Here is a 47,051-nt window from a genome sequence, read left to right as displayed (position 1 = left end):
TAGCAAGCGCGAGATCCGGCGCTGTCTCAAACGCTACCTCGGTAGGCACTTCTACCGGACGCTCAATGCCCTACATTCTGCCGGTTCTACGACTTGACAATCATAGAAGCGTCTCAGTACATCCACCACGAACATTCCCATCAGCAAGGAGACATCATGACCGCGGCGAACGTTCCGACCATCACCCTCAACAACGGCCTGCAGATGCCGCAGCTCGGCTTCGGCGTCTTCCAGGTGCCCGACGCGGAGACCACGGCGGCCGTCGCCACGGCGATCGAGACCGGCTACCGCAGCATCGACACCGCAGCCATCTACGGCAACGAGGCGGGAGTCGGGCGCGCGATCGCCGAGTCGGGCGTCGCACGCGACGAGCTGTTCATCACCTCGAAGCTCTGGATCGATGCGCTCGGCTACGACGAGGCGATGCGCGGCTACGAGGCATCGCTCGAACGACTCGGCCTCGACAGGCTCGACCTCTTCCTCATCCACTGGCCCGCGCCCGCGAGCGACGCGTACACCGAGGCCTGGCGCGCCCTGGCCCAGCTGCACGCGGATGGACGCGTGGGCGCCGTCGGCGTTTCGAACTTCCTGCCCGAGCACCTGGCGCGCCTCGCGGAGGTCAGCGACCTCGTGCCCGCCGTGAACCAGATCGAGCTGCACCCGGCCATGCAGAACCGTGAGACCGTCGCCGCGAACACCGAGCGCGGCATCGCGACCGAGGCGTGGAGCCCGCTCGCTCAAGGTGCGGTGCTCGGAGACGCACCGGTCGTCGCCGCCGCAGAACGCCACGGCGTCTCGCCGGCCCAGGTCGTGCTGCGCTGGCACCTGCAGCAGGGGCGCATCGTGATTCCGAAGTCGGTCACCCCGTCGCGCATCGCCTCGAACCTCGACGTGTTCGGCTTCGTGCTCGACTCCGACGAACTCGCTGCGATCGACGGTCTCGAGCGCGACGGGCGCACCGGCCCGCACCCCGCCAGCTTCAACGGCTGAGCAGGCCGCACGAGCCGTGCGCGAGTTGAGCGCAGCCTAACCTTGCTTGCGGCATCACAGACGCGACGCGTACCGTGAGCAGTAGACAGAACCGACCGAACGAATAGGGGATCATCCAGATGGCAACCAAGCAGATCAACATTCCCGCAGCGCAGGGCGACCTCCAGCGCCCGACCGGCGTGGCCCAGTACCTGAGCCCGGTGCTGCACGACCTCGTCGCACTCGCGGTCAACGGCAAGCAGGCGCACTGGCACGTGCGCGGCGAGAACTTCATGGGCGTGCACGAGTTCCTCGACCAGGTCGTGCTGCACGCGCAGGACGCGGCCGACGAGGTCGCCGAGCGCGTCGTCGCACTGGGCCTGCCGATCGACGGCCGTATCGGTACCGTCGCGGCGCGCACGACGACGCCCGAGCTGAGCTCCGGCTTCCAGCAGTCGAACGTCACCGTGCGCGAGATCGTCGCCCAACTCGATGCTGCGCTCGTCACGCTCTACGCAGCGGTCAAGGGCCTCGACGAGATCGATCTCGTGAGCCAGGACATCGTGATCGGCATCGCGCAGCAGCTCGATAAGGATCGCTGGTTCCTGTTCTCGCACTACGCCGAATAATCGATGCGGGGGAGCGCGGCTCCGCCCGGCCCGGCCTCGTCGGTACGCCCTATGCGGCGACCGGCGAGGCCGGTTCCGTTCCCGGGCCGGGAATCGGCGCAGGGGCCGGGGAAGACGACAGGTACTCCTCGACGAAACGGCCGAGCACCATGTGCGACGCGCGAACGTCGGCTCGAGCGACCTGCTCGATGATCGCATCGACCTCGCCGGGATGGAAATACCCGTGATCGGCATAGGCGCGTACGCGCGAGGCGAACGAATCGGGGTCGAGCTCGGGATGGAACTGGGTCGCGTACACGTTGCGGCCCACGCGGAAAGCCTGCACCGGGCAGGTCGGCGAACCGGCGAGCACGACGATGCTCTCGGGCACCTCGCTGATCGCCTCCTTGTGCCCGACGAACGCGTCGAAGCGAGCGGGGAGCTGGTGGAAGAGCCGATCCCTGGCGCCCTCATCGGTCAGCGAGATGCGCACCGCCTGCGAGGATTCACCGTAGGTGCGATCGACCCGTGCACCCTGGTGCGCACCGATGGTGCCGATGCCGTAGCAGACGCCGAGGAACGGCACGTCGAGACGGACGACCTCGTCGAGCAGGGACGAAAGCTCGCGCTCGACCCGCAGTTCGGTCTCGGTCTTCTTCTCGACGGGCTCGCTCACGGTGAACGGGCTGCCGGCGAGGATGATGCCCGAGTACCGGTCGAAATCGACCGGGCCGAGCGGTGCGCGGTCGAGGCGCCGCCACTCGAGGTCTTCGGGCAGCAGGCCCGTCAGCCGGCAGTACGCGGCATGCTCGTCTGCGGCCTCGAGGTCTTCACCACGGGTCGAGATCAGCAGGAACGGCTTCATCCCTCTACCGTATCGCGATTCGGAGCGCACCGAGGCCGAGCCGTCACCCGGCGACATGCGCGGTCGAGAGCCGGAGGAGACGACCTGTTCAACAGGCCCGTGCCTTGCGTACGGGCCACGACCGGGGATAGAACTGGAGTCATGGCACTGCATTGGAAACTCGTGATCGATTGCGCCGATGCGCCCGCACTGTCGGAGTTCTGGGCTGCAGCGCTCGACTATACGCTGGAGGACTCGTCGCCGCTGATCGCCGCGCTGCTCGCAGCCGGGCGTCTCGATGAATCCGCGGTCGTGGATCGCGATGGGCGCCGACTCTTCCGCGGCCTCGCCGGCATCCGGCACCCCGATGACCCGTTCGATGCCGCCAGCGGTGCCGGGCACGGGCGCCGATTGCTCTTCCAGGAGGTGCCGGAGCACAAGGCGGCGAAGAACCGGCTCCACATCGATGTTCACGCCGGAGACGAGACGCTCGATCGGCTCGTCGTGCGCCTCGAGGCGATCGGCGCGACGAGGGTGCACGAGGTCGATCAGGGCCCCGCCGGCCACTGGTGGGTCATGCAGGATCCCGAGGGCAACGAGTTCTGCGCCGCGGGGTAGCCGAGGCCGTGCAGACGGTCGGGGCCCGGGACGACGCATCGCGCGTCCCGGGCCCCGACCGTGGAGGTCACGCGTCGTAGCTGCGGATGGCGACGACGGCGTTGTGCCCGCCGAACCCGAAGGAGTTCGAGATCGCCAGCTGCGGGCCGTCGCCGAGGGGCTGCGGCTCGCGCGAGGCGCGGAACGGAATCTCCGGATCCTGATCGACCAGATTCGCCGTCGGGGGAGCGACCCGGTTCTGCACGGCGAGCACCGTGAAGAGCGCCTCGAGCGCGCCGGTACCGCCGAGCAGGTGACCGGTCGCGGCCTTCGTCGCCGAAACAGGGATCTCGTTCACGCGCTCGCCGAACACCTTCTGCAGCGCCACGAATTCGTTGATGTCGCCGACAGGGGTCGACGTCGCGTGCGCATTGATGTGCGTGACCTCATCGACCTCGGCGCCGGCGACGCCGAGCGCGAGCTCGACCGCACGGATCGCACCGCGGCCCTCGGGGTCGTTGGCCGTGATGTGGTACGCATCGGCGGTCACGCCGCCGCCTGCGATCTCGGCGTAGATCTTCGCCCCGCGGGCGAGCGCGTGCTCCTCGGTCTCGAGCACGAGCGCGGCCGCGCCCTCGCCCATGACGAAGCCGTCGCGGTCGGTGCTGTAGGGGCGCGAGGCCGACTCGGGGGAGTCGGTGCGCTTCGAGAGCGCCTGCGCCGAATTGAACGCGGCGAGGGTGATCGGGTGGATCGCGGCCTCCGAGCCGCCGGCGATGACGACGTCGGCGAGCCCCGCCTGCAGGTGCTCGTACGCGTTGACGATGGCCTCGGTGCTCGAGGCGCACGCCGATGCGACGGTGCGCGCAAAGGCGCGGCCCTCGAGGTGCATCGAGATCGCGGCCGAGGGCGCGTTCGGCATGAGCATCGGCACCGTCAGAGGCATGACGCGGCGCGGACCCTTCTCGCGCAGGGTGTCCCATGCATCGAGCAGCGACCACAGGCCGCCGATGCCGGTGGCCCAGTCGACGCCGAGACGCTCGGCCGGAATCTCGGGGCTGCCCGCGTCGGCGAAGGCTTCGAAGGCCGCGACGAGCGCGAACTGGCTCGACGGGTCGAGGCGCTTCGCGACCGGGCGCTCGAGCACCTCATCGGGGCGCACCTTCGCCTTGCCGGCGAAGTCGACGGCCAGTCCGTACTTCTCGGCCCAGTCGTTGTCGAGGGTATGGATGCCGGTCTCACCGGCGAGGAGCGCCTCCCAGCTCTCGGGGGCGGTGCCGCCGATCGGGGTAGAGGCACCGATTCCGGTAACGACAATCTTCTTCGTCATGATGCGTGCTCCGCTGATCTGAGGAATGGTGTGTATTCGGGTGTCCCGAGAAGTCTGTGTGTGCGGCGCAGGGCGCGCGCTGCTGCCGCCGAGTGCTGGCGGGTGGCTCGTGCCAGGGGCGACGGCCACCCGCCTCGCAGCAGCTTAGGCCTGGGCCTGGGCGATGAAGTCGACGGCGTCGCCGACGGTCTTGAGGTTCTTGACCTCTTCGTCGGGGATCTTGACGTCGAACTTCTCTTCGGCGTTGACGACGATGGTCATCATCGAGATCGAGTCGATGTCGAGGTCGTCGGTGAACGACTTGTCGAGCGCAACGACGTCAGCGGCGATGCCGGTCTCGTCGTTGATGAGCTCTGCAAGACCTGCGAGGACCTCTTCGTTGCTGAATGCCATGGGGTTTCTCCTTGTATTGATGGGGGATTGAGTGGATTGTAGGGCCGTACTAGTCTGGCCCGGAACCGCGGGTCGCAATGCGCGACTCGCGGAAATCAGGGCAGCTCGACGACCTGCGCGGCGTAGACGAGTCCGGCTCCGAAGCCGATGGTGAGCGCGAGGCCGCCCGAGAGCTCGGGCTGAGCTTCGAGCAGCGTGTGCATCGCGAGAGGGATCGAGGCCGCGGAGGTATTGCCCTGCATCTCGATGTCGCGCGCGATCGCGACGGTGTCGGGGAGCTTCAACTGCTTCGCGAACTCGTCGATGATGCGCATGTTGGCCTGGTGCGGGATGAAGGCGGCGAGCTCGCCGGGTTCGACGCCGGAGACCTCGAGGGTGCGGCGGGCGACCTTGGCCATCTCCCATACGGCCCAGCGGAACACGGTCTGGCCGTCCTGGCGGAGCGTCGGCCAGGCCACCTCGCCGGGGTTGCTGCGGTACTCCTCGAACGTGGAGGTGACACGGATGGTGTCCCACTTCTCGCCGTCGGAGCCCCACTCGGTCGGGCCGATGCCGATGTGGTCGCTCGCGCCGACGATCACGGCGCCGGCACCGTCGGCGAGCAGGAACGAGATGCTGCGGTCGGTCGGGTCGACGATGTCAGAGAGCTTCTCGGCGCCGATGACGAGCACGTTCTTGCACTGACCCGAGCGCACGAGCGCGTCGGCCTGCGCGACGCCGTATACGTAGCCGGCGCAGGCGGCCGAGATGTCGAATGCGGCCGCGGGGGTGAGCCCGAGCCGGTGCGCGGCGAGCGAAGCCATCGAGGGCGTCACCGCGACGTTCGAGATCGTCGAGATGATCACGCCGTCGATGGCGGCGCGGTCGAGGCCCGAGCGAGCAATGGCCTCTTCGCCGGCTTCTACGGCGAGGTCGACGGCCTGCACCGATGCGCTGGCGCGGCGGCGCTGGACGATGCCGGTGCGCTGGCGGATCCACTCGTCGGAGGAGTCGATCGGCCCGACGAGGTCGTCATTCGGCACGTCGAGGTCGCCGCGCGCGGCGCCGACCGAGAGGATGCGCGTGTGGGCAGGGCCGGTCTGCTGGAGCAGGGATGCCATGGTTCGGGAGTCCTTCCGGTCAGGCTGCGTCGGCGATCATCGCGACCGCGGCTTCGAGGTCGTCGGGCGACTTGATCGCGACCGAGGGCACGCCCTTCAGCGCGCGCTTCGCGATGCCGACGAGGGCGCCGGCGGGGGAGAGCTCGATGATGCCGGTGATGCCCGCATCCTGGAAACCGGTCATACAGGCATCCCAGCGCACCGGGTTCGCGATCTGCGTGACCAGCGAGTCGAGGAAGGCCGTGCCGCTCCTCACGAGCGATCCGTCGGCGTTCGTCCACAGGGCGCGCTGGGGGTCGTGCACTCCGTGCTCGCCGGCCGCGACGCCGTCTGCGGCTTCGCGCAGTACAGGGATCGCCGAAGCCATGTAGTCGGTGTGGAAGGCGCCCGCGACCTGCAGCGGGATGACGCGTGCGGCGCGCGGTGCGTTCTCCGACAGCGCGGCGAGCGCATCCTTCGCACCGGCCGCGACGATCTGGCCGCCGCCGTTGCGGTTCGCCGGGGTGAGGCCCTGGGCCTCGATCGCGGCGATCACATCGGCTTCGACGCCGCCGACGACCGCGGACATGCCGGTCTCGGCGCGGGCCGCGGCCTCCGCCATCGCGCGGCCGCGGATGCCCACGAGGCGGAGCGCGTCGCTCGCGTCGAGCACGCCGGCGACCGCGGCGGCGGCGAATTCTCCGACCGAATGGCCGGCCACGCCGGCGGCCGACGTGTCGGCGCGCTGCGAGAGCGCCTCGAAGGCGAGCAGGCTCGCTGCGACGATGAGCGGCTGCGCGATCGAGGTGTCGCGGATCGTATCGGCGTCGCTGACGGTGCCATGGGCGATGAGGTCGGTGCCGGCGCTCTCTGAGGCGGCGCCGAGGCGCTCGCGCGCGCCCGGAAGTTCGAGCCACTCGTTCAGGAAGCCGGGGGTCTGTGAGCCCTGTCCAGGGCATGCGATAACGATCACGTGTTTCAGTCTCTCAGATCAAACGGCACGATTCTGCATATATTCCACCACAAATCTGCCGGAGTGCTGTCGGAAAGCGCCTAATTCCGACCGGATGTCGGCCCTCGGCGGGCCTGGTGGGCGATCGAACCGGCGATGAGCGCCGACTGCAGGATGAGCGCTTCGCGCGCACCCGTCGCGTTCCACCCGATGAGCTCGGACACCTTCTTGAGCCGGTAGCGCACCGTGTTCGGGTGCACGAAGAGCTCGCGGGCCGTCGCCTCCAGCGAACGGCCGTTGTCGAGGTAGCACCAGAGGGTCTCGAGCAGTTCGGGGGACTGCGCGCGCAGCGGTTCGTAGATCTGCTCGATGAGCGTGCGCCGGGCGAGTCCGTCGCCCACGAGCGCGCGCTCGGGCAGCAGATCGTCGGCCGCGACCGGGCGCGGCGAATTGCGCCACGAACGCGCCACCGCGACGCCTGCGAGAGCGGCGCGCGCGCTGCGCGATGCCTCGATCAGGTTGTCGACGGTAGGCCCGAGCACGAGCGGGCCGTCCGAGAAGCCGTCGGCCAGGCGCCCGGCGATCTCGAGGAAGCTGAGCGCCTCCGCCGGCTGGCCCGACGCGTCGCGCTGCTTCGGCTCGATGCGCCCGAGCACCAGCACGAGGCGGCTGCCCTGAAGGCCGACGAGCAGGTCGGCGCCCGCGTGGCGCGCGCTGCGCCGCAGCTGGTCGACATCGACGACCCGTTCGGCGGTGCCCACGAGCACCGCCGATTCTCCGTCGCCGTGCCAGCCGAGGGCCGCGATGCGGCTCGGCAGCTCGTCATCGCTCTCGCCCGTGAGGATCGAGTCGACGACGAGGGCCTCGAGCCGGGCGTCCCAGAGCCCGCGCGCCTCGGCGGCGCGGGCGTACACGTCCGCCGCCGCGAAGGCGACATCGCGCGAATAGTGCAGCACAGCATCCCGGAGGGCCGCGCTGCGGGGTGCGACGCGCTCCTCGACGACCGAGACGACGACGCGGATCAACTGCAGGGTCTCCTGCAGGCTGATCGAGCGCAGCAGCTCGCGCGGTGCGGCCCCGAAGACATCCGAGGCGATCCACGGAGTCGATGTCGGGTCCTCGTACCACTGGATGAACGATGTGATGCCCGTCTGCGCGACGAGGCCGACGGCGCTGCGCCTGGACGGCGGCATATCGCCGTACCAGGGCAGCGTGTCATCGAGTCGTGTGATGGTGCGGGTGGAGAGCTCGCCCGTGATCGAGCGGAGCCACGCCAGCTCCTTATCCTTCACCGCTCCGTGTCCGGTCACCGGGTCAGGCCTCGCCGCCCGCTCCGCCCGTCGAACCGGCGTTGACGTCGTCGAGGCGGTACTTCTCGGCCGCGCGGCGCGGCACGTCGGCATCGATCTTGCCCTGCAGGGCGAGGCGCTGCAGCACCTTCACGACGACGGACTCGCGGTCGATCCCGAAGTAGCGGCGCGCCGCAGCACGGGTGTCCGAGAAGCCGAAGCCGTCGGCGCCGAGCACCGAGTAGTCGCCGGGCACGTACGGGCGGATCTGCTCGGGGACGAGGGTCTCCCAGTCGCTGACCGCCACGAAGGGGCCCTCGGCGCTCTGCAGCTTCTGCGTGAGGTAGGGCACCCGGGGGTCGTCGCCGAAGTGATGGAAGTTGTGCTGCTCTGCGGCGAGGCCGTCGCGCTGCAGCTCGTTCCAGCTCGTGACGCTCCACACGTCCGCCGCCACGCCCCAGTCGTCGGCGAGCAGCTGCTGCGCCTCGATCGACCACGGCACGGCGACGCCCGAGGCGAGGATCTGCGCGCGGACGCCGTCCCCTGCGGCTTCGCTCACGCGATGGATGCCCTTGACGATGCCTTCGGCATCCACGTCCTCGGGCTCGGCCGGGTGGATGATCGGCTCGTTGTAGACCGACATGTAGTACATGACGTTCGGGTCGGGGTGGGTGCCGCCGTACATGCGCTCGAGCCCCGAGCGCACGATGTGCCCGATCTCGTAACCGTACGCCGGGTCGTACGAGACGACCGCGGGGTTGGTCGACGCCAGCGCCATCGAGTGGCCGTCGGCGTGCTGCAGGCCTTCGCCCGTGAGCGTGGTGCGGCCGGCGGTGGCTCCGATGATGAAGCCGCGCGCCATCTGGTCGCCGGCGGCCCAGAACGCGTCGCCGGTGCGCTGGAAGCCGAACATCGAGTAGAAGATGTAGATCGGGATCAGCGGCTCGCCCTGCGTCGAGTACGAGGTGCCGACGTTCGTGAACGCGGCGGCGGCACCGGCCTCGTTGATGCCGACGTGGAGCAGCACGCCCTGCGCGCTCTCCTTGTACGCGAGCAGCAGCTCGCGGTCGACCGAAGTGTAGTTCTGGCCGTGCGGGTTGTAGATCTTCGATGTCGGGAAGTAGGCGTCCATGCCGAAGGTGCGGGCCTCGTCGGGAATGATCGGCACGAAGCGCTCGCCCATGCCCTTGTCGCGCATGAGATCCTTCAGCAGGCGCACGAACACCATGGTGGTCGCGGCCTCCTGGTGGCCGGTGCCCTTCGCCGCGATCGCGTAGGTCTTCTGCTCCGGGAGCGCGAGCGGCGCATGCGACGAGCGTCGCGAGGGCAGAAAGCCGCCGAGTTCGCGACGGCGTTCGTGCATGTACTGGATCGTCGGATCGTTCTCGCCCGGGTGGTAGTACGGGGGCAGGTACGGGTTCTCCTCGAGCTGCGCATCAGTGATCGGCACCTGCATGGTGTCGCGGAACATCTTCAGATCGTCCAGCGTCATCTTCTTCATCTGGTGCGTCGCATTGCGCCCGGCGAAGTGCGGGCCGAGACCGTAGCCCTTGATCGTCTTCGCGAGGATGACGGTCGGGCGGCCCTTGTGCTCCGTCGCGGCCTTGAAGGCGGCGTACACCTTGCGGTAGTCGTGGCCGCCGCGGCGCAGACCCCAGACCTCGTCATCGGTGTAGTTCTCGACGAGACGCAGAGCGCGCTCGTCCTTGCCGAAGAAGTGGTTGCGCACGTAGGCGCCGTTCTCGGCCTTGTAGGTCTGGTAGTCGCCGTCGGGCGTCGTGTTCATGACGTTGAGCAGCGCGCCGTCGGTGTCGCGGGCGAGCAGCTCGTCCCATTCGCGACCCCAGATGACCTTGATGACGTTCCATCCGGCACCGCGGAAGTAGCTCTCGAGCTCCTGGATGATCTTGCCGTTGCCGCGCACCGGGCCGTCGAGGCGCTGCAGGTTGCAGTTGATGACGAAGGTCAGGTTGTCGAGGCCCTCGTTCGCGGCGACCTGCAGCTGGCCGCGGCTCTCGACCTCGTCCATCTCGCCGTCGCCGAGGAAGGCCCAGACATGCTGATCCGAGGCATCCTTGATGCCGCGGTTGGTGAGGTACTTATTGAGCTGCGCCTGGTAGATGGCGTTGATGGGGCCGAGGCCCATCGACACCGTCGGGAACTGCCAGAAGTCGGACAGCAGACGCGGGTGCGGGTAGCTGGGGAGTCCGTTCGCGGCACGCGACTTCTCCTGGCGGAAGCCGTCCAGCTGATCGTTGCTCAGGCGCCCTTCGAGGAAGGCGCGCGCGTAGATGCCGGGGGAGGCGTGGCCCTGGATGAAGATCTGGTCGCCGCCGCTCGGGTGATCCTGGCCGCGGAAGAAGTGGTTGAAGCCGACCTCGTAGAGCGACGCCGCCGACGCGTAGGTGGAGATGTGGCCGCCGACGCCGATGCCGGGGCGCTGCGCGCGGTGCACGGTCATCGCGGCGTTCCAGCGGATCCAGTGACGGTACTTGCGCTCGAGCGGCTCGTCGCCCGGGAAGTCGGGCTCGTCATCGCTCGCGATGGTGTTGACGTAATCGGTCGTCGGCACCATCGGCACGTTCAAGTGCAGCTGGCGCGAGCGATCGAGCAGGCTCGTCATGACCTCGCGACCCCGGCCTGCGCCGCGCTCCTCGACGACTGCGTCGAGCGATTCCCGCCATTCCGCGGTCTCCTGCGGATCGATATCGTCCTGGTCGGGGGCGTAGGGATCCTGAGTGTTCACAGCCAAGATTCAATCTCCATTCACCATGTTTGCGTACCTGGCGGGGCGCGGGTAGACGCACGAACGCGGCACAGCGGGTCGGCCGCGTGATTCGCGGTCTTCCCTCAAGACTATCGAAAGTCCACTGCGAAACACGGAGTACGCTTGTAGAAAGTGTCACAGCTGCACAAAATTCGCATACCCCGCAGCGGATCAGCCGCAAAACAACCGATTACGAACCAACGGATACGAAATTGCACTGATTTCGTGCATTTTTCATTTGTGATATCAAATGCACGCGAAGAAGCTTCGGATATTCTTCGGTGAAGCGTCGCTTTATGCGTTCGGATACTCTGGGGGAGTAGCCGACTGCGGTGCGCACGGCGTCCGCACACATTCACTGAGGAGTATCGATGGTTCTCGAGCCCGGCGCACAGGCGCCCGACTTCACCCTTTCCGATCAGCACGGCGAGGAGCGCACCCTCTCCGAGCTCGTCGCCTCGGGCCCGATCGCGCTCGTGTTCTTCCCGCTCGCATTCACCGGCATCTGCACGGGGGAGCTGTGCGAACTGCGCGACAACCTCTCGGTGTTCGACGACGGCGAGGTGCGGCTCTTCGCGATCTCGGTCGACACAGTGCCGACGCTGCGCGAGTTCTCGGTGCGCGAGGGATACGAATTCCCGATCCTCTCTGACTTTTGGCCGCACGGTGCCGTAGCGCGCGACTACGGCGTCTTCATCGAGGAGCGGGGCATCGCGACCCGGGCGACGCTGCTCATCGGCGAGGATCGGCGCGTGCTCGCCTCGTTCGAGACCGCACCGGGGCAGGCCCGCGACTTCGCCTCGTACCGCGAGGCGATCGCGGCGATCGGGGAGTAGCCCGGAGCGCCGCAGTGCGATTCGTCGTGATGCGACCCCGTACCCTATGCTGGTGAGGTTCGTTTCGCGAATGCGCCCTTAGCTCAGTTGGTTAGAGCATCTCGTTTACACCGAGAGGGTCGGGAGTTCGAGTCTCTCAGGGCGCACCGTTTCCTCCACATACGTCGTCCGGCCCGTACGCCGTCGACGTCGGGCGCGGCCCGATCGAACGGACACTTCGCCCGTAGAAACATCGAGGCCCGGAGTCGTCGACTCGCGCGGCGCGACGCACCGAGCTCGTGGCGGACTTCGTCGCATCGCAACGGCTCGGAGCTTCCCTCGGTGCCGCTCGGCGGGAAGCGCAGTTCGGGCCGTGCGGGGAGTCGTGGCGTCCCTGCTCGAAGTGTAAACTGACATAATATAGATTATCGACACTCGACCATCATGCCGAATCCTTTGAGACGGACCGTGTCGCACTGGCCTTGCCCGCTGCGGTGACGAGCCACGTGATCAGGCCGATGGCGAGCGCCCAGAATGCGGCGCCGAGGCCGGCGACGACGACGCCCGATGCGGCGACGAGCATCGTGACGATCGCCGCGATGCGCCCGCGCGGGTCGCTCAGCGCTTCGACGCACGCGGATGCCAGTGCGCCGAACAGCGCGACGCCGGCGACCGCCTGCATGATCTCCGGCGGCGCCGCGACGGTGACCGCGACGAGTCCGGCGCTCGCGAGCCCGAGCACGATGTACAGGCAGCCGGCGGTGAAGCCCGCGATCCAGCGTCTCTGCTTGTCGGCGCCGGCATCCGCGCCCGCAGCCAGCGCCGCGGTGATCGCCGCGAGATTGAGTGCGAACGCTCCGAAGAATGCACCGACGACGGTGCCGAAGCCGGTCGTGACGAGCGCCGGTTTCCAGGGCACGGTGTACCCGAAGCTCTGCAGCACGGCCGCACCCGGGATGTTCTGCGACGCCATCGTGACGATGTACAGCGGCAGCGCGACGCCGGTGAGCGCCTGCAATGCGACGACGGGCATCGTCCACTCGAAGTGCGGCACGAAGGCGGCCGCATCGAATGCCGCGCCGGTGAGCGCGCGATGCGCACCGACGGCGATGAGCCCCGCGGCCACCGCGGCGAGCACGGCCCATCGCGCCCGCAGTCGCATCGTGACGAGCCAGGCGATCAGCACGGGCGCGACCAGCCACGGCTCCTCGACGAGCGCACGGAACGGCGCCAGGCACAGCGGCAGCAGAATGCCCGCGAGCATCGCCTGCGCGAGCGACGCCGGTATACGCTGCACGAGCGATGCGAGCTGCGGCCACAGCCCGGTCAGTGCCAGCAGTACGCCGGTGACGGCGAAGGCTCCGACCGCCGCAGGCCATCCCCCGGCGACGGCGCCGACGCTGATGAGCAGCGCCGCGCCGGGCGTCGACCAGACGACGGTGATCGGCATACGGTACCGCCACGAGAGCAGCACAGTCGCAAGCCCCATCAGCACTGTCACCGCGGCGAGGCCCGATGCGGCCTGGGCCGGGCTCGCGCCGACGGCGGAGAGACCCGCCAGCACCACGGCGAACGTCGAGGCGAAGCCCACTACCCCGCTGGCGATACCTGCGGTGAGCGGCTCGGCGATCCCTGGCCCAGTTGTTCTGTTTACGGAACGATGCACGGGTTCACTGTAGCATCCTCAGCATGAGCACACTCGAGATCGGCCTGCGCCTGCGCCGCGCACGCACCGAGCAGGGGCTGAGCCTCTCCGAGCTCGCACGCAGATCGGGCGTCGGCAAGGGGTCGCTCTCGGAGATCGAAACGGGCAAGCGAAACCCGACCGTCGACACGCTCTACGCGCTCTGCCGGCCGCTCGGCATCCCGCTCAGCGCGCTGCTCGGTGGCACAGCCGGGTCCGAATCCGTCGCTCCGGGCGGCATGCGCACGATCCTCATCTCGGTGCGCGAGCTCTCGGATGCGACCGTCGAGGTGTTCCGCCTCGAGTTCCCGGCGAGCGCCGACCACGTCTCCCCCGCCCACGGCCCCGGCGTCACCGAGCACATCACCGTCGTCGCCGGCGCCCTCGAGGTCGGCCCCGACGGCGCCGGCAGCACCGTCGTCGCCGGCGAGAGCACCAGCTGGGCGAGCGACCGGCCGCACCGCTACACGGCGGTCGACGGGCCGGGCGAGGCGGTGCTCGTGATCAGGAGCCCGAGGGGCTCGCGGCCGGCGTAGCCCAGCCGCAGGGATCCTCCCCGCCGCATGCCGCCGAGCGCTCAACGGGGCTCGGCGAGCGCGAGCACCGTGCGCGCGGCGAAGGCGCTCACGCCGATCGAGCCGAACTGGCCGGCCGTGAGCATGAGGCCCATCTGATCCTTCGCGACGGCGACCGCGAGCAGTACGAGCGCCCCGACGATGACGAGCAGCGCGGCGAGCAAAAGGCCTGCGGCGACCAGCCGGCCGAGCGGCGAGCGGCGACCGGCGTCGAGCGGCTTCACGATGGCGGCGCACGAGAAGGTGAGCACCCCGAGCGCAATGCCGCCGAGCACATCGCTCGGCCGGTGCCACCCGTAGGCCAGCAGCTGCCAGGCGACGGTCGAGAGCAGCACGGCTCCCCCGACGGCCGTCGCCGAGCGCAACGCCACGGGCACCGCCCATGCCGCGGCCGCGACGACGACGACGAACGCCGTCATGTGACCGCTCGGAAAGGTGTTGTCGATGTTGAAGTCGAGCAGCTGCGGCCGCTCGAGCACCCGCAACTTGAGCAACTGGGACGCGATGATCGCCGCGGCCGAGGCTCCGACGACGCCGATGGCGCGCCTCCAGCCGTACGTGGCGAGCGCGATGACGCCGATGACCGCCATCGCGATGAGCAGCGTCGGCGCCGACATGAGATCGAGCGGCGCCGGCGGATCGGTCGTGAATCGGGCGGCGGCGAGCACGCTCTCCTCGGCGCGCTGCCCGAGCGAGCTGCCGACGCCGAGCACGAACGAGCCGACGCCGAGCACCGCCCAGAAGACGGCCGACCAGATCGCGCTGCGGCGCCGGCCGAGCGCATGCCTCACCGGCGGCCCCGCCGATCGGAGGTGCGCACGGCGAACAGCGCGAGCGCCGCTGCGGTCGCGACGTTGAGCGAGTCGACCTCGTGCTCCATCGGGATCACGACGGAACGCGTCGCCGAGGCGAGGGCCCGCCGGGACAGCCCGGTGCCCTCGGTACCGAACATCAGGGCGAGCCTCTCGGGTACGTCGAGCATGAAATCAGCGAGGTCCTCCGCCTCGTCGTTCAACGCGAACGCGGCGAGTTCGAAGCCGGCGTCGCGGATCAAGGGACCGGCGACCCGCCAATCGGGCAGACGCGCCCAGGGCACCTGCAGCACGGCGCCCATGCTCACGCGCACGGCGCGCCGGTACAGCGGGTCGGCGCAGGCCGGCGAGAGCAGCACCGCATCGGCGCCGAGCGCGGCCACGGAGCGGAAGATGGCCCCGACGTTCGTGTGATCGGCGAGGTCGTCGAGCACGATCACGCGGCGCGATGCGCGCAGCAGCTCCGCCGGGTCGAGCAGCGCCGGCCGGTGCATCGACGCGAGCGCGCCGCGATGCATATGGAACCCGGTGAGGGCCTCCAGCTGCTCAGACTCCCCCACGTAGACGGGTACGTCGGGGAAGGCCGCGAGCATCGGCTCCACCTTCGGCAGCCACTGCTCGAGCAGCAGCACCGAGCGCGGGCGATGCCCTGCCTGCAGGGCGCGCTCGATCACCTTCGGCGACTCCGCGAGATACAGGCCCTCTTCGGGTTCGCGAACGCGGCGCAGGGCGACATCGGTCAGCTGCGTGTAATCGGCGAGCTCGGGAATCGTGAGGTCGTCGATGCGGATGACCCTCACGCGGCGGCCTCGACCGCGTCCGCAGCGTCGAGCCGGGTCGGCTCCGAGAGGAACTCCCGCACGAACGCGCAGGCGTCGCCGACGGCCTCGTAGTGCACCAGATGCCCCGTGCCCGGGACGATGCGCAGCCGCGCGTCCGCGATGCGGTGGGCGAGATCGAGCTGCTTCGCGAGCGGCGTGATGTCGTCCCGCTCCCCCGCGATCAGCAGCGTCGGCATGCCGATCGCATCCGCGAACTCGGCGACCGTATGCGATACCGAGGCGCGGAACGCCTGCAGCAGCGTCCTCGGGTCGGAGAACGTGCTGAAGTACTCGGCGTGCTGCCCGTGGATCCATGAGCGCAGCTCTGCATCGCCGGTCTTCGCCATCACCTCGCTCATCCCGCGCACGATGAGCGGGTTGCCGAGCAGCTGACGCGATGCGGCGCCGGGCAGCAGGTCTGCGGCCCGATAGTAGCCGATCGCGAGCTGGGTGAGCAGGGCCTGCGGCCCCTCGAGCGCCGGCGCGGAGATCGGATTGACGAGCACCAGTCGCCGGGGTGCCAGCCCGCCGGCGATCGCCGCCGACACGACTAGGGACCCGAACGAGTGCCCGAGCACCGCGAAGCTCTCGGGGGCCGCCGCGGCCGCGAACTCCCGCAGCCATTCTCCGTAGAGGGCGATGTCGTGCTCGCGGCCGGGAACAGCGGGCGTCTCGCCGAAACCCGGCAGGTCGGGCACGATCGCGCGCAGACCCGGGGTCGAATCGACCAGCGCCCGTGCGAGCCCTTCGAGGCCGTGGTGGTCGCCGCGGAAGCCGTGCACGAGGATCAGCGTCGCACCTGCGGGGTCGCCGTAGGCCCAGGCCCGGGTCTGGATGCCGAGCGTGGCGGCGGCAATTGGATTCGGCGCGATGGTCACGGATCGAGTGTAATGGCGCGCCCTGGAAAGCCCCTTGGCGCCCCGCGGAGTTTCGCAGGGCGTGCACCGGCCGCGGCGGCGGTTCGGGAATGCCCTAGCATCGTGGGAGACGAAAGGACTCCCGTGACCAACAGAATGCCGCTCTGGGCCGAGAACATCGCCGTGTTCGACACCGAGACGACCGGGGTCGATACCGACCATGCGCGCATCGTGAGCGCGACGATCGCGCTGCTCGGCGCCGACGGCACCGTGCGCGAGCGCTACGACTGGCTGCTCGACCCGGGCATCGAGATTCCGGCAGGAGCGGCTCAGGTGCACGGCATCACGACCGAGGTCGCGCGGGCCAGCGGCATCAACGCGGCCGTCGGCGTGCAGCAGATCGTCGCGCAGCTGCTCGAGATGATCGAGCGCGGCTTCCCGATCGTCGCATACAACGCGCCGTACGATCTCAGCCTGCTCGCCTCGGAGGCCGCGCGCCACGGCATCGCCTGGCCCGCGAGCATCTCCCCCGTCGTCGACCCGCTCATCATCGACAAGCAATTCGACCGCTACCGCAAGGGCAAGCGCACCCTCATCGCAGTGTCGGCCCACCACGGCGTCGCGCTCGGCAACGCGCACGATGCCGGCGACGATGCGATCGCCGCGGGGCGCGTGCTCCAGCGCCTCGCACTGAAGTACGCCGATGTGCTGCCGCAGGAGCTCGACGACCTGCACCGCGCCCAGATCGATTGGGCGGCCGCGCAGGCCGCGAACTTCCAGGAATACATGCGGCGGGTGCGCGACCCGAACTTCGTGGCCGATGGCCGCTGGCCGCAGAAGGCATAGTAAAAGGACCTCCGGGGCGCGAGCTCCGGAGGTCCTTCTGCAGGGATCGTGCCTTAGGCGCCGAAGCCCTTGAAGCGCTGGTTGAACTTCTCGACGCGGCCGGCCGAGTCCATGATGCGCTGCTTGCCCGTGTAGAACGGGTGCGATGCGCTCGAGATCTCGACGTCGATGACGGGGTAGGTCGCGCCGTCGAGCTCGATGGTCTTCTCGCTCGTGAGCGTGGAACGGGTCAGGAACGTCTCGCCCGACGCGAGGTCGCGGAATACGATGGCGTTGTACTCGGGGTGGATTTCGTTCTTCATGAGTGTTCCTTCGGATTGGTGCCTGGATACGGGCGTGTAGCAGCACGCCCCGAGGTCTTGGGAGTGCGCGGATAACCGCACAAGGTTCTATCTTATCAGATGCTCGGCCGGGCGACGGCGGTGTAGCGGCCGTTCGTTTCGGTGAGCTCGAACGGCATGCCGAATGTCGCCTCGAGGTTCGAAGCGGTCAGCGTGAGCGCGATCGGGCCGGCGGCCTGCACTCGGCCGTCGCGCACGAGGAGCACATGGGTGAATCCGGGCGGAATCTCCTCCACGTGATGGGTCACCATGATCATCGCCGGGGAGTACGGCCACTGCGCGAAGCCCGAGAGCATCTGCAGCAGGCGCTCGCGGGCGCCGAGATCGAGGCTCGCGCTCGGCTCGTCGAGCAGCAGCATCTCGGGGTCGGTCATGACCGCGCGGGCGATGAGCGCGCGCTTGCGCTCGCCGTCGCTCAGCGTGCCGAAGGTGCGATCGGCGAGATCGGTGAGATCCCACTCGGCGAGGATGCGGTCGGCCTGGCGCACATCGATGTCGTCGTAGTGCTCGTTCCAGCGGCCCTCGACCGAGTGCGCTGCCGTCAGCACGAGGTTGCGCACCGACTCGTTCGCGGGGATGCGGCGGGACGTCGCCGAGGAGACGAGGCCGATGCGGCTGCGCAGTTCGAAGATGTCGATCTTGCCGAGACGGTTCTCGAGCACGTCGACGGTGCCCGTCGACGGATAGTCGTTGCCGGTGGCGAGCTTCATGAGCGTCGTCTTGCCCGCCCCGTTCGGCCCGAGCACGACCCAGCGCTCCGAATCCTCGACGCTCCAATCGAGATGATCGAGGATCGCGCGGCCGTTCCGTGCGTAGGTGACGTCGGTGAGGCGCAGAACATTGACCATGCCCACCATGCTACGAGTGATCTGCCCGCACGGGGCGACGGCGCGCTGAAGCGGGTCGCGCGAGTTCCCTAGACTGGGGGTATGACCGTTTCACCCCTCGTCGTGCTCGATTGCGATTCCACCACCATTCAGGACGAGGTGATCGAACTGCTCGCCGAAGCCGCGGGCACGCGGGAGCTCGTCGCCGAGGTGACCGAGCGCGCGATGCGCGGCGATCTCGATTTCTCGGCAAGCCTCGCGGAACGCGTCGCGACCCTGCGGGGCACGCCCGAATCGGTGTTCGCGGAGGCGTACGGCAAGGTGCGCCTCTCCCCCGGCATCCGCGAGCTCATCGCGGCCGTGCACGCACGGGGCGGCAAGGTCGGCGTGATCTCGGGCGGTTTTCACGAGGTGCTCGACCTGATCGCGGCCGATCTCGGTCTCGACTTCTGGCGCGCCAACCGGCTCGAGATCGTCGACGGTGCTCTTTCGGGGCGCACCGTCGGCCCGGTGATCGACGCCGAGGCGAAGGCGAGCGCGCTGCGCGAGTGGGCCGAGGCGAGCGGAACACCGCTCTCGGCGACGATCGCGATCGGCGACGGCGCGAACGACCTGCGGATGATGGAGCTCGCTGCGATCGGCGTCGGCTTCAACGCGAAGCCCATCGTCGTCGAACGGGCCGACGTCTCGCTCGAGCACGACCTCGCGGGAGCGATCCCGCTGCTGGATCGCCTGCCTATTTCCTGAGAGCGATTCGTCTATCCCTCGAGGATGCGATGCTCCTCGACGAACAGCCGCTGCCGACCCGAGACGTTCGCGAGCGAGTCGGCAGCGACCCGCTGACCGAGCTCGGAAGCGTAGGCCGCCTCGAACGCCGACTGAGAGTCGAACCAGAGCTCCGAGATGCCGTCCACTCCCCCGGTCTCATCCCCGAGCACGAGGTTGAAACGCGCATCCCTGACATCGGGGAGCTGCCGCGCGAGCGGGGCGTGCCGCCGCAGCCACCACTCGGCGAACTCGTCGCGGCTCATCCCGTCCCGCCGGGTCAGCATGATGATCGCCTTGAACGCCATCTCGATCGCCTCTTCCTCTTATCTCCAGCCGATGGTTCTCCCGCTCATGCGGGCTTCGGTACGCGGTGCAACGGGCGCCCGCCGATCGCGAGCACGACCGCTACGAGCATCTCGTCATCGCGCGGCGCATCGCCGATCGCGATGTCGGCGGCATCCATGTCGTCGAACTCCCAGATGCTGTTCTTGTTCGTCAGCGGCATCGTGATGACGGCTCCCGCGCCGCCCATCTTCTTCGTGCCCGGGATGATGTCGTCGCCGTGATCGACCGCCGCGCGCACCGGTGCGCCGAAGCGGGGATGCAGAATGGCGGCGGCATGCTCGATCTCGCCCGCGAGCCCGATGATGGCGCCCTTGCCGTACGACTCGACGGCGCCGGGCTCGACGCCGAGTGCCTCGACCGCGCGGCCGGCGAGGAGGCCCCCGAGCTCGGCGCCGAGATCGTAGAGCGGCGAGAGGTCTTCGACGTACCGCCCGGCGTAGGGGTTGTCGACCACGGCGGCGGCGATGGCCTTGCGCGTCGGCGGGTCGACGGGGCGTCCCATCTCCGAGTGCGTCTCTTCGACCTGCACCACGAGCTTGCGCAGCTTGAGCAGTGACATCTTCGCCTCCTGTGTGCCTCGTACGGCGCCGTCATCGGCTGCCGATCTCAGGCTACGGCGATAAGACGATGAAGAAAATCAGAAATACTTGACCTGACGATTCGTATTCTGGAAACTATCGCCATGAGTCTCGACCTCGACCAGTTGCGCACGCTGCTCGCCTTCGCCGACACCGGCAGCGTGAAGAACGCGGCCCGCGTCGTCCGCAGAACGCCGTCGGCAGTGAGCACCCACCTCTCGAAGCTCTCGACCTCGATCGGCCGACCGCTGCTGCAGCGACGGGGGCGGGGTCTCGAACTCACGCCGGACGGCGCGGAGGTCGTGAAGATCGCGCGACGCATGGTCGGCCTCGAGCACGAGCTCCTCGCGCGCTTCGACGCCTCGGCGTTCGCCGGCACGCTGCGGGTCGGTCTGCCCGACGACTACGTGCCGACGCTCATGTCGCCCCTCTTCGACGCGCTCGGCGCGGTCGCCCCTCAGGCGCGCCTCGAAGTGCAGTGCGCCCCGAGCGCCGAGCTCCGGCCGCTCATCGCGAATGCCGATCTCGACCTCGCAGTGCTCTCGGAGCCCGCCGGCTCCGGCGCGGGAGTCCTGCTGCGCCGGGAGGAGGTCGTGTGGGCATCGGCCCGGCACGAGACGGCGCTCGCCGATGGCGCGATCCCGCTGGCGCTCTTCCCCACGGGCTGCATCGTGCGGGCCGCGGCCCTCGCCGATCTCTCGACGCTCGGCATCGCCACCGACATCGTCTGCGAAAGCCGCAGCATGTCGGCGGTGCAGGCCGCGATCCGCGCCCGGCTCGCGATCGCGCCGATCGCGCGCAGCTGCATGCCCGAGGGAGCCGAGATCATGGGCGCCGGGAGCGGGCTCCCCCGTCAGCGCCCCATCGACATCGTGCTCGCGGCGTCGGCGACGGCGCCGCGATCGTTGACCGCAGCGCTCGTCGCCCGCCTGCGCGAACGGCTCGGGTGATCCCTGTCGAGAACAGGGAGCCCTGGGAACGAAGCTCTCAGTGACCCATGCCGAGGCCGCCGTCGACCGGGATGACCGCGCCCGAGATGTAGGCGGCGTCATCGCCCGCGAGGAACGACGCCGCGCCCGCGATCTCTGCGACATGACCGAAGCGGGCCGCCGGGATGGACGAGAGGTACTGCTGCTGCTGCGCCTCCGGGAGTGCCGCAGTCATATCGGTCTCGATGAAGCCCGGGGCGATCACATTCGCGGTGATGTTCCGCGCACCGAGCTCGCGGGTGAGCGAGCGGGCGAAGCCGACGAGCGCGGCCTTCGACGAGGCGTAGTTGATCTGCCCCGGCGACCCGTAGAGGCCGACGACGGAGGAGATGAGGATGACGCGGCCGAAGCGCCCCTTCAGAAGGCCCTTCGCGGCCCGCTTCACGACGCGGAAAGTGCCGGTGAGATTGATGTCGATGACGCTCGAGAACTCCTCCTCGCTCATACGCAGCAGCAGCGTATCCTTGGTGATGCCCGCGTTCGCGACGACGATCTCGACCGGGCCGAGCTCGGCCTCGATCTGCGTGAACGCCGCGTCGATCGATGTGGCGTCGCCCATCTCGGCGTGCACCGTGAAAGCGCCCTCGGGGCCGGTGCCCGAACGGGAGGTCACGGCGACGCGGTGGCCGTCGGCGAGCATGCGCTCGGCGATCGCGTATCCGATGCCGCGGTTGCCTCCGGTGACGAGTACGGTGCGCGAGGTGGTCATGTGTGGATCCTTCCGTCTGGCCAGCTGAGCACCAGCCTAGACGGCGTAGGCTGGTGGGGTACGGAGATAGGGGCGCATGTCGAAGAGCTACAGCGTGACATCGGCGGGTGTGAACCCGGCGCAGGATCGCGCGCACCGCATGCGCATGTACTATGTCGCCATGGTGCTGCGCGTGCTCTGCGTCATCTCCCTCTTCTGGGTGCGGGGCTGGTGGGTGCTGCTCGTCGGCATCGCGGTGGCGGTGCTGCCCTGGTTCGCGGTGATGGTCGGCAACGCGGTCGCGCACGGCGGCGAGGTCGAGCCCGACGCCCCCGAGCCGCTGCAGCTGCAGGCGTCGACGGCGCCCGCTCCGCGCGAGGACGCGGCCGAGACGCTGATCGTCGTCGATGTGGAGCCCGCGCGGCGCGGGGGCCCCGCGGCGCCTCCCGCCGAGCCCGATCCTTCGCCGGACGGCGATGCGGTGCCGGGTGAGGCGGACTCGTGAACGCCATCGGCCTACCCGGGCTCGGCGGCGACACCGGGCAGCGCTTCGAGTGCTCCCGCGCGGGCTGCACGAGACCGGCCGTGAACGCGATACGCTGGCGCAATCCGAAGATCCACGACGCCGGTCGTCGCAAGATCTGGCTCGCATGCGACGAGCACCTCGGCACCTTGCACGAGTTCCTCGCCGCCCGCGATTTTCCGCTCGACATCGTCCCGGTAGGTGCCCTCGATGACTGACCCGACCCCGCAGACCGCTGCACCGCAGCACGTCGGTTGGACGTTCCTGTACTCGCGCCGCTGGCTCGGCTATTTCGCGATGCTGATCGTGTTCGCGGTGGCCTGCGTCTTCCTCGGCAACTGGCAGTTCGACCGACGGGCCGAGGCCCGCGCGGAGATCGCGCGCATCGACGCCAACTACGACGCTGCGCCCGTGCCGCTCGCAGACGAGCTGCCGACGCTCGAGAGCTTCGACCTCGACGGCAACAAGTGGCAGACGGTCACCGCGACCGGCGAGTACGTCGGCGAGCCGTACTTCGCGCGCAACCGGCCGGGCCCTCAGGGCGTGGGGTCGAATCTGCTGCAGATGCTGCGCACCGAGCAGGGCGACATCTTCTTCGTCGACCGCGGCTGGGTGCCGGTCGACGGCATCACCGCCGACAGCATCGACGACGGCTCGCTCTCGCTCGAGAACCTCGACCTGCCGCTGCCCGCGACCGGCACGGTGACCGTCGAGGCGCGACTGCGCGCCTCCGAACCGCAGATCGGCGGCCGCACCGCCACCGGCAACACCGTCGCGAGCATCGATCTGCACGAGCTCGCCGGGCTCAGCGGCACCGCGGGCGAGGCCTACACGGGCGCCTACGGCATGCTCGTCTCCGAGAGCCCCGCGCGCGCGCACGGTGCGCTGCCCGAGCGGCCCGAGCGCGACGAGGGCCCGCACCTGTCGTACGCGCTGCAGTGGTACGTGTTCATCCTCATCGCGGGCATCGGCGTGGCCTACGCCGCCAGGCGCGAGTTCCGCGGCCTGAACAGCGGTAGCGACGCCGTCGCCGAGCAGGATCGTCGCAGCGCCGAACGCCGGAGCCGGCGCCGCCCGAGCGATGCCGACGAGGAAGACGCGCTGCTCGATGCGTGAATCGGCGCTGCGTTTCGGCCTCGGGTCCGGCCTGCTCGTCGCGCTCGGGCTCGGGCTGGCCGGCTGCGCCCAGCCCGCCGACCCGGTGGTCGCACGGGAGTCGCTCGAGCAGGTCACGGAGGACCCGGCACCGCCCGATGCGGCCGAGGAGTACGATGCGTCGCTGCATCCCGCCCCGATCGTCGCACCGAACGAGGACTGCACCCCCGTGCTCGTCATCACCGTTCGCGGAACGGGCGAACCGACGAAAGGGCAGCTCGTCTCGGGGATCGCGAAGGCGATCGAGAAGGCGGAGCCCGACAAGACCGAGGTGATCGACCTCGACTACCCCGCCGACACCGAGGTCAAGGAGGGCGGCACCCTCGGCGTGCGCACGCTCATCGATACGCTCAACGTGCAGGCGGAGCACTGCCCCGGTCAGCAGTTCGTGCTGCTCGGCTACTCGCAGGGCGCGCTCGTGATCGGCGATGCGCTCAGCGCGCCCGATACCCGACTCGTGGGCGCGACGGCCGGAGAGGTCGGGATCGACGCGGCGGCCGGCATCTGGGCCGTCGCACTCTTCGGCGACCCGCGCTTCAACGCCGCCGAGGCGTTCAACGCGGGCACCTACGACTCGGCCTACAGTGGCCTCCTCCCCCGCCCGAGCGGCGCGCTCGCCGCGTACGAGGAGCGCCTGCTCGACTTCTGCGTCGCCGAGGACTTCATCTGCCAGAGCGGCATCGTGCTGCGCGACGACGGCGAGATCGACGAGGAGGGCCACGTCGACTATTTCAAGAACGGCATGCGCAAGCAGGCCGCGGCGTTCGTGCTCGAGAAGCTCGGCTGGAACAGCGCTGCGCCGTAACCCGCGCTGGGCCGCAGTATCGCTGCGCCGCAGCGCGGGCTACGCGAGTTCGATGAGCTCGAGGTACTCCTTCGACCAGTGATCCTCGGTCGCCTCGGGCATGATGAGCACGCGCTCGGGATTCAGCGCCTCGACCGCACCGGGGTCGTGCGAGACCAGCACGACGGCGCCGGAGAAGTGCGCCAGAGCGTCGAGCACCTCCTCGCGGCTCGCCGGGTCGAGGTTGTTCGTCGGCTCGTCGAGCAGCAGCACGTTCGCGCTCGAGACCACGAGCATCGCGAGGGCGAGGCGCGTCTTCTCGCCGCCCGAGAGCACCCCTGCGGGCTTGTGCACGTCGTCGCCGGTGAAGAGGAACGAGCCGAGCACGCGCCGCGCTTCGGTCTCGGTCAGGTGCTGCGACACCGAGATCATGTTCTGCAGCACGCTCGCCTTGACATCGAGCGTCTCGTGCTCCTGCGCGTAGTAGCCGACCTTGAGGCCGTGCCCGGCGACGAGCTCGCCGGTGTCGGGCGCGTCAACGCCCGCGAGCAGCCTGAGCAGCGTCGTCTTGCCGGCGCCGTTGAGGCCGAGCACGACGACCTTCGATCCTCGATCGATCGCGAGGTCGACGCCCGCGAAGATCTCGAGCGAGCCGTACGACTTCGACAGCCCCTCCGCCATGAGCGGGGTCTTGCCGCAGGGAGCGGGGTCCGGGAAGCGCAGCTTCGCGACCCGATCCGCCTGGCGCACCTCTTCGAGCCCCGACAGCATCTTCTCGGCCCGCGCGACCATCTGGTGGGCGGCGGCCGCCTTCGACGCCTTGGCACCGAACTTCGCGGCCTGGTCCTTGAGCGCCGAAGCCTTCTTCTCGACGTTGGCGCGCTCCTTGCGTCGACGCTCCTCGTCGGCGGCGCGCTGACGCTGGTACAGCTTCCAGTTCATGTTGTAGACGTCGATGACCTGGCGGTTCGCGTCGAGGTAGAACACACGGTTCACGGTCTCGCCGACGAGGTCGATATCGTGCGAGATGACGATGACGCCGCCCTTGTAGCTCTTGAGGAACTCGCGCAACCAGATGATCGAGTCGGCGTCGAGGTGGTTCGTCGGCTCGTCGAGGATCATCGTGTCGGCGTCCGAGAACAGGATGCGGGCGAGCTCGATGCGACGCCGCTGACCGCCCGAGAGGGTCTTGAGCGGTTGCTCGAGGATGCGGTCGGGCAGGCCGAGGTTGTGCGAGATCGACGCCGCTTCCGACTCGGCGGCGTACCCGCCGAGCGCTTGGAAGCGATCGGTCAGATTTCCGAAGCGCCGCATCGCCTTCTCGGCGATCACGGGATCCTCGGAGGCCATGTCCTCGGTCGCCCGGGCGAGGTTCTGCTGCAGCGTGCCGAGACCGCGGGCGTCGAGGATGCGGTGCCGCGCGATCTGCTCGGGATCGCCCGTGCGCGGATCCTGCGGCAGGAAGCCGAGCTCTCCCCCGACCGTGATCTTGCCCTCCGCGGGCTGCAACTCCCCCGAGAGCGTGCGCGTGAGGGTGGTCTTGCCGGCGCCGTTGCGCCCGACGAGACCGATCTTGTCGCCCGGGTTCACTCGGAAGTCGACGCCCGACATGAGGCGCCTGGCGCCGACGTCGATCGCGAGGTCTTCGACGATGATCATGCTGCGGGGCTCCTCAAGACGACTGGAAAGGCTGCCCAGTCTGCGGGCAACCTTTCCAGTCTACTCCCTCGATCGAGGAGGGGGTTCAGGAAGCGGAGGCGACGAGGCCGAGGGCGGCGCCGTCGGCCCACAGCGTCGCGTCGAGCCCGGTGCTCACCCGCTCGGCGGGCAGCGCATCGGCGCCGTCGGCCCGCTCGAGCACATCGCGCAGCGCCTCGGCCTTGCCGGCGCCGGCGGCCACCAGCCACACGCGCTCCGCGCGGCGCAGTGCGGGCAGCGACAGGCTGACGCGCTCGGGCGGCGGCTTCGGGGAGTCGCGCACGGCGAACGCCGACGGCACACCGTCGTCCTCGCGCAGCAGATCGTCGCGTCCCGGGAAGATCGAGGCGACGTGGCCGTCCTCGCCCACCCCGTTCACCGCGATGTCGATGCGATCGATGCGGTCGACGATCGCGGCGTACTGCGCGGCGGCCTCGTCGAGCGAGAGGCCCGAATCGGGGCCCGCGATCCGGTGCACGAGCTCCGGGTCGGTCTCGACCGCGCCGAGCAGGCTGTCGTCGGCGAGCAGGTCGTTGCGATCGGCATGACCGGCCGGTGCCCAGCGCTCGTCGCCCCAGATGAGGCGCACGCGCTTCCAGTCGACCGTGTCCCGATCCGCGTGGTCGCGCAGGCCGATGAGCACCTGCGCTCCCCCGCGACCGCCGGTGAGCACCAGGCACGGGACGCCGCCCGCGGCCTGGCGTTCGCGGAAGACGCTCAGGATCTCGCCCGCGGCACGCGACCCCAGATCGGCGAGGTCGGCGACGCGTTCGATGCGCATCAGATCTCGACCTCCGAGCGGTCGCCCGACCACAGGGTGTGGAACACTCCGTCGCGATCGACGCGCTTGTAGGTGTGCGCGCCGAAGAAGTCGCGCTGACCCTGCACGAGGGCGGCCGGCAGGCGCTCGGCGCGCAGGCCGTCGTAGTACGAGAGCGACGACGAGAACGCGGGCACCGGGATGCCGGCCTGGGCCGCGTGCACCACGACGCGGCGCCATGCCGCCTGGCCGCGGCCCAGCGCCTCGGCGAAGTACGGTGCCGTGAGCAGCGCGGGCAGCTCGGGCTCGGCGGCGTAGGCGTCGGCGATGCGGTTGAGGAACTGGGCGCGGATGATGCAGCCGGCACGCCAGATCTTCGACACTGCGCCGAGGTCGATGCTCCAGTCGTACTCTGCGGCGCCGGCGCGGATCTCGTCGAAGCCCTGCGAGTAGGCGACGATCTTCGATGCGTAGAGCGCCTGCCGCACATCCTCGATGAATGCGGCCTGGTCCGCGACCGCGACGGACGCGTCGGGGCCGGGAAGCGCCGCCGCCGCAGCGCGCTGCTCGGGGTGCGACGACAGCGAGCGCGCGAAAGTCGCCTCGGCGATGCCCGATACCGGCACGCCGAGCGAGAGGGCCGTCTGCACCGTCCAGGCGCCGGTCCCCTTGGCGCCGGCCTGGTCGAGGATGACATCGACGAGGGGCTTGCCGGTCGCGGCGTCGTTCTGACGCAGTACCTCCGCGGTGATCTCGATGAGGTACGACTCGAGCTCGCCCGTGTTCCATTCGGCGAAGATATCGGCGATCTCGGCGGGGGCCATGCCCGTGCCGCGACGGATCATGTCGTAGGCCTCGGCGATGAGCTGCATGTCGGCGTACTCGATGCCGTTGTGCACCATCTTCACGAAGTGGCCCGCGCCGTCGTGCCCGATGTGGGTGACGCACGGCACGCCCTCGGCGACCGCGGCGATCGACTTCAGGATCGGCCCGAGGGTCACCCACGACTCGTCCGAGCCGCCGGGCATGATGCTCGGGCCGTTCAACGCGCCCTCCTCGCCGCCCGAGATGCCGGCGCCGACGAAGTTGATGCCGGTCTCGCGCACGGCGCGTTCGCGACGGATCGTGTCGGGGAAGTAGGCGTTGCCGCCGTCGACGATGATGTCGCCCGGCTCGAAGACCTCGACGAGCGCGTCGATGGTGTCGTCGGTCGGCTGCCCGGCCTGGACCATGATGATGGCGGTGCGGGGGCGCTCGAGGCTCGCCGCGAACTCCTCGTACGAGAACGCGGGCACGAGTCCCGCCTCGGGGTGCTCGGTCACCAGCGCATCGGTGCGCCCGCGGCTGCGGTTGAGCACCGCAACGGTGTTGCCCTCGCGGCTCGCGAGGTTGCGCGCGAGGTTCGCGCCCATGACTGCCAGGCCGACAACGCCGATGTTCGCCTTGCCATCACTCATGTTCGGTGCTCCATTCACTTGTTCGGTTCTGATGCGCTTCCTGCTCCGTGCGGATGCTGCTGAGCCGCGCCAGCACGCGCCCGTACATGACGTCCTCGTCGAGGCGCCGCAGCTCCTCCGCGAGGCACTCGCTCAGCGTGCGTCGGGGCAGTACGATGCGATGCTCGGGGTGGCCCGGCTGGCGCAGCGACGTCTGCACGGGCGTCATGCGCTCCATGACCGAGTCGCCGGCATCGCGGCGCAGCGTCACGGATCGCACGCCCTCGACGGTCTCGTCGTCGTGCGGCATGCGGCAGGTCGTGGGCACGCCGAGGGCGAGCTCGAGCCATGCCGCGAGCAGCTGGGTCGACAGGGATCCGGCGGCGCCGACGACCTCGACGCTCGTCACGGGGTCGTGCGGCGGCTGATCGAGGATCGCCGCGAGGTATTCGCGCCAGCGCGTGATGCGCGTCCACGCGAGGTCGGTGTCGCCGGGAATGTAGCCGGCGAGCCGGCGTTCGAGCTCCGGTCCGTTGAGCCCCTCCGTGCTGTTGGTGATGCGGCGCTGCGCGATGCGGCCGAGCGGGCTGCAGCCCGGGCATTCCGGGGCCTGGCCGGGCCACCAGACGACGACGGGCGCGTCGGGCAGCAGGAGCCCGGTGACGAGGCTCTCGATGCCGCTGCAGACGTCGCCGAAGGCGCGCAGCACGACGACCTCGCTGGCGCCGGCATCGGCGCCGACGCGGATCTCGGCGTCGAGCCGATCCTCGCCGTCGGTCTCGGTGATGACGACGACGACCCGCATCGGGTGCTCGTTCGACGCGGCGTTCGCGGCCTCGACGGCGGCTTCGTCGAGTTCGCCCTGAGCGGCGATGACGAGGGTGAGCACGCGTCCGAGCGCCGAGACGCCGCTCTCCTGCCGCATCGAGACGAGGCGCTTGGCGACCTCGCTCACGGTCGTCTTGGGGAGTTCCTCGATCACGGTCGCCTCCAGACCCTGCCGTCGCGGGCGAGTAGTTGATGGGCCGATGCCGGGCCCCAGGAGCCCGGCGAGTACTGCTCGAGCGGCTCGTCGAGCGACGCCCAGTACTCCTCGACCGGGTCGAGGATGCGCCAGGAGAGCTCGACCTCGCGCTGGCGCGGGAAGAGCGGAGCATCGCCGAGCAGCACATCGAGGATGAGCCGCTCGTAGGCCTCGGGGCTCGCCTCGGTGAAGGCGTGGCCGTAGCCGAAGTCCATCGTCACATCGCGCACGCGGGCCGCGGTGCCGGGCACCTTGGCGCCGAAGCGCATCGTGATGCCCTCATCGGGCTGCACTCTGATGACGAGGGCGTTCGATCCCTGCTCGGTGGTCTCGTTCTTGCCGAACAGCTCGCCCGGCTCCTTGCGGAAGACCACGGCGATCTCGGTGACGCGGCGCCCGAGCCGTTTGCCGCTGCGCAGGTAGAAGGGCACATCGGCCCAGCGGCGCGTGTTCACGAACAGCTTCATCGCCGCATAGGTCTCGGTGCGCGAGGCCGGGTTCATGCCCTCCTCGTCGAGGAAGCCGTGCACGAGCTCGCCGCCCTGCCAGCCGCCCGCGTACTGCCCGCGGGCGCTCGCCTCGCCGAGATCGCTCGGCAGGCGCACCGCCTCGAGCACCTTCTCCTTCTCGGCGCGCAGATGGTCGGCGCTGAGACTGATCGGCTCCTCCATCGCGGTCAGAGCGAGCAGCTGCAGCAGATGGTTCTGGATGACGTCGCGGGCGGCGCCGACGCCGTCGTAGTACCCGGCTCGGCCACCGACACCGATGTCTTCCGCCATCGTGATCTGCACGTGGTCGACGTAGTTGCGGTTCCAGATCGGCTCGTACATCGTGTTGGCGAAGCGCAGCGACAGGATGTTCTGCACCGTCTCCTTGCCGAGGTAGTGGTCGATGCGGAAGATCGACTCGGCCGGGAACGACGCCTCGAGCGCATCGTTGAGGGCGCGCGCCGAGGCGAGATCCTCGCCGAAGGGCTTCTCGATGATCACTCGGCGCCAGGGCCCGCCGTCGGCCGAACGGTCGACGAGACCCGAGCGCGAGAGCTGCTGCGCGACCTCGGGGAACATGCGCGGCGGGATCGAGAGGTAGAAGGCGTGGTTGCCCATCGTGCCGCGCTCGCTGTCGAGCGCGTCGACCGTCTCCTTCAGACGCCGATAGGCGGAGTCGTCGTCGAACTGGCCCTGCACGAAGCGGATGCCCTCGGCGAGCTGCTGCCAGGTCTCCTCGCGGAAGGGCGTGCGGGCGTACTTGCGCACGGCCTCCCGGACGATCTCGGCGAAGTCGCGATCGGCCCAGTCGCGGCGGGCGAAGCCCACGAGCGCGAAGCCGGGGGGCAGCAGGCCGCGGTTCGCGAGGTCGTAGACCGCTGGCATGAGCTTCTTGCGGGAGAGGTCGCCCGTCACCCCGAAGATGACGAGCGCGCTGGGGCCGGCGATCCGGTTGAGACGGGGATCATCGGGCGAGCGGAGCGGATTCTCGGGGGGAAGCATCCCGGCCTTTCTCGAGGTTGCAGGGAGTGGAAGGCGATCCGACGAGCCGGCACGAGCCGTGCGCATCGCCTCCGGCGGCGATGCGCACGGCCCGCCGCCGGTGCGTCGTGATCGGTCAGATGGCGAAGCCCAATGCTCTCATCATGTCGCGACCGTCATCGGTGATGCGCTCCGGAGTCCACGGCGGCATCCATACCCAGTTGATGCGGAAGGCCGTCACGAGACCGTCGAGGGATTCGGCGATGTCGGCCTCGATCACGTCGGTCAGCGGGCACCCCGCGCTCGTCAGCGTCATGCTGATCACGAGCGCGTCGTGCTCCTCGTCGAAGGCGAGATCGTAGATGAGCCCCAGGTCGACGATGTTGACGCAGAGCTCGGGGTCCGAGACGTTCTTGAGCGCCTCGATCGCCTGTTCCTTGAACTCGGGGTCGATCGACTGCGGAACTGTCGTTGCTTCGTCGCTCATGAGTCCAGCCTAGACCAGTGCCCGCCGCTTACGCAGCCTCGGTGAGGAAGCGGTCGTAGCCTTCCTCCTCGAGACGCTCGGCGAGCTCCGGGCCGCCCTCTTCGGCGATCTTGCCGTTGACGAAGACGTGCACGAAATCGGGCTTGATGTACCGCAGAATGCGGGTGTAGTGCGTGATGAGGAGCACCCCGAGACCCGTGTTCTCCTTCGCGCGGTTGACGCCCTCGGAGACGATCTTCAGCGCGTCGACGTCGAGGCCCGAGTCGGTCTCGTCGAGCACGGCGAACTTCGGCTTCAGCAGCTCGAGCTGCAGGATCTCGTTGCGCTTCTTCTCGCCGCCGGAGAAGCCCTCGTTGACGTTGCGGGACGCGAACGACTCGTCCATGCGCAGGTTGCCCATGGCCTCCTTGACGTCCTTCATCCAGGTGCGGATGGCCGGGGCCTCGCCGTCGATCGCGGTCTTCGCGGTGCGCAGGAAGTTGGCGTTCGTGACGCCCGGGATCTCGACCGGGTACTGCATCGCGAGGAAGAGGCCGGCCTGGGCGCGCTCGTCGGCACCGCTCTCGGTGATGTCCTCGCCGTCGAGCAGCAGCTGACCGCTGGTGATCTCGTAGCGCGGGTGGCCCGCGACGGCGTAGGCGAGCGTCGACTTGCCCGAGCCGTTCGGGCCCATGATGGCGTGCGTCTCGCCCTTCTTGATGGTGAGGTTGACGCCCTTCAGGATCTCCTTGGGACCCTGTTCGGTCTCGACGCTGACGTGCAGGTCCTTGATTTCCAGAACGGAGCTCATGTGTTCAAATCTCTTTCGTAACGTTGGGGTCGATGAATACGTCGCCGTCTACGATCTCGACCGTGTAGACGGGTACCGGCTCGTACGCCGGGAGGTTCTGAGGCATTCCGGTGGTCAGCGAGAACTGGGAGCCGTGCGCCCAGCACTCGAGCGTGTCGCTCTCCACGAATCCCTCCGACAGGCTGACCTGGCCGTGGCTGCAGGTATCGCCGATGGCGTGCACTTCGCCCTGCGCATCGAGCACGACGGCGATGGGCGTGTCGTCGATGACGACACGGACCGCCTGATCCTGCGCCAGATCGCTCAGAGCGAGCGCCTTCTGACGGGCCATTACGCCAGCACGCTCTGCTGCAGCTCGGCGTCGATGGCCCGCTGCAGGCGCTCCTCGACCTGCTCGCTGCCGATGCGCTGGATGACCTCGTACAGGAAGCCGCGCACGACGAGCTTGCGCGCCTCGTCCTCGGAGATGCCGCGACTGCGCAGATAGAAGATGTGCTCCTCGTCGAAGCGGCCCGTGGTCGAGGCATGACCGGCCCCCTCGATGTCGCCCGTCTCGATCTCGAGGTTCGGGATCGAGTCGGTGCGGGTTCCTTCGGTGAGGGTGAGGTTGCGGTTCTCCTCGTACGAGTCGGTGCCTTCGGCCACTCGGCGGATCAGCACGTCGCCGATCCAGACCGCCTGCGCACCCTCGCCCTGCAGCGCGCCCTTGTAGGCCACGCGGCTGCGGGTGCGGGGAGCATTGTGATCGATGTAGACCTGGTGCTCGAGATGCTGGCCGGCATCGGCGAAGTACGCACCGTAGCCCTCGCCGTTCGCGCCCGGGCCGTCGAGGTGGATCGTGGGGTTCACGCGCACGATCTTGCCGCCGAGCGAGACCACGATGTGCTGCAGGTTGCCGTCGCGGGCGACCGTCGCGCTGTGGCTCGCGAGATGGATCGCGTCGTCGTCCCACTCCTGGATCGAGACGACCGAGAGGTTCGCCCCTTCGCCGACGACGATCTCGAGCGACTCGGTGAGCTGCGCGCTGCCGGAGTTCTCGATGATCACGAGCGCGTTCGCGTTCGGTGCCGCCTCGATGATGGTGTGCGCCGCGGTCGGCTCGGAGCGGAGCGCCGAGCGACGGATCGTGACGGTCTGGCGCTCCTCGCCCGAGAGCAGGATGCGCTGCGCCTCCCGCACCTGGCCCCAGGCGTTCGCCGCGGCCTGATCCTCGGGGATGCCGGCGCGGCCGACGAGCTCAGAATCCATGCCGAGGGCAGACACCTCGAGGCCGGCGCTCTCCGAGATCTCCACGGGCAGCGGGCCGCCGTCGAGCTCGCCGGTCAGCAGCGCCCCGAGCTCCGCGACCGGGGTGAACTTCCAGTTCACCTCGCGGCCGGTGACCTCCGGGTAGTCCGCGATGTTCTTCGACTTGAAGCGGTCCGAGCGGGTCTGCACCGGGGCCCGGTGATCCCAATCGCCGTCGGTGTGCGCCCGGTGGCCCATCTGTTCAGCTTGTGCTGTCTGAAGCGTTGACATCTTTAACCGACGGATCCTTCCATGCTCATGTCGATGAGCTTGTTCAGTTCGAGTGCGTACTCCATGGGCAGCTCGCGCGCGATCGGCTCGATGAAGCCGCGCACGATCATCGCCATCGACTCCTCCTCGGAGAGGCCGCGGCTCATCAGGTAGAAGAGCTGCTCCTCGCTCACGCGCGTCACCGTCGCCTCGTGTGCGAGCGTCGCGTCATCGGTGCGGATGTCGATCGCCGGATAGGTGTCCGAGCGCGAGATCGTGTCGACGAGCAGGGCGTCGCACACCACCGAGTTGGCCGCGTGGTGGGCGTTCGCCTCGACGCGCACCTCGCCGCGGTAGCCGGTGCGCCCGCCGCCGCGCGCGATCGACTTCGAGAGGATCGAGGACTTCGTGTGCGGCGCCAGGTGCACCATCTTCGCGCCCGCATCCTGGTGCTGGCCGGGGCCGGCGAAGGCGACCGACAGGGTCTCGCCCTTCGCGTGCTCGCCGACCAGGAACACCGACGGGTACTTCATGGTGACCTTCGAACCGATGTTGCCGTCGACCCACTCCATGGTGGCGCCGGCCTCGGCGAGCGTGCGCTTCGTCACAAGGTTGTACACGTTGTTCGACCAGTTCTGGATCGTCGTGTAGCGCACGCGGGCGTTCTTCTTCACGACGATCTCGACGACGGCCGAATGCAGCGAGTCCGACTTGTAGATCGGCGCCGTGCAGCCCTCGATGTAGTGCACGTAGCTGTCCTCATCGGCGATGATCAGCGTGCGCTCGAACTGGCCCATGTTCTCCGTGTTGATGCGGAAGTAGGCCTGAAGCGGGATCTCGACGTGCACACCCTTCGGCACGTAGACGAACGAGCCGCCCGACCACACCGCGGTGTTCAGCGCCGCGAACTTGTTGTCGCCCGACGGGATGACCGTGCCGAAGTACTCCTTGAAGATCTCCGGGTGCTCGCGCAGCGCGGTGTCCGTGTCGAGGAACAGCACGCCCTGCGACTCGAGATCCTCGCGGATCTGGTGGTAGACAACCTCCGACTCGTATTGGGCGGCGACGCCCGCGACGAGGCGCTGGCGCTCGGCCTCGGGGATGCCGAGCTTCTCGTAGGTCTCCTTGATCTCGTCGGGGAGCTCCTCCCAGGTCGTCGCCTGCTTCTCGGTCGAACGCACGAAGTACTTGATGTTGTCGAAGTCGATGTCCGACAGATCGGCGCCCCACGTGGGCATGGGTTTGCGCTCGAAGATCTTCAGGGCCTTGAGCCGGCGCTCGAGCATCCACTCGGGCTCGTTCTTCAAGGCCGAAATCTCGCGCACGACCTGTTCGTTGAGGCCGCGTTTTGCGATCGCGCCCGCCTCATCGCTGTCGTGCCAGCCGAATTCGTACTGGCCCAAGCCTTCGAGCTCGGGTCGGTCGATCAATACCTCAGGCATGATCACTCCCTCATCTTCGTCCTCGCAGGGCAGTCGTACCGTGCACTCGCGAAAACGAATCGGGTGCACAGATTATGCCCTGCACCGGTGCAGTAGTCTGGGCTTCGGGCGTTTCGGATGCTTCCGATCAATCGTCAGACGTTTTGAAACGCCGCACTAAACCACGACTTCCGAGTCTACAGGCTCTTGCCCGGAATGGGGCGAGATCGGCTCGTGTCCACACAAGCGCCCGTTCCCCGGGCGATTCGGCAGTGGAAAACGTCAGCAGAAGGGAACCCCGTGCCCAGCACGACCGCATCCAGCGAAACCCGCCTCGCGCAGAGGTCGTTCCCGAGGCTCCTCCCCATCGCGGCGTGGGTCTCGTTCGCGCTCAACGTGCTGATCATCGGCACCGGCGGCGCCGTGCGGCTCACCGGCTCGGGCCTCGGCTGCTCGGAGTGGCCCTTGTGCACCCCCGGTTCGCTGGTGCCGACCCCCGAGCTCAGCTACCACTCGCTCATCGAGTTCGGCAATCGCACGATCTCGGGCCCGCTGCTGATCTTCGCCGTGCTCGTGTTCGCGCTGACGCTCCTGGCCCGGCGCTCGCGCCGCGACCTCGTCGTGCTCGCCTCGGTCGTGCTCGGTCTCGTGCTGCTGCAGGCGTTCGTCGGCGGAGTCATCGTCTGGCTGCACCTGAACGCGAACCTCGTCGGTTTCCACTACATCGTCTCGGTGCTGCTGGTGTGCATCACCGCTGCGTACCTCGTGCGCCTCTACGAGCCCGCCGGCGCCCGCGAGCGCGCGGTGCCGCGGGCCTTCGCGATCCTCGCGCACATCACCACCGTCGTCTTCGCGATCACGACCCTCGTCGGCGTGCTCACCACCGCTTCGGGGCCGCACTCGGGCGACGCGAACATCCAGCGCGACGGCATCGACGCCGTGCTCATGAGCCACATCCACGCCTGGCCCGGCTACCTGCTGGCGCTGCTCACCGTCGTGCTGCTCGTCTGGGCGCGACGCGACCGGCTGCGCCCCGCGGCCTGGCTCACCGCGCTGCTCGTCGTCGAGGCGGTGCAGGTGGGTCTCGGCCTCTACCAGGCGCGCAACGGCCTGCCTCCCCTGATCGTCGGCATGCACATGGTGCTCGCATCGCTCGCCGCGGCCGCGATGACGGTCACGGTGCTGCGCCTGAAGCGCCCCATCGCAGGCCCGAGCGAGAACGAGGCCTGAGCACCCGCGTCGCAGAGCTGCGCGCGAAGCCCCTCGATAGGCCCTCGCCGTGGGATGGTGCTCGAGGGGCGAGAGATTCGACAGGGATTGATCCCTGGCCCTGATTTCTCGCCCTTCGAGACCGATTGCCCCGGTCAGAGCCGGGCCGGGCGGGCAGCGGGCCGAAGACCGGATCCGGTCGCGGGAGGCGCCCGGGTCAGCGCGCAGCGGCCTCGAGCGCCTGCGAGATGTCGGCCCACAGATCATCGACGTGCTCGATGCCGATGCTGAGCCGCACGAGCGACTCGGGCACCTGCACCGGCTCGCTCGTCTGGCGCCTCCGGCGCTCCGCGAGCGTCTCGACGCCGCCGAGGCTCGTCGCGGGCGTCACGAGGCGCAGCGCCCTGACGAAGGCGTCGGCGTGGTCGGCGCCGCCCGCGAGCTCGATCGAGACGAGCGCGCCGTAGCCGTCGAGCTGCGCGGTCGCGAGCGCGTGGCCCGGGTCGTCGGGCAGGCCCGGATACCGCACCCGCGACACGCCCGACGCGGCGCTCAGCCGCCGAGCCAGCTCCCCCGCCGTCGCCTCGGCGCGATCGAGCCGCAGCGAGAGGGTGCGCAGACCGCGCAGCGCCAGCCACGCCTCGAACGGGCCGGCGATCGCACCGTGCAGCGTGCGCTGCGCGACGAGCCGCGCCCGGGTCTCGGCGTCGCGGGTCGCCACGATGCCGAGCAGCACATCCGAGTGGCCGGCGATGAACTTGGTCGCGGAGTGCACGACGACGTCGGCGCCGTGCTCGAACGGCCGCTGCCGCAACGGGGTCGAGAAGGTGTTGTCGACGACGGTGCGCACGCCACGCTCTCGGGCCGCCCCGATGAGCCGCGGCAGGTCGACGACCTCGAGCAGCGGGTTCGTCGGCGACTCGAGCCAGATGAGGTCGGCGCCGTCCATCGCCGCGACCGTGGCCTCGATGTCGCACGGGTCGATCTCGCGCAGCCGCAGTGCGCCCGCCTCGGCCAGGGATCGGGCGAGGCCGATCGTGCCGTTGTACGAGGTCGCCGGCACCAGCGCGACGCCGCCGACCGGCACCAGCGACAGCGCGGCCGAGACCGCGGCCATTCCCGAGGCGTAGGCGAGCGCGGGCAGCGGCGATCCCTCGAGCGCGGCGACGGCCGCCTCGAGCGGCTCCCACGACGCGTTCGCGAAGCGCGCATAGCCGCGATCGGTGTCGCCGTCCGGGGTATCCCACCCGACGAACGTCGAGGTCAGCGCGATCGGCGGGTTGAGCGCGGCGCCGACTTCGCGCGGCGGCCGACCCAGCGAGACGACCGCGGTGCTCGGGTCGATTGCTGACAGCGGATGCGCGGAGTCGTTCATGCGCACCACGTTACTCCCGCGCCCCGGGGGCTCGCGGCGCGTGTTACCGGCCGTTACGCGGGTACCGCGCCGCGAGCGATGAAGTACCGGAGCGCCGCGGCACCGGCGCCGGGTCAGAAGGGCAGCAGCGGGTCGATCGCGATCGCGAGCGAGAGCAGCGACAGATAGCTGATCGAGCCGTGGAAGACCTGCATCGGCTTGCCCTCGCGGCCGCGGATCGCGCTGCCGTAGAGGCGGTGGGCCTGGAAGATGAAGTAGCCGCCGGTCAGCACCGCGATGACGGTGTACACCCAGCCGATACCGGCCGCGGGGATCAGCAGCAGGCTCGAGATGACGGTCGCCCACGCGTACAGGATGACCTGCAGGCCGACCGTGGCGCGGCCGCGCACGACGCCGAGCATCGGCACCCCCGCCGCGGCGTAGTCGTCGCGGTAGCGCATGGAGAGCGGCCAGTAGTGGGCAGGCGTCCACAGGAAGATGATGAGGAAGAAGACCCAGGCCGGCCAGTCCAGCGACTCGGTGACCGCGGCCCAGCCGATGAGCACCGGGAAGCAGCCCGCGATGCCGCCCCAGATGATGTTCTGCTCGCTGCGGCCCTTGAGCCACATCGTGTAGACGACGACGTAGGTGAAGATCGCGGCCGCGCTGAGCAGCGCCGCCAGCCAGTTCGTGGTGACGTACAGCCAGACGATCGAGGCGATGCCGAGCACCCAGGCGAAGACGAGCGCATTGCGGTCGGAGATCTCGCGGGTCACGAGCGGCCGGTTCTTGGTGCGCTTCATCACCCGGTCGGCTTCGCGGTCGATGTAGCAGTTGAACGCACCGGCCGAGCCGGCGCTCATCGCGCCGCCGATCAGCGTCGCCAGCACGAGCCAGAGGTTCGGCAGCCCCTGCGCCGCGAGGATCATCGCCGGCACCGTCACCACCAGCAGCAGCTCCATCACGCGGGGTTTCGTCAGCGCGACGTAGTTCATGATCGTACGACCGAACGAGCGGCCGGACCGGGAGGGCGCCGTGCTGGTATTTGCTGAGATCTCGGTGGACATCACTCCCTATCGTACCCCGTACTGCCCTAGGATTGGCCTGTGTGCGCAACCGCGCCCGAACCTCTCCGCAGAAAGGTGAATCGTTGGGAAACGAACTGCAGTGGAATGAGCTTGACGAGGCCGCGGTGAACACCGCCCGAGTACTGGCGGCGGACGCCGTCGAGAAGGTCGGCAACGGCCATCCCGGCACCGCGATCAGTCTCGCACCGGTCGCCTACCTGCTCCACCAGAAGGTCATGCAGCACGATCCCTCCGATGCCCACTGGGCCGGCCGTGACCGCTTCATCCTCTCGGTCGGCCACTCGTCGCTCACGCAGTACGTGCAGCTCTACCTCGGCGGCTACGGCCTCGAGCTCGAAGACATCGAAGCACTGCGCACCTGGGGTTCGAAGACTCCCGGCCACCCGGAGGTCGGCCACACCGCCGGCGTCGAGATCACGACCGGCCCGCTCGGCCAGGGCCTCGCCTCGGCTGTCGGCTTCGCGTACGCCGCCCGCTACGAGCGCGGCCTCTTCGACCCCGAAGCGGCCGCCGGCACGAGCCCGTTCGACCACTTCATCTACGTCATCGCGGGCGACGGCGATCTGCAGGAGGGCGTGACCAGCGAGGCGTCGTCGCTCGCCGGCCATCAGGAGCTCGGCAACCTGATCGCGATCTACGACTCGAACCAGATCTCGATCGAGGACGACACCAACGTCTCGTTCACCGAGGACGTCGCGAAGCGCTACGAGGCCTACGGCTGGCAGGTGCTCGAGGTCGACTGGAAGAAGACCGGCGAGTACGTCGAGGACATCGCGGAGCTGAACCGCGCAATCGAGGCGGCAAAGGCCGAGACCTCGAAGCCGTCGCTGATCGTGCTGAAGACCATCATCGGATGGCCCTCCCCCGGCAAGCAGAACACCGGCGGCATCCACGGCTCGAAGCTTGGCGCCGATGAGCTCGCCGCGCTGAAGACCACGCTCGGCTTCGACCCGGCAGCGCACTTCGCCGTGGCGCCCGAGGTCATCGCCCACACCCGTGGGGCCGTCGACCGCGGCACCGCCCGACATGCCGAGTGGCAGACCCGCTTCGACGCGTGGGCCGCGGCGAACCCCGAGCGCAAGGCGCTCTTCGACCGCCTCGAGGCGCACGAGCTCCCCGAGGGCGTCGAAGACGCCCTGCCGGTGTTCGAAGCGGGAATGAGCATCGCGACCCGCGCCGCCAGCGGCAAGGTGCTCGCCGGCCTCGGCGCCGTCATGCCCGAGCTGTGGGGCGGATCGGCCGACCTCGCCGGTTCGAACAACACCACGATCCCCGGCGCGGCGTCGTTCATCCCCGAGAAGCACTCCACCTCGAGCTGGCAGGGCAACCCGTACGGCCGCGTGCTGCACTTCGGCATCCGCGAGCACGCGATGGCGGCCATCCTGAACGGCATCCAGCTGCACGGCAACACCCGCAGCTACGGCGGCACCTTCCTGCAGTTCGCCGACTACATGCGCCCCGCTGTGCGTCTCGCCGCCCTCATGAACACGCCGAGCATCTTCGTCTGGACGCACGACTCGATCGCCCTCGGCGAGGACGGCCCGACGCACCAGCCGATCGAGCACCTCGCCGCGCTGCGCGCCATCCCGAATCTGGCGATGGTGCGCCCGGCCGACGCGAACGAGACGGCGTACGCGTGGCACGAGATCCTGTCGCGCCACGCCGGCCCGACCGGCATCGCGCTGACCCGCCAGAACGTCCCCGTGCTCGAGGGCACCTCCGCAGACGGCGTGCGCCGCGGCGCATATGTGCTCGCGGACTCCCCCACCGGCCGGGTCGACGTGATCCTCATCGGCACCGGTTCCGAGGTGCAGCTCGCCGTCGAGGCGCGCGAGCGCCTGGCCGCCGACGGCATCGGCGCCCGCGTCGTGAGCGCCCCCTGCCTCGAGTGGTTCGCCGAGCAGAGCGATGAGTACCGCGAGAGCGTGCTGCCCGCCGCCGTGACCGCGCGCGTGAGCGTCGAAGCCGGCATCGCGCTCGGCTGGGAGCGCTACGTCGGAGATCGCGGCCGCTCGATCTCGATCGAGCACTTCGGCGCCTCGGCCGACTACGAAACCCTCTTCCGCGAGTTCGGCATCACCGCCGACGCCGTCGTCGACGCGGCACGCGCGACCGCCCAGGCTTGATATCAGAACAGGTTGAAGGAGACCGAAACACTATGACGAATGCTCGTACCGCAGAACTCAGCAAGGCCGGCGTCAGCATCTGGCTCGACGATCTCTCCCGGGAGCGCATCGAGAGCGGCACGCTCGCCGCGGCGATCTCGAGCCACAACGTCGTCGGCGTCACCACGAACCCGACGATCTTCGCGAACGCGATCGGCGGCGGCGTCGGCTACGGCGATCGCATCGCCGACTGCGCGAAGCGCGGCCTGAGTGCCGACGCGACGATCTTCGAGCTCACGACCTCCGATGTCGCCGATGCCTGCGACATCTTCGCCGACGTCTACGCCGCGTCGCACGGCTTCGACGGCCGCGTCTCGATCGAGGTCGAGCCGCACCTCGCCCGCGACACCGCCGGCACCATCGCGCAGGCGCGCGAGCTGTGGGCCAAGGTCGACCGCCCGAACGCGATGATCAAGATCCCGGCGACCGTCGAGGGGCTGGAGGCGATCACCGCCACGATCGCCCAGGGCATCAGCGTGAACATCACGCTCATCTTCAGCCTCGAGCGCTACCGCCAGGTCATCAACGCGTACCTCACCGGCCTCGAGCAGGCGCGCGCCGCAGGCATCGACCTGTCGACCATCCACTCGGTCGCGTCGTTCTTCGTATCGCGCGTCGACTCCGAGGTCGATGGCCGCCTCGCCGCGATCGGCACGCCCGAGGCGCTCGAGCTGAAGTCGCAGGCCGGCCTCGCCAACGCGCGCCTCGCCTACGAGGTGTACGAGCAGGCATTCTCGTCCGAGCGCGCGAAGCACCTGCTCGACCAGGGGGCGAACCGTCAGCGACCGCTCTGGGCATCGACCGGTGTCAAGGACCCGGCGCTGCCCGACACCCTCTACGTCGCTGGGCTCGTCGCCGATGGCGTCGTGAACACGATGCCCGAGGCCACGCTGAACGCCTTCGCCGATCACGGCGAGGTCGCGGGCGACACCGTCACCTCCGAGTACGCCGCGTCGAACCAGCTGCTCAACGCGCTCGACGCTCAGGGCATCGGCTACGCCGAGGTCACCGAGAAGCTCGAGGTCGAGGGCCTCGAGAAGTTCGACGTCTCGTGGGCCGAGCTCCAGCAGACCGTCGACGAGGCGCTGGAGGCGGCACGATGAGCATCGGCGTCTCCCTCTCCTCGGCGCTCGAGGCCGACGAGCGCTACCGCTCGGCGCTCGACGCGCTCGTCGCCGACAGCGCCGCATCGCGCATCTTCGGGTTCGATGCGACGCTGTGGGGCGAGGCCGCCGAGGCCGAGGCCCGCATCCGCCTCGGCTGGACGGATATCGCCCCCGCGGCGGCCGACCTGGTCCCGGCCATCGAACGACTGCGCGGCGAGTTCGCCGCACGCGGCATCGACCGCATCGTGCTGTGCGGCATGGGCGGCTCGAGCCTCGCGCCCGCGGTGATCACCCGTCGGGCGCGGGTCGAGCTGACGATGCTCGACTCGACGCACCCCGCGGCCGTCGCGCGCGCGCTCGAGGGCGACCTCGCGCGCACCGCGGTGGTGGTCAGCTCGAAGTCGGGCAGCACGATCGAGACGCGCAGCCATCTCGCGCTCTTCGAGCACGCCTTCCGCGAAGCCGGGCTCGTTCCCGGCGAGCACGTCGTCATCGTCACCGATCCCGGTTCGCCGCTCGATCAGGAGTCGCGCGAGGCGGGCCGCATCGTCTTCAACGCCGACCCCGATGTCGGCGGTCGTTTCTCGGCGCTCACCGCGTTCGGCCTCGTGCCCTCGGGACTCGCCGGCGTCGATATCGCGGCTCTCGTGAACGAGGCGGTCGCGGTGCGCGCGGGCTTGTCCGAGAACTCGGCGTCGAACCCGGCGCTGCGGCTCGCCGCGGCGCTGGCGGCCGGGCTGCCCGATCAGTACATCCTCGCGGTGCGCCAGGCCGCTGACGCCGATTGGGCGCTCGGCGCCTGGATCGAGCAGCTCATCGCCGAGTCGACGGGCAAGGAGGGGCACGGCGTGCTCCCCGTCTCCCTCACCGACGCGGCCCCGGAGCTCGGCGCGAACGCACCCGCGAACGTGCTCTCGGCGACCGTATCGGCCGACACCGCGGTCGACGCCGCCGACTCCGGCACGGCGATCGCCGTCGGCGGCCCGCTCGGCGCCCACTTCCTGCTCTGGGAGACTGCGACCGCCGCGCTCGGCCGCCTCATGGGCATCGATCCGTTCAACCAGCCGGATGTCGAGGCGGCGAAGGTCGCGGCTCGCGCGGCGCTCGCGGCCGCGGCCGGAGCCGGCGCGCAGCAGGACGCGCAGGTCGAGCCGGTGCCCACGGGAGCCGAGCTGGTCGAACGCCTGCGCGAGGCGCTTCCCGAGAACGGGTACCTGGCGATTCACGCCTACCTCGACCCTCATGCGCCGCATGCCGAGGTGCTGCGCGGCCTGCGCGACCGTCTGGCCGCCGCTCTCGGTGCTCCGGTGGCTCTGGGCTGGGGCCCGAGCTTCCTGCATTCCACCGGCCAGCTCCACAAGGGCGGGCCGCGCGTCGGCGTCTACCTCCAGTTCACCGACGCCCATCCCGGCTCGCTCGAGATCCCGGGCCAGGGCAGCACGTTCGAGGCGCTGATCGCGGCTCAGGCCCGCGGCGACCGCGACGTGCTCGTCGAGCGCGGCCGCCCGGTCATCACGGTCGCCTGCGACGACCCGGAGGCGGTGCTCTCCAGCCTCGCGGCCGCGATCTGACGACGGCGAGACGAAGAAACCCCCGGGGCTGAGGCCCCGGGGGTTTCTTTCTGCGCTCTGCGCTGCGTCGCCTACGCCGAGGCCTTCAGCGAGCCGCGACGGGTGCGCAGCTTCACGAGGGCCGCTTCGAGCAGCTCCTCAGCTTCCTCGGGCGTGCGGCGCTCCTTCACGTATGCGAGGTGCGTCTTGTAGGGCTCGTTCTTGGGGAGCATCGGCGGATTCTCCCGGTCGCGCCCCGCGGGCAGGCCCGTGCTCGGGCAGTCGATCTGCTCGGGGATGTCGTCGGCCGACACGTCGGCTGCGAAATAGCGGACGGTCTCGTTGCCGAGCGCGTCCCAGTACGAGATCTGAATACGATCGGCGCGCGCTCCGTGATCCATCTCGCCCATGGGGCCGGATCCGACGCGGGCACCGCGAATGGCGTTACTGCCGGCCATCGGTGACCTTTCTGGATTGTGGTGCTGAGTTCCCGGTCGCTACCGGGTTAGACGACGGCGAACCGCGACAGCAGCCCGAGGCCGATGATCGACGCGCCCCACACGAGCGAGACGATGATCGTGACGCGGTTCAGGTTGCGCTCCGCGACGCCCGAAGAGCCGAGGCTGGACGTGATGCCGCCGCCGAACATATCGGAGAGGCCGCCGCCGCGCCCCTTGTGGAGCAGGATGAAGAGCGTGAGCAGCAGGCTCGTCACCACGAGGAGGACGATCAGTGCGATCTTGAGAATGAACACTCGGTTCGCCTTTCGGGTCGAGGGGGCCGTGGGCCAACGACCAGTATACCGCCCCGTTTCCGAGGCCTTCCTTTACGCGCCGGTGACGTGCTTCTTGAACTGCACGATCTTCGAGAACTCGTCTGCCTTCAGGCTCGCGCCCCCGACGAGGGCGCCGTCGACGTTCGGCTGGCGCATGAAGCCGGCGACGTTCTGGCTCGCGACCGAGCCCCCGTACAGGATACGGGTCGCATCGGCGCGATCGTCGCCGCGCAGCTCGCGCAGCGCTTCGCGGATGGCCTTCGCCACTTCCTCGGCCTGCTCGGGCGTTGCGGCCTGACCGCTGCCGATCGCCCAGACCGGCTCGTACGCGATGACGAAGTCGGCGTCTTCGGGCAGGTCGGCGATCGCGGCGGTGAGCTGCGCGACGGGGATCGCGGCGGCGCCGTGCTCCTCGAGGTCCTCTGCGGTCTCGCCGACGCAGATCATCGGCACCAGGCCTGCGGCCTGCGCGGCGCGGGCCTTCGACGCCACCACGTCGTCGCCTTCGCCGTGGCCCTGGCGCCGCTCCGAGTGGCCGACGAGCGCGTAGTCGACGTCGAGCTTCAGCAGCATGTCGGCGGAGATATCGCCGGTGTAGGCGCCCGAGGCGTGCTGCGACAGGTCCTGCGCGCCGAGCGACATCGAGATCTTATCGGCCGAGAGCAGCGTCTGCACCGAGCGGAGATCGGTGAAGGGCGGGAACACCGCGACCTCGACGTCGCCGTAGTCGTGACGCGCATCCTTCAGGCTCCACGAGAGCTTCTGCACGAAAGCGATCGCCTGCAGGTGGTCGAAATTCATCTTCCAGTTGCCTGCGATGAGCGGTGTACGCTGCTGCTCACTCACGCGAGCACCTCCAAACCGGGAAGATGCTTCCCTTCCAAGAACTCGAGGCTGGCCCCGCCTCCGGTAGAAATATGGCCGAACTGATCGTCTGCAAAGCCGAGCGCGCGCACGGCGGCCGCGGAGTCGCCGCCGCCGACGACGGTGAAGCCGTCGGTCTCGGTGAGCGCCTGCGCGACGGCACGGGTGCCGCCCGCGAACGCCTCCATCTCGAACACGCCCATCGGGCCGTTCCAGAAGACGGTGGCCGACGCCGCGATCTCCGCGGCGAAGGCGCGCGCGGAGTCGGGACCGATATCGAGTCCGAGACCGGCCGCGCCGAAGCTCGAGCTCTCGATCGCATCGGCCGCGACGACCTCGTGCGCGGCGTCGGCCGCGAAGGCCTCGGCCACGACCACATCGGTCGGCAGCACGATGCGCACACCGCGCTTCTCCGCTTCGGCGAGGTATCCGCGGACGGTGTCGAGCTGATCCTCCTCGAGGAGGCTCGCGCCGACGCCTCGGCCCTGCGCCGCGAGGAAGGTGAAGAGCATGCCGCCGCCCACGAGCAGCGTGTCGACGCGCTCGAGCAGGTGGGCGATCACGCCGAGCTTGTCCGAGACCTTCGACCCGCCGAGCACGACCGTGTAGGGGCGCTCGGGGTTCACGGTGAGGCGCTCGAGCACCTCGAGCTCAGCGGCGACCAAGCGCCCGGCGGCGCTCGGCAGGATCGCTGCGAGCTCCGTCACGCTCGCCTGACGGCGGTGCACGACGCCGAAGCCGTCCGAGACGAACGCGTCGGCACCGCGAGCGAGCTGCTCGGCGAAGGCGCGGCGCTCGGCCTCGTCCTTGCTCGTCTCCCCCGCGTTGAACCGCAAGTTCTCGAGCAGCAGCACGTCGCCGTCCGCGAGCGCCCCTCGCGCGGCTTCGGCCTCGGGACCGACGGTCTCCGAGGCGAAGCCGACGGGGGCGCCCAGCAGCTCCGACATGCGCGCCGCGACGGGCCGCAGCGAATACTTCTCGTCGGGCGCGCCGGCCGGGCGACCGAGATGGCTCACGAGCACCAGTCTGGCGCCGGCTTCGCGCAGCTCCCGGATAGTGGTGAGCGAGGCGCGGATGCGGCCGTCGTCGGTGATCTCACCCTCTTTCAGCGGAACGTTCAGATCGCAACGGACAACCACGGTCTGCGAGCGAAGGTCGCCCAGCGTATCGAGTGTGCGCATGAATGTGGGAGTCTCCCTGGGTGAGTGCGTGACGAGAAGCGGTGGGTGGTACGGGTCAGATGAGGCCCGGGGTCTGCTTGCGTGCAGCCTCGAAGCGCTCGGCGACATTCTGCCAGTTGGCGATGTTCCATGCGGCCTTGATGTAGTCGGCCTTCACATTCAGGTAGTCGAGGTAGAAGGCGTGCTCCCACATGTCGAGCTGGAACAGCGGAACGGTGCCCTGCGCTGTGTTGGAGTGCTGATCGAACATCTGCTGCACGATGAGCTGCGAACCGAGCACGTCCCAGCTGAGCACGGCCCAACCGGAGCCCTGGATGCCCGCGGCGGCGGCGGCGAAGTGCGCCTGGAACTTCTCGAACGAACCGAAGTACTCGTCGATGGCGGCCTTCAGCTCGCCCTCGGGCTGTCCGCCGCCCTCCGGCGACAGGTTGGTCCAGAAGATCGAGTGGTTGACGTGGCCGCCGAGGTTGAAGGCCAGATCCTTCTCGAGCTTGTTGACGTTCGCGAGGTTGCCGGTCTCGCGCGCTTCGGCGAGGCCTTCGAGCGCAGCGTTCGCGCCGGCGACGTATGCCGCGTGGTGCTTGTCGTGGTGCAGCTGCATGATCTTGCCGCTGATGTGCGGCTCGAGGGCAGCGTAATCGTAAGGCAATTCGGGAAGTGAGTAGGCAGCCATAACGGTGCTCCAATCTCTGCGATCGACGGTGGTCGCTTCCAGCTTAGTCCTCGGCGCGTTCGCGCCGCGCGAAGATTCACTCCTGGCGGAACGCGCCCCGCGGGCTAGTCGAGCTCCTCGGGCAGGCTCGCCTCGGTGCCCGGGATGCCTCGGGCGGAGGCCTCCTTGTCGGCCATCGCGAGCAGGCGGCGGATGCGCCCCGCGATGGCGTCCTTCGTCAGCGGAGGCTCTGCGCGCGCGCCGAGATCGTCGAGGCTCGCCTCGCGGT

Annotated in this window: 50 protein-coding genes and 1 tRNA gene (1 of these 51 running past the window's edge); 17 read left to right on the top strand and 34 right to left on the bottom strand. The window is 69.2% G+C overall.

The window, feature by feature from the left end; genetic code table 11:
- Positions 1 to 156 precede the first annotated feature (156 nt).
- Both ACUYTF_RS12405 and ACUYTF_RS12400 read left to right on the top strand, forming a co-directional pair.
- A complete protein-coding gene (locus ACUYTF_RS12405) occupies positions 157 to 990 on the top strand; it encodes an aldo/keto reductase (protein ID WP_434143608.1) in 834 nt (277 codons plus the stop codon).
- A gap of 119 nt (positions 991 to 1,109) precedes the next feature.
- Positions 1,110 to 1,598 (top strand): ferritin-like domain-containing protein, encoded by a 489-nt coding sequence (locus ACUYTF_RS12400; RefSeq protein ID WP_434143606.1) that lies wholly within the window; start codon positions 1,110 to 1,112, stop codon positions 1,596 to 1,598.
- Positions 1,599 to 1,647: 49 nt separating this feature from the next.
- On the opposite strand, the gene ACUYTF_RS12395 is transcribed toward ACUYTF_RS12400, so the two are convergent.
- The gene (locus tag ACUYTF_RS12395; RefSeq protein ID WP_434143605.1) at positions 1,648 to 2,442 is read right to left on the bottom strand and encodes a glutamine amidotransferase; all 795 of its coding nucleotides are present in this window, start codon (positions 2,440 to 2,442) and stop codon (positions 1,648 to 1,650) included.
- Positions 2,443 to 2,583: 141 nt separating this feature from the next.
- On the opposite strand from ACUYTF_RS12395, the gene ACUYTF_RS12390 reads away from it, so the two are divergent.
- Positions 2,584 to 3,039, top strand: coding sequence for a VOC family protein (locus ACUYTF_RS12390; protein WP_434143604.1), 456 nt, complete (start codon positions 2,584 to 2,586; stop codon positions 3,037 to 3,039).
- Between the two features lie 67 nt (positions 3,040 to 3,106).
- Here the strand turns inward: ACUYTF_RS12390 and ACUYTF_RS12385 are convergent, their stop codons facing one another.
- The 6 genes from ACUYTF_RS12385 to aceE all read right to left on the bottom strand — a co-directional run bounded on the left by ACUYTF_RS12385 (position 3,107) and on the right by aceE (position 10,813).
- Positions 3,107 to 4,348: a beta-ketoacyl-ACP synthase II gene (locus tag ACUYTF_RS12385; RefSeq protein ID WP_434143603.1), complete on the bottom strand. Its 1,242-nt coding sequence runs from the start codon at positions 4,346 to 4,348 to the stop codon at positions 3,107 to 3,109.
- A 144-nt stretch (positions 4,349 to 4,492) separates the two neighbouring features.
- Positions 4,493 to 4,741, bottom strand: coding sequence for an acyl carrier protein (locus ACUYTF_RS12380; RefSeq protein WP_434143601.1), 249 nt, complete (start codon positions 4,739 to 4,741; stop codon positions 4,493 to 4,495).
- 95 nt (positions 4,742 to 4,836) lie between these two features.
- Entirely contained in the window at positions 4,837 to 5,841 is a 1,005-nt protein-coding gene (locus ACUYTF_RS12375) for a beta-ketoacyl-ACP synthase 3 (RefSeq protein ID WP_434143600.1), read from the bottom strand.
- A gap of 19 nt (positions 5,842 to 5,860) precedes the next feature.
- Positions 5,861 to 6,793 carry an acyltransferase domain-containing protein gene (locus tag ACUYTF_RS12370; RefSeq protein ID WP_434143599.1) on the bottom strand — a complete coding sequence of 311 codons (933 nt, stop codon included), beginning with the start codon at positions 6,791 to 6,793 and terminating at the stop codon, positions 5,861 to 5,863.
- Positions 6,794 to 6,873: 80 nt separating this feature from the next.
- Positions 6,874 to 8,175, bottom strand: coding sequence for a helix-turn-helix domain-containing protein (locus ACUYTF_RS12365; protein ID WP_434143597.1), 1,302 nt, complete (start codon positions 8,173 to 8,175; stop codon positions 6,874 to 6,876).
- A complete protein-coding gene (gene aceE, locus ACUYTF_RS12360) occupies positions 8,087 to 10,813 on the bottom strand; it encodes a pyruvate dehydrogenase (acetyl-transferring), homodimeric type (RefSeq protein WP_434143595.1) in 2,727 nt (908 codons plus the stop codon). Before aceE ends, ACUYTF_RS12365 begins: the two co-directional genes overlap by 89 nt.
- A 386-nt stretch (positions 10,814 to 11,199) precedes the next feature.
- Here aceE and ACUYTF_RS12355 point away from each other — a divergent pair, with 386 nt between their 5' ends.
- Both ACUYTF_RS12355 and ACUYTF_RS12350 read left to right on the top strand, forming a co-directional pair.
- Entirely contained in the window at positions 11,200 to 11,664 is a 465-nt protein-coding gene (locus ACUYTF_RS12355) for a redoxin domain-containing protein (RefSeq protein WP_434143593.1), read from the top strand.
- A gap of 72 nt (positions 11,665 to 11,736) precedes the next feature.
- Positions 11,737 to 11,810: transfer RNA gene (locus ACUYTF_RS12350), tRNA-Val, on the top strand.
- A 275-nt stretch (positions 11,811 to 12,085) separates the two neighbouring features.
- On the opposite strand, the gene ACUYTF_RS12345 is transcribed toward ACUYTF_RS12350, so the two are convergent.
- A complete protein-coding gene (locus ACUYTF_RS12345; RefSeq protein WP_434143592.1) occupies positions 12,086 to 13,309 on the bottom strand; it encodes a benzoate/H(+) symporter BenE family transporter in 1,224 nt (407 codons plus the stop codon).
- A 23-nt stretch (positions 13,310 to 13,332) separates the two neighbouring features.
- Here ACUYTF_RS12345 and ACUYTF_RS12340 point away from each other — a divergent pair, with 23 nt between their 5' ends.
- Positions 13,333 to 13,863, top strand: a complete 531-nt coding sequence (locus tag ACUYTF_RS12340; protein WP_434143590.1) for a helix-turn-helix domain-containing protein — start codon at positions 13,333 to 13,335, stop codon at positions 13,861 to 13,863.
- 41 nt (positions 13,864 to 13,904) lie between these two features.
- Here the strand turns inward: ACUYTF_RS12340 and ACUYTF_RS12335 are convergent, their stop codons facing one another.
- From ACUYTF_RS12335 to ACUYTF_RS12325, 3 genes are read right to left on the bottom strand one after another with little or no spacing between them, the layout of a single operon-like run.
- The gene (locus tag ACUYTF_RS12335) at positions 13,905 to 14,693 is read right to left on the bottom strand and encodes a phosphatase PAP2 family protein (RefSeq protein WP_434143588.1); all 789 of its coding nucleotides are present in this window, start codon (positions 14,691 to 14,693) and stop codon (positions 13,905 to 13,907) included.
- Positions 14,690 to 15,514 (bottom strand): TrmH family RNA methyltransferase, encoded by an 825-nt coding sequence (locus ACUYTF_RS12330; RefSeq protein WP_434143586.1) that lies wholly within the window; start codon positions 15,512 to 15,514, stop codon positions 14,690 to 14,692. The genes ACUYTF_RS12335 and ACUYTF_RS12330 overlap by 4 nt, the downstream gene beginning before the upstream one ends.
- A complete protein-coding gene (locus tag ACUYTF_RS12325) occupies positions 15,511 to 16,413 on the bottom strand; it encodes an alpha/beta fold hydrolase (protein ID WP_434143584.1) in 903 nt (300 codons plus the stop codon). Before ACUYTF_RS12325 ends, ACUYTF_RS12330 begins: the two co-directional genes overlap by 4 nt.
- 123 nt (positions 16,414 to 16,536) lie before the next feature.
- Here ACUYTF_RS12325 and ACUYTF_RS12320 point away from each other — a divergent pair, with 123 nt between their 5' ends.
- Complete coding sequence (locus tag ACUYTF_RS12320) at positions 16,537 to 17,238, top strand: exonuclease domain-containing protein (RefSeq protein WP_434143583.1); 702 nt, start codon at positions 16,537 to 16,539, stop codon at positions 17,236 to 17,238.
- Between the two features lie 53 nt (positions 17,239 to 17,291).
- Here the strand turns inward: ACUYTF_RS12320 and ACUYTF_RS12315 are convergent, their stop codons facing one another.
- Together ACUYTF_RS12315 and ACUYTF_RS12310 are read right to left on the bottom strand one after the other, a co-directional pair.
- On the bottom strand, positions 17,292 to 17,540 hold the full coding sequence (locus ACUYTF_RS12315) for a type B 50S ribosomal protein L31 (RefSeq protein WP_434143580.1): 249 nt from the start codon (positions 17,538 to 17,540) through the stop codon (positions 17,292 to 17,294).
- A 95-nt stretch (positions 17,541 to 17,635) separates the two neighbouring features.
- The gene (locus tag ACUYTF_RS12310) at positions 17,636 to 18,427 is read right to left on the bottom strand and encodes an ABC transporter ATP-binding protein (protein ID WP_449279860.1); all 792 of its coding nucleotides are present in this window, start codon (positions 18,425 to 18,427) and stop codon (positions 17,636 to 17,638) included.
- Positions 18,428 to 18,508: 81 nt separating this feature from the next.
- Here ACUYTF_RS12310 and serB point away from each other — a divergent pair, with 81 nt between their 5' ends.
- The gene (gene serB / locus ACUYTF_RS12305) at positions 18,509 to 19,153 is read left to right on the top strand and encodes a phosphoserine phosphatase SerB (protein ID WP_434143577.1); all 645 of its coding nucleotides are present in this window, start codon (positions 18,509 to 18,511) and stop codon (positions 19,151 to 19,153) included.
- Between the two features lie 11 nt (positions 19,154 to 19,164).
- Here serB and ACUYTF_RS12300 read toward each other — a convergent pair whose 3' ends face one another.
- Together ACUYTF_RS12300 and ACUYTF_RS12295 are read right to left on the bottom strand one after the other, a co-directional pair.
- A complete protein-coding gene (locus ACUYTF_RS12300; protein WP_434143576.1) occupies positions 19,165 to 19,479 on the bottom strand; it encodes an EthD family reductase in 315 nt (104 codons plus the stop codon).
- 44 nt (positions 19,480 to 19,523) lie between these two features.
- Entirely contained in the window at positions 19,524 to 20,078 is a 555-nt protein-coding gene (locus ACUYTF_RS12295) for an amino acid synthesis family protein (RefSeq protein ID WP_434143574.1), read from the bottom strand.
- Positions 20,079 to 20,201: 123 nt separating this feature from the next.
- On the opposite strand from ACUYTF_RS12295, the gene ACUYTF_RS12290 reads away from it, so the two are divergent.
- Complete coding sequence (locus tag ACUYTF_RS12290; RefSeq protein WP_434143573.1) at positions 20,202 to 21,047, top strand: LysR family transcriptional regulator; 846 nt, start codon at positions 20,202 to 20,204, stop codon at positions 21,045 to 21,047.
- 37 nt (positions 21,048 to 21,084) lie between these two features.
- On the opposite strand, the gene fabG is transcribed toward ACUYTF_RS12290, so the two are convergent.
- On the bottom strand, positions 21,085 to 21,795 hold the full coding sequence (fabG, locus tag ACUYTF_RS12285; protein WP_434143572.1) for a 3-oxoacyl-ACP reductase FabG: 711 nt from the start codon (positions 21,793 to 21,795) through the stop codon (positions 21,085 to 21,087).
- 76 nt (positions 21,796 to 21,871) lie between these two features.
- Between fabG and ACUYTF_RS12280 the strand changes: the two genes are divergently transcribed.
- The 4 genes from ACUYTF_RS12280 to ACUYTF_RS12265 are packed head-to-tail and all read left to right on the top strand — an operon-like array spanning position 21,872 to position 24,257.
- Positions 21,872 to 22,279, top strand: a complete 408-nt coding sequence (locus ACUYTF_RS12280; RefSeq protein WP_434143570.1) for a DUF3099 domain-containing protein — start codon at positions 21,872 to 21,874, stop codon at positions 22,277 to 22,279.
- Positions 22,276 to 22,515 (top strand): hypothetical protein, encoded by a 240-nt coding sequence (locus ACUYTF_RS12275; RefSeq protein WP_434143569.1) that lies wholly within the window; start codon positions 22,276 to 22,278, stop codon positions 22,513 to 22,515. Before ACUYTF_RS12280 ends, ACUYTF_RS12275 begins: the two co-directional genes overlap by 4 nt.
- A complete protein-coding gene (locus ACUYTF_RS12270) occupies positions 22,508 to 23,413 on the top strand; it encodes an SURF1 family cytochrome oxidase biogenesis protein (protein WP_434143567.1) in 906 nt (301 codons plus the stop codon). The genes ACUYTF_RS12275 and ACUYTF_RS12270 overlap by 8 nt, the downstream gene beginning before the upstream one ends.
- Entirely contained in the window at positions 23,406 to 24,257 is an 852-nt protein-coding gene (locus tag ACUYTF_RS12265) for a cutinase family protein (protein ID WP_434143565.1), read from the top strand. Before ACUYTF_RS12270 ends, ACUYTF_RS12265 begins: the two co-directional genes overlap by 8 nt.
- A 39-nt stretch (positions 24,258 to 24,296) precedes the next feature.
- Here ACUYTF_RS12265 and ACUYTF_RS12260 read toward each other — a convergent pair whose 3' ends face one another.
- The 10 genes from ACUYTF_RS12260 to sufB form a co-directional block, all read right to left on the bottom strand.
- Positions 24,297 to 25,895, bottom strand: coding sequence for an ATP-binding cassette domain-containing protein (locus tag ACUYTF_RS12260; RefSeq protein ID WP_434143563.1), 1,599 nt, complete (start codon positions 25,893 to 25,895; stop codon positions 24,297 to 24,299).
- 85 nt (positions 25,896 to 25,980) lie between these two features.
- Positions 25,981 to 26,715 carry a 6-phosphogluconolactonase gene (gene pgl, locus ACUYTF_RS12255; protein ID WP_434143561.1) on the bottom strand — a complete coding sequence of 245 codons (735 nt, stop codon included), beginning with the start codon at positions 26,713 to 26,715 and terminating at the stop codon, positions 25,981 to 25,983.
- Positions 26,715 to 28,151 (bottom strand): NADP-dependent phosphogluconate dehydrogenase, encoded by a 1,437-nt coding sequence (gene gndA / locus ACUYTF_RS12250; protein ID WP_434143559.1) that lies wholly within the window; start codon positions 28,149 to 28,151, stop codon positions 26,715 to 26,717. Before gndA ends, pgl begins: the two co-directional genes overlap by 1 nt.
- Complete coding sequence (locus tag ACUYTF_RS12245) at positions 28,144 to 29,112, bottom strand: glucose-6-phosphate dehydrogenase assembly protein OpcA (protein WP_434143558.1); 969 nt, start codon at positions 29,110 to 29,112, stop codon at positions 28,144 to 28,146. The genes gndA and ACUYTF_RS12245 overlap by 8 nt, the downstream gene beginning before the upstream one ends.
- Entirely contained in the window at positions 29,109 to 30,644 is a 1,536-nt protein-coding gene (zwf, locus tag ACUYTF_RS12240; RefSeq protein ID WP_449279859.1) for a glucose-6-phosphate dehydrogenase, read from the bottom strand. The genes ACUYTF_RS12245 and zwf overlap by 4 nt, the downstream gene beginning before the upstream one ends.
- A gap of 115 nt (positions 30,645 to 30,759) precedes the next feature.
- The gene (locus ACUYTF_RS12235) at positions 30,760 to 31,110 is read right to left on the bottom strand and encodes a metal-sulfur cluster assembly factor (RefSeq protein ID WP_449279858.1); all 351 of its coding nucleotides are present in this window, start codon (positions 31,108 to 31,110) and stop codon (positions 30,760 to 30,762) included.
- A 28-nt stretch (positions 31,111 to 31,138) separates the two neighbouring features.
- Complete coding sequence (gene sufC, locus ACUYTF_RS12230) at positions 31,139 to 31,900, bottom strand: Fe-S cluster assembly ATPase SufC (RefSeq protein WP_434143552.1); 762 nt, start codon at positions 31,898 to 31,900, stop codon at positions 31,139 to 31,141.
- Positions 31,901 to 31,904: 4 nt separating this feature from the next.
- Positions 31,905 to 32,231 carry a Rieske 2Fe-2S domain-containing protein gene (locus ACUYTF_RS12225; RefSeq protein ID WP_434143550.1) on the bottom strand — a complete coding sequence of 109 codons (327 nt, stop codon included), beginning with the start codon at positions 32,229 to 32,231 and terminating at the stop codon, positions 31,905 to 31,907.
- The gene (gene sufD / locus ACUYTF_RS12220; RefSeq protein WP_434143548.1) at positions 32,231 to 33,418 is read right to left on the bottom strand and encodes a Fe-S cluster assembly protein SufD; all 1,188 of its coding nucleotides are present in this window, start codon (positions 33,416 to 33,418) and stop codon (positions 32,231 to 32,233) included. Before sufD ends, ACUYTF_RS12225 begins: the two co-directional genes overlap by 1 nt.
- A gap of 2 nt (positions 33,419 to 33,420) precedes the next feature.
- Positions 33,421 to 34,839: a Fe-S cluster assembly protein SufB gene (sufB, locus tag ACUYTF_RS12215; RefSeq protein WP_434143546.1), complete on the bottom strand. Its 1,419-nt coding sequence runs from the start codon at positions 34,837 to 34,839 to the stop codon at positions 33,421 to 33,423.
- Between the two features lie 279 nt (positions 34,840 to 35,118).
- Here sufB and ACUYTF_RS12210 point away from each other — a divergent pair, with 279 nt between their 5' ends.
- Positions 35,119 to 36,048, top strand: a complete 930-nt coding sequence (locus ACUYTF_RS12210) for a COX15/CtaA family protein (RefSeq protein WP_434143544.1) — start codon at positions 35,119 to 35,121, stop codon at positions 36,046 to 36,048.
- Between the two features lie 196 nt (positions 36,049 to 36,244).
- Here the strand turns inward: ACUYTF_RS12210 and ACUYTF_RS12205 are convergent, their stop codons facing one another.
- On the bottom strand, positions 36,245 to 37,402 hold the full coding sequence (locus ACUYTF_RS12205) for a trans-sulfuration enzyme family protein (RefSeq protein WP_449279857.1): 1,158 nt from the start codon (positions 37,400 to 37,402) through the stop codon (positions 36,245 to 36,247).
- A gap of 113 nt (positions 37,403 to 37,515) precedes the next feature.
- On the bottom strand, positions 37,516 to 38,448 hold the full coding sequence (locus tag ACUYTF_RS12200; RefSeq protein ID WP_434143541.1) for a heme o synthase: 933 nt from the start codon (positions 38,446 to 38,448) through the stop codon (positions 37,516 to 37,518).
- An 83-nt stretch (positions 38,449 to 38,531) separates the two neighbouring features.
- Here ACUYTF_RS12200 and tkt point away from each other — a divergent pair, with 83 nt between their 5' ends.
- From tkt to ACUYTF_RS12185, 3 genes are read left to right on the top strand one after another with little or no spacing between them, the layout of a single operon-like run.
- The gene (tkt, locus tag ACUYTF_RS12195; RefSeq protein WP_434143539.1) at positions 38,532 to 40,595 is read left to right on the top strand and encodes a transketolase; all 2,064 of its coding nucleotides are present in this window, start codon (positions 38,532 to 38,534) and stop codon (positions 40,593 to 40,595) included.
- Positions 40,596 to 40,627: 32 nt separating this feature from the next.
- A complete protein-coding gene (gene tal / locus ACUYTF_RS12190; RefSeq protein WP_434143537.1) occupies positions 40,628 to 41,737 on the top strand; it encodes a transaldolase in 1,110 nt (369 codons plus the stop codon).
- Positions 41,734 to 43,311, top strand: coding sequence for a glucose-6-phosphate isomerase (locus ACUYTF_RS12185; RefSeq protein ID WP_434143535.1), 1,578 nt, complete (start codon positions 41,734 to 41,736; stop codon positions 43,309 to 43,311). The genes tal and ACUYTF_RS12185 overlap by 4 nt, the downstream gene beginning before the upstream one ends.
- A gap of 71 nt (positions 43,312 to 43,382) precedes the next feature.
- On the opposite strand, the gene ACUYTF_RS12180 is transcribed toward ACUYTF_RS12185, so the two are convergent.
- The 6 genes from ACUYTF_RS12180 to whiA all read right to left on the bottom strand — a co-directional run.
- On the bottom strand, positions 43,383 to 43,748 hold the full coding sequence (locus ACUYTF_RS12180; protein WP_434143533.1) for an RNA polymerase-binding protein RbpA: 366 nt from the start codon (positions 43,746 to 43,748) through the stop codon (positions 43,383 to 43,385).
- Between the two features lie 47 nt (positions 43,749 to 43,795).
- Positions 43,796 to 44,044, bottom strand: coding sequence for a preprotein translocase subunit SecG (secG, locus tag ACUYTF_RS12175; RefSeq protein WP_434143531.1), 249 nt, complete (start codon positions 44,042 to 44,044; stop codon positions 43,796 to 43,798).
- A 72-nt stretch (positions 44,045 to 44,116) separates the two neighbouring features.
- Positions 44,117 to 44,911, bottom strand: coding sequence for a triose-phosphate isomerase (gene tpiA, locus ACUYTF_RS12170; protein WP_434143529.1), 795 nt, complete (start codon positions 44,909 to 44,911; stop codon positions 44,117 to 44,119).
- On the bottom strand, positions 44,908 to 46,110 hold the full coding sequence (locus ACUYTF_RS12165; protein ID WP_434143528.1) for a phosphoglycerate kinase: 1,203 nt from the start codon (positions 46,108 to 46,110) through the stop codon (positions 44,908 to 44,910). Before ACUYTF_RS12165 ends, tpiA begins: the two co-directional genes overlap by 4 nt.
- A 55-nt stretch (positions 46,111 to 46,165) precedes the next feature.
- Positions 46,166 to 46,783, bottom strand: a complete 618-nt coding sequence (locus ACUYTF_RS12160) for a Fe-Mn family superoxide dismutase (RefSeq protein WP_434143526.1) — start codon at positions 46,781 to 46,783, stop codon at positions 46,166 to 46,168.
- A gap of 104 nt (positions 46,784 to 46,887) precedes the next feature.
- Positions 46,888 to 47,051: the end of a DNA-binding protein WhiA gene (gene whiA, locus ACUYTF_RS12155; protein ID WP_449279856.1), read on the bottom strand. 811 nt of this gene lie beyond the right edge of the window; 164 of the gene's 975 nt are visible here — the last part of the coding sequence; its start codon lies off the right edge, out of view; the stop codon is at positions 46,888 to 46,890.

Source organism: Leucobacter sp. GX0328 (assembly GCF_053567315.1).
This window is presented reverse-complemented; position numbering and strand designations above follow the sequence as displayed.

Coding starts and splice junctions, on each gene's coding strand:
- ACUYTF_RS12405 (WP_434143608.1), top strand. CDS start 157: ATGACCGCGGCGAACGTTCCGACCATCACCCTCAACAACGGCCTGCAG.
- ACUYTF_RS12400 (WP_434143606.1), top strand. CDS start 1,110: ATGGCAACCAAGCAGATCAACATTCCCGCAGCGCAGGGCGACCTCCAG.
- ACUYTF_RS12395 (WP_434143605.1), bottom strand. CDS start 2,442: ATGAAGCCGTTCCTGCTGATCTCGACCCGTGGTGAAGACCTCGAGGCC.
- ACUYTF_RS12390 (WP_434143604.1), top strand. CDS start 2,584: ATGGCACTGCATTGGAAACTCGTGATCGATTGCGCCGATGCGCCCGCA.
- ACUYTF_RS12385 (WP_434143603.1), bottom strand. CDS start 4,348: ATGACGAAGAAGATTGTCGTTACCGGAATCGGTGCCTCTACCCCGATC.
- ACUYTF_RS12380 (WP_434143601.1), bottom strand. CDS start 4,741: ATGGCATTCAGCAACGAAGAGGTCCTCGCAGGTCTTGCAGAGCTCATC.
- ACUYTF_RS12375 (WP_434143600.1), bottom strand. CDS start 5,841: ATGGCATCCCTGCTCCAGCAGACCGGCCCTGCCCACACGCGCATCCTC.
- ACUYTF_RS12365 (WP_434143597.1), bottom strand. CDS start 8,175: ATGCCGACGTGCCGCGCCGCGCGGCCGAGAAGTACCGCCTCGACGACG.
- ACUYTF_RS12355 (WP_434143593.1), top strand. CDS start 11,200: ATGGTTCTCGAGCCCGGCGCACAGGCGCCCGACTTCACCCTTTCCGAT.
- ACUYTF_RS12340 (WP_434143590.1), top strand. CDS start 13,333: ATGAGCACACTCGAGATCGGCCTGCGCCTGCGCCGCGCACGCACCGAG.
- ACUYTF_RS12315 (WP_434143580.1), bottom strand. CDS start 17,540: ATGAAGAACGAAATCCACCCCGAGTACAACGCCATCGTATTCCGCGAC.
- ACUYTF_RS12310 (WP_449279860.1), bottom strand. CDS start 18,427: ATGGTCAATGTTCTGCGCCTCACCGACGTCACCTACGCACGGAACGGC.
- serB (WP_434143577.1), top strand. CDS start 18,509: ATGACCGTTTCACCCCTCGTCGTGCTCGATTGCGATTCCACCACCATT.
- ACUYTF_RS12300 (WP_434143576.1), bottom strand. CDS start 19,479: ATGGCGTTCAAGGCGATCATCATGCTGACCCGGCGGGACGGGATGAGC.
- ACUYTF_RS12295 (WP_434143574.1), bottom strand. CDS start 20,078: ATGTCACTGCTCAAGCTGCGCAAGCTCGTGGTGCAGGTCGAAGAGACG.
- ACUYTF_RS12290 (WP_434143573.1), top strand. CDS start 20,202: ATGAGTCTCGACCTCGACCAGTTGCGCACGCTGCTCGCCTTCGCCGAC.
- fabG (WP_434143572.1), bottom strand. CDS start 21,795: ATGACCACCTCGCGCACCGTACTCGTCACCGGAGGCAACCGCGGCATC.
- ACUYTF_RS12280 (WP_434143570.1), top strand. CDS start 21,872: ATGTCGAAGAGCTACAGCGTGACATCGGCGGGTGTGAACCCGGCGCAG.
- ACUYTF_RS12270 (WP_434143567.1), top strand. CDS start 22,508: ATGACTGACCCGACCCCGCAGACCGCTGCACCGCAGCACGTCGGTTGG.
- ACUYTF_RS12265 (WP_434143565.1), top strand. CDS start 23,406: ATGCGTGAATCGGCGCTGCGTTTCGGCCTCGGGTCCGGCCTGCTCGTC.
- ACUYTF_RS12260 (WP_434143563.1), bottom strand. CDS start 25,895: ATGATCATCGTCGAAGACCTCGCGATCGACGTCGGCGCCAGGCGCCTC.
- pgl (WP_434143561.1), bottom strand. CDS start 26,715: ATGCGCATCGAACGCGTCGCCGACCTCGCCGATCTGGGGTCGCGTGCC.
- gndA (WP_434143559.1), bottom strand. CDS start 28,151: ATGAGTGATGGCAAGGCGAACATCGGCGTTGTCGGCCTGGCAGTCATG.
- zwf (WP_449279859.1), bottom strand. CDS start 30,644: ATGCTTCCCCCCGAGAATCCGCTCCGCTCGCCCGATGATCCCCGTCTC.
- ACUYTF_RS12235 (WP_449279858.1), bottom strand. CDS start 31,110: ATGAGCGACGAAGCAACGACAGTTCCGCAGTCGATCGACCCCGAGTTC.
- sufC (WP_434143552.1), bottom strand. CDS start 31,900: ATGAGCTCCGTTCTGGAAATCAAGGACCTGCACGTCAGCGTCGAGACC.
- ACUYTF_RS12225 (WP_434143550.1), bottom strand. CDS start 32,231: ATGGCCCGTCAGAAGGCGCTCGCTCTGAGCGATCTGGCGCAGGATCAG.
- sufD (WP_434143548.1), bottom strand. CDS start 33,418: ATGTCAACGCTTCAGACAGCACAAGCTGAACAGATGGGCCACCGGGCG.
- sufB (WP_434143546.1), bottom strand. CDS start 34,839: ATGCCTGAGGTATTGATCGACCGACCCGAGCTCGAAGGCTTGGGCCAG.
- ACUYTF_RS12205 (WP_449279857.1), bottom strand. CDS start 37,402: ATGAACGACTCCGCGCATCCGCTGTCAGCAATCGACCCGAGCACCGCG.
- ACUYTF_RS12200 (WP_434143541.1), bottom strand. CDS start 38,448: ATGTCCACCGAGATCTCAGCAAATACCAGCACGGCGCCCTCCCGGTCC.
- tal (WP_434143537.1), top strand. CDS start 40,628: ATGACGAATGCTCGTACCGCAGAACTCAGCAAGGCCGGCGTCAGCATC.
- ACUYTF_RS12185 (WP_434143535.1), top strand. CDS start 41,734: ATGAGCATCGGCGTCTCCCTCTCCTCGGCGCTCGAGGCCGACGAGCGC.
- ACUYTF_RS12180 (WP_434143533.1), bottom strand. CDS start 43,748: ATGGCCGGCAGTAACGCCATTCGCGGTGCCCGCGTCGGATCCGGCCCC.
- ACUYTF_RS12165 (WP_434143528.1), bottom strand. CDS start 46,110: ATGCGCACACTCGATACGCTGGGCGACCTTCGCTCGCAGACCGTGGTT.
- ACUYTF_RS12160 (WP_434143526.1), bottom strand. CDS start 46,783: ATGGCTGCCTACTCACTTCCCGAATTGCCTTACGATTACGCTGCCCTC.